A 57,671-nucleotide genomic window follows, 5' to 3' on the forward strand; every position below is an offset into this window, starting at 1 on the left:
AAAGTGCCATGCATGTACTCAACAGGAGAGATAAAATCTGGATTCAGGATTATCAGTTACTTCTTTTACCTGGTATTTTAAGAGACAAACTGCCAGGTGCAACCATAGGTTTCTTTCAGCATATTCCTTTTCCTTCTTACGAAATATTCAGGCTGATCCCATGGCGCGAAGAATTGTTAAATGGTTTAATTGGTGCTGATTTAGTCGGTTTCCATACTTATGATGATGTTCGGCATTTTATCAGTACCGCAACACGCCTGCTCCCAGTAAATTCATCATCAAATGTGCTCAACAGCAACGAAAGGCAAATCGTGATAGAAGCTTTTCCGATGGGGATTGATTACGATAAATTTTCAGGCTTAACCCAAACTTATGAGGTAAAAAAGGAAATCGATTACTTCCGGTCAGGTAAAGAGGATATGAAAATAATTCTTTCCATCGATCGCCTCGATTATAGTAAAGGTATTTTAGAAAGGTTAAAAGCGTTAGAATTATTGCTTCAACACCACCCCGAATACATTGGAAAGATAGAACTTTTTATGATCGTTGTTCCCTCGCGTGATACAGTACCCCAATATAGCGAGCTTAGAGACCAGATTGATCAGTTTGTAGGCAATTTAAATGCACGTTACCGCTCCATCAACTGGATTCCGGTAAATTACTTTTACCGTTCCTTCCCAATTGAAGTATTATCAGCCCTATACAGCAGCGCAGATATTTGCCTGGTAACGCCAATGCGCGATGGCATGAACCTGGTGAGCAAAGAATATATTGCCAGCAGAAATAACAATGATGGCGTACTTATTTTAAGTGAAATGGCCGGAGCTTCCAAAGAGTTAACCGATGCTGTTATTGTTAACCCAAACAACATGGGCGACATTATGGAAGCCATTGTTACCGCCCTCAAAATGCCTTTAGAAGAACAGCAGCAACGTATGAAAGCCATGCGCGCCGTTGTAGAAAAATTCAATGTTAAACATTGGGTAAATAATTTTATTTTAAGATTAAACGAAGTGAAAGATTCTCAAAAATCATTATTAACAAAACATGCAGTAAATGCAATTAATGAAGTAATTGCTGCCAAATACGCACAAACAGCCGATAGGGTATTATTTTTAGATTACGATGGCACACTTGTTGATTTTACCGGAAATATAGATGATGCCTCACCAGATGCTGAACTTTACGACCTCATCGAAAACCTGACCATTGATAATGCCAACAAAGTGGTAATCATCAGCGGAAGGCGAAATGAAACTTTGGAAAGCTGGTTCGGACATTTAAAAGTAGATCTGATTGCAGAACATGGGGCATGGCAAAAATCGTATGGCGACAAATGGAACAGCCTGCCGCTTCTAACCGACCAATGGAAACAAGAAATAAGAACTTTATTAGAAACCTATACAGACCGCACACCGGGCTCATTTATTGAAGAAAAAAGCTACTCACTGGTTTGGCACTATAGAAAAGCAGAAGAAGGGCTCGGCGAATTAAGGGCCAACGAGATTATTAGCCACATGAAAATACTTGCTGCTGATAAGGGCCTGCAACTAATGCCGGGAAATAAAGTAATTGAGTTTAAAAATATGGAAGTGAATAAAGGCAAGGCCGCGTTAAACTGGTTATATGGAAAACAACCTGATTTCATTTTAGCACTTGGCGATGACCATACGGATGAAGATATTTTTAGGGCCTTATCGGATGACGCCATTACGATTAAGGTGGGCAACAACATTTCGGAGGCAAAATATTACCTAAACGATTTTAAAGAGGTAAGGAAATTACTCTGGAGTTTAGTTAAGGAAGAATTTGTTGAGCGGGGATAATAATGGGTAATTGTTGCGAGAAGGCTTTTCAAGAAGGATCGTTTCATAGGAAACTTCTATAACCAAGGTCTGTGTCTTCACAGACCTTTCAGAAAGCCCTAATAAATCGTCATTGCGATAAGGCTTTTTCAGCCGACGAAGCAATCTTTCCTGTAAAGATTACTAACATGAAAGATTGCTTCGTCGTTCCTCCTCGCAAAGACGATCGTTTTAAAGGAAACTGACTATAACCAAGGTCTGTGTCTTCACAGACCTTTCAGATAAGGACTAACAAATCGTCATTGCGAGAAGGCTTTTTCAGCCGACGAAGCAATCTTTCCTGTAAAGATCACTAACATGAAAGATTGCTTCGTCGTTCCTCCTCGCAAAGACGATCGTTTTAAACAATGTGGCTAACAAGTCTGAAATCACAGCGATCGCATTAAGATTGCTTCGTCGTTCCTCCTCGCAATGACGATAGTTTCGTAGGAAACTAACTATAACCAAGGTCTGTGTCCTCACAGACCTTTCAGATATGCTCTAATTAATCGTCATTGCGAGAAGGCTTTTTCAGCCGACGAAGCAATCTTTCCTGTAAAGATCACTAATATGCAAGATTGCTTCGTCGTTCCTCCTTGCGATGACGATCGTTTTAAAGAAAACTAACTATACCAAAGGTCTGTGTCTTCACAGACCTTTCAGATAAACCCTAATGAATCGTCATTGCGAGAAGGCTTTTTCAGCCGACGAAGCAATCTTTCCTGCAAAGATCACTAACATGAAAGATTGCTTCGTCGTTCCTCCTCGCAATGACGATCGTTTTAAAGAAAACTAACTATACCAAAGGTCTGTGTCTTCACAGACCTTTCAGATAAGCCCTAACAAATTGTCATTGCGAGAAGGCTTTTTCAGCCGACGAAGCAATCTTTCCTGTAAAGATCACTAAGATGAGAGATTGCTTCGTCGTTCCTCCTCACAATGACGATCGTTTTAAAGTAAACTAACTATAACCGAGGTCTGTATCCCTACCTACAAAAATATTGGTCTATCCAATTTTATTGCAATTCGGTATGCTGCATTCATCAAGCCTACATGACTATACGCCTGCGGGAAATTACCCCATTGACTACCGGTTTTCGCATCCACATCTTCACTGAATAAAAGCAGGTGGTTACAATACTTAATAATGTTTTCGAATTCCTTAATGGCTTCTTCGGTACGACCTACGCAGGCCAATGCTTCTACATACCAAAAGGCACAGATTAAAAATGTAGTTTTTGGTTTTCCAAAATCATCGGCATGCAGGTAACGGTAAAACAAGCCATCTTCAGTTTTCAGTTCCTTTTCCAATGCGATTAAATGATCCTTTGCCCGATCTGAAGCAGGATCAAGGTAATTCATCATAATTAATTGCAGCGTACTGGCATCTAAATGCGGACTACCCACAGCATTGGTATACACTTTTCTTTCAGGATCGTAACAGGCTTCGATATGGGCCGCAGCTTTATCAATTAAAACCTGTGCTCTTTTTTCGAAATCCTGATTACCAATGGTTTTGGCCATTTTTAAAGCCGCCTGTGCCCCTGCCCACTGAAACAGATTGCTGTAGCAATGCACGTTGGCTATATTTCTGAATTCCCAAATTCCGGCATCCTTTTCATCTATTGTTCTTTCAATTTTAGATAGCACACTTTCGATCCATTTTATAGAATCGCTACGTTCAGAAAATACAAATCGATGATCGGTATATAGGGGTAACATTGAAATTAGCACCTGTCCGTAAATATCATTTTGAATATGCCTCATAAGCCTGGTTTCCTATCCTGATGGGCTGTTCGCCTTTGTATCCTTCCAAATGATCGAGGGTTCGCTCGGTAATTTCCCTTTCTCCTGCTATGCCATAAAGGGGTTGGTAGCGGGTATCTTCGGCATGCGAAATATCTGATAAATAATTAAAGTATTTCTCCATTTCTTCGAAATGACCGATGTGGTTTAGCGAAGTAAGCACATAATGCGAATCGCGTAGCCAGCAATACCGGTAATCCCAGTTTCGGGTACTGCCAGGCGATTCGGGCAAACTGGTAGTACTTGCAGCGATAATTGCACCGGTATCTTCATACTGATGAATTTTTAAAACCAGGGCCGATCGGATTACGAAGGGCTGATAAAAGCCTGCAATTGAAGAATGCTTAATCCACAAACGCCAATATGCAACGGTTTCACGTAGAAAATTTTCTGCGGTACTTACTACTGGGGCTTCCAGGTTTTGCCCATATGTCATGATCAGGTATTTCACATCATTGAGCACAAAAGCTTTCTCATCCAATATATAGGTAACTGAAACATTGGTACTTAAACGGATATTTTCATCACAGCCTAAATAATCAATATGGTTGCTGCCGCGGCTTGATCTCATTTTACTTTTACCATAATCGCAAACCGGTTCGCATTTTATGGTGATTCGTGGGTTTCCTTCCAAAGGCTCGATCTTTCTGATGAACATTAGCGGTTTAAAATAGCGCTCATAAAGATGAAAACGCGGTGCAAAATCGGTAATGCGGTATTTGCCGTCTTCAGTCGTAATTTCAGTTCTTAAAACGTTGGTATTTTCGATGTAATATTGATCAGATGTGTATTCACCTTGTGGCAATATTGAAAATTCGCCACCCTTTTTTTTATCCAATAAACTGCCAAATACAAAAGGACTGTCGAAACGGGGCCAGCAAAGCCAAGATATGTCGGTATTTTTATTAACGTGTGCTATGAAAGCGCAATTTCCTATAATTCCTGTTTGATAAAGGTGTTGTTCGGCCATAAACTATTTTTTGTTTATTTTACTAACAAGAAGATTGGAAAAATGTTGGATAGAATTATTAAAAAAGACCTTTTATACTTAAACTGACCGGGTAGGAACGAAAACCTTTATACTTATTTTTAAAACGTTGGGTTTTGCGTTAGGGATTGTAAGGGTTCAGTACCGGTTTTTCACCGGTACCGGAGCGCAGCGCAGCCCTGAAAAGCCCGACCCTTTACCGATTTTTCATCGGTATGGGTAACGCCCAAATCATTTTGCAATTCCTGGTGCAGTTTTCTGATAGTAGATGCTAACAGTTTAAACTTGCTAAAAGCAATCATTAAGCCAGCTGATACGATAACATGCTCTTTTGATTAAATATTTAGCTATAAAAACTCAATCGCAATGGCTATTCTGAATCTTTCAGCCTTGATCTTATTAATTTAGTTTACAATGATCAAATTTAATAAGGAAGTATTACCATGAAGCGCAATAATTATCCAATTACGTGCGATTTTGATCTCCTGCACCATTGCAACGCTAAATTTTAAGCGATTTTAGTCTCCCGCAACTCTGCAAAGACAAATAATGCGCGATTTTAGCCTCCTGCAGAAATGTAACACTGAATTTTAAGCGATTTTGATCTCCTGCAACTCTGCAAAGACAAATAATACGCGATTTTGGCCTCCTGCAGAAATGCAACGCTTAAATTTAAGCGATTTTAGTCTCCTGCATCTCTGCAAAGACAAATAATGCACGATTTTAGCCTCCTGCTGAAATGTAACGCTCAATTTTAAGCGATTTTGGTCTCATGCAACTCTGCAAAGACAAATAATGCACGATTTTAACTCCCTGTAAAATTATTAAATGATAGCACAAAAAAAAACCAGCCACGAAAATCGCGACTGGCCTAGTTAATGATTAATGATTATTTTAAATAACGGTTCCGCTAGGTACCACTGCTCCTTTTTTAATAACTACTATACCATCTTTAACGGCATAAAGTTCAAAATCTCCATCCTCTAAATGTTCGCCACCGTTAATTTTTACATCGTTACCTATTCTGCAGTTCTTATCGATGATGGCGTTGTTGATGTAACAACGGTCGCCAATTCCGATTAATGAATTTCCCTTACTTGTTTCGTCCTGTATCTCTTCAAGTGTTTGATACCGATCGCTACCCATAATATAAGCATTGGTAATTACCGTATCTTTTCCAATTCTCGATCGGATACCCAAAACAGCATGTTCTACTTTGCTGGCCTGAATAATACAGCCTTCAGCAATAATGGTTTTATCCAAAGTAGTACCCGAAATTTTAGATGGAGGTAACATCCTTGCCCTGGTAAATATGGCATGGTTGCTATCAAACATATTAAATTTAGGAATTTCGTCAGTCAAGCCCAAATTGGCTTCGAAAAATGATGAAATGTTACCAATATCCGTCCAGTAACCTTCGTATTGAAAGCTTAAAACCCTGCTTTGTGTAATTGCCCTAGGCAAAATTTCTTTACCAAAGTCTTTTTCATCTTCATTCTCGTTTAAGATGTTGATTAAATAATCGCGGTTGAATACATAAATCCCCATCGATGCCAAAAAATTACGGCCTTCGGATTGCATATCTGCACCAGTATCTGATACCCAATCTTCCAAACCTGTTTTTGGTTTCTCGATAAAAGAAGTAATCATATTTTCCTCATCCGCTTTCAAAATACCAAAATCGGTAGCATCTTTGGCGTTAACAGGTATGGTTGCAATTGTAATTTCGGCATTGGCTTCGATATGTTTTTCAATCATATCTTTAAAATCCATCTGGTATAACTGATCGCCCGATAAGATTAGAATATAATCAAACTCATGTGAAACGATGTGATGCATGCACTGACGAACGGCATCTGCAGTACCCTGAAACCAGCCAGAATTTTGTACAGTTTGTTCAGCCGCCAAAATATCTACAAAAGCCGTACTGAAATGGCTGAAGTGATAGGTGTTTTTAATGTGTTTATTAAGCGATGCTGAATTAAACTGTGTTAACACAAACATACGGTGGATGCCGGAATTAAGACAGTTCGAAATCGGAATGTCTACCAAACGGTATTTACCAGCAATCGGAACTGCAGGTTTAGAGCGTGTTTGTGTTAGTGGCGATAATCTAGAGCCCTGGCCACCGCCAAGGATAACGCCTAAAACTTTGTCAGTCATGTTTAAGCTTATTTTAATATTTGGTATAATTCTATATAATTCGATGCTGCTTTATCCCACGAATGGTCTATCTTCATCATTGTTTTTCTTACTGCTTTAAAAGCTTTTTTATTGTTGTACAAATCAACTGCCCTGTTAATTGCATGGGTAACATCCCAAATGCTTGTTTGATCGTGGCAAATGCCAAAACCGCCATCGCCTACATCTATCACAGTATCTTTTAAGCCGCCAACCCTGCGCACAATAGGAACTGTTCCATACCTTAAAGCGTACAACTGGTTTAAGCCACAAGGTTCAACCCTAGAAGGCATAAGCAGAAAATCTGCCCCGGCATACATCTCATGCGAAACCTGCTCATTATAACCGATGTAAACATTGTATTTTCCCGGAAAGATATCCTTTAACTGGTTTAACCTTCCTTCTACCCAATTTTCGCCAGATCCTAAAACCAGTACGTTGATGTTATCGCCATGTTGCTGTAAAGCCGTATAAAAAATATCGGGCAATAAATCAGCACCTTTTTCATCCACCAACCTACCAATGAAGGTAAATAATGGTTTCGACGCATCTAATTGAAAAACATTGCAAAGTGCTGTTTTGTTTGCCAATTTACCAGCTTCTACTGTTTTTAAATTGTAACTTTTCCCAAGCATCGGGTCTGTTTCCGGATTCCATACTTCACTATCGATACCATTTAAAATCCCGACCGACTTCCAGCGTTCCTGTCGCAGTAAACTTTCCAGTCCGCGGGCATTGCTCATCATTTCATCCAGGTAGCTTGGCGAAACAGTAGTTACTTTCCAAGCACATTTAATGGCCGAAGCCAGTGGATTAATCGCATCATCCCAACCTAATAAGCCACCTTTCCATAAATCGAAAGCTGGAATATAATATAATTTTTCCCATCCAAACTGACCCTGATATTGGGCATTATGAATAGTTAAAACGGTAGGTACTGAACTGATAGGAGTGTATTTTATAGAGTTGGCTACCATAAACGGAATCAAACCGGTATGGTGATCGTGGCAATGAATAACATCCGGGCGGTGCTCCCACTGTACAATCCAATCAAGGGTAGCAATTTGAAAAGCTACAAAACGTTCGGTATCATCATTATAGCCATATACATTCGGCCGGTCTGTTAAACCTTGTATATGAACAATGTATAAATCGAAGCCCAGTTTATTGGTTTTTTCTTTAAGAATACGGTATTGAAAATGGTTGTTGCCATAATTTGCCCAGGCATCATAGGTAACCTCAAACTCGCTTTCGCGGATAAATTTAGTGTCGTACGCGGGCACAACCACTTTGGCAATGTGGCCTAATTTATTTTGGTACTTTGGTAGGGCCCCAACTACATCGGCTAAACCACCAACTTTTGCAACAGGGTAACACTCGGCGCTTATATGTATAATTTCCATCAAATATTTGGTGTAGATAACCTTAGTAAGTTACTAATTGTTTTGAGTTTTGCAAATAATGAAAATTATATTTCCAGTTGGTTATGTATCACCCAAGCCGCTCGTTAGGCTTAATTTATTTAAGGACCTTTTTTTAATTATGATCCCCTAAAACCATCGTCATGCTGAATTCATTTCAGCACCTATTTTGTAATTATGATCCTTTAACCCCATCGTCATGCTGAATTCATTTCAGCACCTATTTTGTAATTATGATCCCCTAACCCCATCGTCATGCTGAATTCATTTCAGTACCTATTGCTATGGTTCCTTTCTCTTGATTATTCTAATGATTATCGTACAGCTGTTTTGTAAGTGAAGGGGTTTGTGCTTTGTGGGAGGCTACAGTCCTGCTTTACGCTATAAGTCCTCGCTGCGCTCCGGGCTTCCGCTTCAATCAGGCTTAAATTTGAGGGTCAGTTCCTACAAATGCAAAATCTTACTGATTTGTATTAATTAAGCGATTTGCGGGTAAAAACCACGAAAGTTCTCCTGCTGGTATTTGGAGATAAACGCCCAAACATATTTTTAATAATATCGTCATCTGATAAGAACACATAACCCCATCGTCATGCTGAATTCATTTCAGCACCCATTTTGTAATTATGATTCCCTAACCGCATCGTCATGCTGAATTCATTTCAGCACCTATTTTGTAATTATGATCCCCTAACCGCATCGTCATGCTGAATTCATTTCAGCACCTATTTTGTAATTATGATCCCCTAACCCCATCGTCATGCTGAATTCATTTCAGCACCTATTTTGTAATTATGATCCCCTAACCCCATTAATTATGATCCTTTAAACCCCATCGTCATGCTGAATTCATTTCAGCACCTTTATACTATAAGTCTCTCTCAAATTCATCGCACTAACCCATACATATAATGCATTGATTTACAACACATACTTCAACAAAAAAAACCGCCTAAATCCATAGGCGGTTTTTAACAACAAAACAAATATATTTTTGGTTTAAAAATATCTAATACTCTTCAGCGATGATTTCGTAAAAATCGCGAATGGGTTGAAATTGTGGGTGTAAAGAAACCACATCTCCAAACACCAATAATGCCGGGGCAGTAATTCTTTTATCTTCAACAATTTCGGCAATGGTATCTACAATCCCAATTGCAATTTTTTCTTCTGGGGTAGAACCATTTTGTATTACCGCTACAGGCAACAAATTTTTATTTTCGGATTGGAATATCGCAGCAATTTCTTTTACTTTTTCAATTCCGTTCAATACTACAATTGTAGCTTTTGTTTTTGCGGCAATGTACAGGTCTTCAGAAATTTCACCTTTTGCATTTGTTCCGGTTACTGCCCAAAAGCTTTCACTAAGGTCTTTATAAATCATCGGAATCTTTTGCAAACTTGGCGCACCGGTTGCACTTGATATACCCGGAATAATTTCGGTTGGAATGCTGTAAGATTCAGCAGCGTCAATTTCCTCGTATCCTTTAGCAAAGAAAAAAGGATCTCCACTTTTTAAACGCACAACATGACCATAGTTTAATGCATAATCTACAATCAGTTTGTTAACCGCATCCTGAGAAAACGATTCATCGTCAGATCGTTTGCCAACGTATACTTTCGGAATTCCATCTGGCGCATGACACAATAAAGCTTCGTTCACATTTGCATCGTATAAAACAACATCAGCTGTTTTTAATGCTTTAACACCTTTTAAACTAAATAAATCCGGATCGCCAGGACCTGCACCTATTAAAGTAATTCGTGGTTCAATGTTCGCTTTTTCTACTTTATTCAAAATCATAACAGATAATTTATGCGCGTTATACGTTTGTTAATTATACAAATATATAAAGTCTATGGGAATAGTAGTAATTTATTTTAAAATAATTTTTATTAGCCTAGTATAACTGAAACAGAGAGAATAGCTATTACGTTTTGATTACTGAAACGCTTTAAGCAATAAAAATCCTGCATGAGGTGCAGTTAAAGAATTAATGTTAAAGGTCTGCGGAAACACAGACCTTGGAGTTAGGAAAGAGCGTGATCAATAAATAACACCTATTTGCAATTCACTTCAGTAAAGGTAAACTTACCTGCTTCGTAATTAATTGGTTTTCCTTTTACAAAATATGACCTGCCCAATGTGGTTTCAATCTGTGCCACACCCATCATTAATTTGCCGTCCTTTTTTAAAAAAGCCAATGGATTGGTAAATACATTGGATTTATCATTACCTGTATTAAACCGGTAATCTACATAAAGTGTATCTCCACTGAATTTTCCGTTTATTGTGCCATTATTTTCAGGTTTTTCAGCATATTTCACCAATAAGGAACCCGTAATTTTTCCGGATGCCATTGTTTTCACAATCATTGCCGCACTATCTTTTTCAAATGAAGCTGCATAACAATTCTGATTGACTACGGAATCTTTGGCTGTGGTATCGGTTTTTTTCTCTGATTGGTTACAGGCGAAAATAAATGGAACAGCCGTTAAAGCGAGGTAAATAAGGTTTCTTTTCATATAATTAGCAATATGGATTTAGGATGCAATATTAAAAAGATGAAAAATTTAAAAATTTCCATAAATAAATATACAAAAAACCTGATAACGAAAAGCGGGACCACCATAGGCGTCCCGCTGAAATTGCTTCCCCTTTATCTCATTAAAGATTTAAAGGCTTCATCTTATATTTGGTCGTGTTTTTTTCGATTGTAATTAACGCTACCATCACACCTCTTACCCGCACTTTATTCTACTGCTGCCCTGAACATTAATGCGCCAACAGTTAAATTGGTGCGCGTATCTACGAGGATTGCCGATCCGTTTGCCCGGTTATCATCGTATAAATCAAAAGCCAAAGCATCGGCTGTTTTAATAATCACACGGCCAATATCGTTTAATTTAAATTCTTCAGCAGCATGTTTTTCAAGGGTATTGATATCTACTTTATGCAAAATTTCGCTTATTTTACAACGGGTAATCTTACTGTTATGTTGAATATTGTACATAATCGAAGTATCCAATGCACGTGTATCCATCCAGCAAAGATCGGCTTCAATCAATTTTGATTCTTGTGGCAATGCTGAAGCATTTACAATGGTATCGCCACGGCTGATGTCTACATCATCCTTTAAATGAATAATCACCGACTGCCCTGCATGTGCAGCAGCGGGTGCTTGATCAAAAAATTCGATTTTCTCTATAGTAGAACTTGCGCCACTCGGTAGAACCGTCACTTTATCATTTAAGTTAAAAGTTCCGCTTAATACCCTACCTGCATAACCGCGGTAATCGTGTAATTCTTCAGTTTGTGGCCGCACAACCCATTGCACGGGCATTCGGGCCAACTGCGATTTATCCAAATTATCAGTATCTACTTTCTCCAGGAAATGCAAAAGGCTTTCTCCTTCGTACCAGTCCATATTTTGCGAAGTTTGCACAATATTATCGCCTTTAAGCGCGCTAACCGGAATGTACGTTACATCGGCCAGTTTTAACTGCTGCGCCAAAACCTTATACTTTTCAATGATCGCGTTGTAAGCCGTTTCGCTATAATCAACCATGTCCATTTTATTGATACAAACTACCACATGTTTAATACCCAGTAAGGAAACAATATAGGAATGGCGGATGGTTTGCTCTACTACACCATTACGGGCATCAATTAAAATAATGGCCAAGTTAGCGGTAGATGCTCCTGTAACCATATTTCTGGTATACTGAATGTGTCCTGGGGTATCTGCTATAATAAATTTACGTTTTTCCGTTTGAAAGTATTTGTAGGCTACATCAATGGTGATGCCCTGCTCGCGCTCTGCCCTTAAACCATCGGTTAAAATGGCTAAATCTATAGTACCGTCATCATTTTTACGGTTGGAGCTCTGTAAAGCTTCTAATTGATCGGCTAAAATGGAATCTGTATCATATAACAAACGACCGATTAAAGTACTTTTACCATCATCTACACTGCCTGCTGTGAAAAATTTTAATATGTTCATTTTTTTAGATATAAGATAATAGATATGAGATATTAGACAGGTGCAAGATTCTCAAATCTCACATTTCAATGCTCAAATCGTTCTTAAAAAATTTTAATATAATCATTTTAGATATGAGATATTAGACCGATGCAAGATTCTGAAATCTCACATCTCAATACTCAAATCTCTCTTAAAAATAGCCTCCTTTTTTTCTGTCTTCCATTGCGGCTTCAGAAACTTTATCATCCAAACGGGCACCACGCTCTGAAATTTTAGAGTCGCTGATTTCTGAAATGATGTCATCAATCAAAGTCGCGTCTGATTCTACTGCAGCAGTACAAGACATATCTCCTACTGTACGGAAACGAACCTGTTTACGTTCTACCACATCTTCATCATCCATATTTAAAAATGGTGAAGCAGCCATCAGCTGACCGTTTCTGGTAATGCAATCGCGTTCATGTGAGAAATATATGCTTGGAAGATCTATTTTCTCTCTGCGGATATAATTCCAAACATCTAATTCAGTCCAATTACTGATCGGGAACACGCGGATATTTTCTCCTTTGTGGATTTTACCGTTATAAATGTTCCAAAGTTCAGGGCGCTGGCGTTTTGGATCCCACTGACCAAATTCATCACGAACAGAAAAAATACGCTCTTTTGCCCTGGCTTTTTCTTCATCACGGCGCGCACCTCCAATACAGGCATCAAACTGGTATTTTGCAATGGTATCAAGCAAGGTTACGGTTTGCAAAGCATTTCTACTGGCATTTTTACCGATTTGCTCAACAACTTTACCTTGATCAATAGATTCCTGAACGGAACCAATGATTAATTTTTCGCCAATCCGCTCTACCATCTGATCACGGTAGGTAATGGTTTCTTCAAAATTATGACCGGTATCAATATGCACTAATGGGAAAGGAAATTTTCCCGGACGGAATGCTTTTTCAGCTAAACGAACTAAAGTTATCGAGTCTTTTCCACCCGAAAATAGTAAGGCTGGTTTTTCAAACTGACCTGCTACTTCACGCAAAATGTGAATCGCTTCTGCCTCTAGTTCATCTAAATAATCAAAATTGTATGTACTCATTTCAATTGTTGGAATGTTTTAATGCTGAATGATTAAATGTTAAATAGCTTAATTATTCAACTCGTTATATTTGTTGTTGTTGTTGTTGTTGTTGTATATTTAACTGTCGTCATTGCGAGGAGGCTTTTTCAGCGACGTGGCAATCTATCTTGCTACTCAAAATGACATTTGTTTTTATTCTATTTCTTTAAAAGATTGCTTTACCGATAAATCGGTACAGGCTGGCTCTACGCTTATCCGGCCTCGCATCCGATAGCTATCGGATGACGATCAAGATGCCGCGTGTAAACCACATTCTTTTTTACTCTGGTCTTCCCACCACCATCTTCCTGCCCTAAAATCTTCACCTGGCTGTACTGCCTCTTGTACATGGTGCGCAACCTATGCTCGGAAAACCTTTATCGTGCAGGGTATTGTAAACAATATTATTTTCTTTGATGTAGGCTTTAACATCGTCTAACGTCCAATCAAATATCGGGTGAAATTTAATCAATTGATTGCCTTCATCCCATTCCAAATCGTGCATATCCTCTCGGTTGGCACTCTGATCAGCCCTTATTCCTGTTACCCAAATTTCGTTTCCTTTTAATGCTCTTTTTAAAGGTTCGATTTTACGGATGTAACAGCATTCTTTTCTATTTTCAACAGATTCGTAAAAGCTGTTCGGTCCCTTTGTATTCACCATATCCTGCAACAATTCGTTTTTAGGATAATAGGCATGAATCGGTTTGTTATATATTTCCAGCGTACGGTTCCAAACGTAATAGGTTTCCGGAAACAAACGTCCGGTTTCTAAAGTAAAAACTTTAATAGGAATGTTATTGGCAAAAATTAAATGCGTAATCGCCTGATCTTCCCAACCAAAACTGGTCGAAAATATTATGCGGTCGGCATATTTTTCAGCCAAAAACTTCAGTTTATCAATTGTGTTTAAACCTGCCAGTGCTGCCTTTATCTCTTCTAGGTTTTCCATCATTAAATTAATTTTAAAATAAACATAATCACACTGCGCAAGCTTACCAGCATTACAATAATGCCTACAGCTACCATAATGGTTTTAGCAGAAATTTTGTTTGATACTTTAGCTGCTATCGGCGATGCAATGGCACTACCGATAATCAAGCCTAGAACGGCCTCCCAATGTTTACCACCCAACATTGTAAAAAAGGTTAGCGAACTTAAGGTTGCAATAAAAAAGCGACTGATTTTTACTGTTCCTAAAGAGAACAGTGGATGCCTGCCACCGGCAATTAAGCTTGATAATACAATCGACCCCCAGCCACCACCAAAAGCTGCATCAATGAAGCCCCCAACAAAACCGAGCAAACCAATTTTTTTAATTTTCTGATCGGCTTTTTTAGTTTGATATTGAAGGCTTTCATTAAAATAATGCCGCCTAAAAACAACGTGTATACTGCAACAATTGGCTTTACATAAGCACTGTAATGCTCTAATGAAGACAAAATATAGGCACCCAAAACTGCACCGATTATGGCAGGAAGGATTAAAATTTTGAATAATTTCCAGTTTACGTTACCCATGCGGTAATGCATCCATCCTGCAATTCCGTTGCTCATCACCTCAGAAATGTGGATGGCCATACTGGCCGAAGCAGGCGGTAAGCCCATGGCCAGTGAAAACGAGGCTGTTGTAACACCGTACGACATTCCAATTGCACCATCAATTAAGGCGAATAAAAATCCGGCACCTAAAAACCAATAGAACAGGGGATCAATATTGATCAAAAATGTTTGAAACTCGGGTTCAGTATTCCACAAAGAAAAACCAATTGCACCGATGAGTAAAACCGCAGCCATCCAAATCAGCCACTTAATATTTCGCTCTGCAAAGCTTTTTTTAGGATTAATTAAGTTTTGAGTAACCTTATTCAGTTTTTTAACCTTTGCCGAAAAATCGCCATTTAAAGTCTGGCGTAAAGCACTCATGTTCTGTAAAGTTTCATCCAGCTCGGCCGGCAAGCCTTCATTTAAAATCTGCTTTAACCGTTTTGCAATTGTTGGCGATTTACCGTTAGTGGAAATCGCAATCTTTAAATCACCTTTTTGAACGATTGATCCCAGATAGAAATCGCAAAGTTCTGGTTTATCGGCCACATTAATCAACAGACCACGCTCATGCGTAACCTTTCTGATTTCTTCATTTAAGATATTGTTATTGGTTGCCGCAAAAACGATATCAATATCATTCAGATCATCTACGTTAAAACTTTTCTGTTTTACTTTAATCAGCGGATAGTTGGCAATAAGCGCATACACTTCTGGTGAAATAATTTCAGCAACAATTGTAATGGTAGCGCTATGGCTGTTATTTACAATTGCTGTTAATTTTTCGAGCCCAATATTTCCTGCACCAATTAATAATGTACGCAGCTTGTTCAGCTTTACAAAAACTGGAAAAAGCTGGTTACCTTTTTCTTCTTCCGAAAAAGATGCTGCATTATCAGGTTGGTTAGGCAATACTTGCATATTGTTTAATTAATTTTTTAAATGATGGATGTAATGATACAACTTCTCCAAAAATTAATAAAGCGGGGGCTTTAATATTTTCCTGTTGTACCAAACCTTCGATGGTTTCTACTACACCAACTACTAATCTTTCATCTGCTGCCGATCCGTTTTGAACAACCGCAGTAGGTAAATGGTGTTTGCCTGCACCTTTAAAAATCTCAACGATTTTAGCCAGTTTTTTTAATCCCATAAGTACCACTACCGTTGCATTAGATTGAGCAGCCTGGTAAATATCGGCAGAAACCTCTCCCGAAGTGGTGGTTCCTGTAATTACCCAAAAACTTTCGCTCATGCCGCGGTGTGTAACCGGTATCTGTTGCAAACCTGGTACACCAATGGAACTCGAAATACCCGGAATTACACTTACCGGAATACTGTATGATGCGGCATAGTCCAACTCCTCATATCCCCTGCCGAAAACAAACGGATCGCCTCCTTTTAAACGCACCACATGGCCATAGTTTAAGGCGTAATCAATCATTAATTTATTGATGGTATCCTGAGGGTAAGAATGTTCACCTGAACGTTTTCCTACATAAACTTTAATGGCTTCTGCCGGTGCATGCTCCAATAAGGCTTCATTGGTTAAGGCATCGTATAATACCACATCAGCAGATTGCAATGCTTTAACGCCTTTCAATGTCAATAAATCAGGGTCTCCAGGACCAGCGCCTAAAAGGGTAATTCTTGATTCTATATTTTGATTAACCATGTTTCTTTTTAATTATTGAATTTGAATGACTGTATAAAGATTTGTTTGGCGCATAGCGTTTAGCGTTTGCAGTGTTCAAATCTCATTTTATAGTCTCAAATCTCATTTTGCTAATGCAGCTCTTTTTTCCTTAATTTGATTTAAAAACTGATTTGCTTCTTCGAAATATTTCTGTGCAAATTCGGCAGTAGGTTCATTTTTGTTAATCTGTAAAACCAGGTCAGAAAAATTGGTTGGTAAGTTAAATTCACCAGTTTCTACATAATGGTTATCAAACTCACGGATCACCCCTACCTGGGTGCTGCTGTTTACTCCTTTATCTAACAATAAAGATTTTGCTGCACTTACAAAAGTGCTGTATGTATGGTAAATGGCATCAGCAAAAGCACCTTTATCAAGGTTTTGCTTTGCCCATCCAAATTTTTCATCGGCCTCCAATAATAATGTTGCAACCAGATCGATTACTACACCAGCACATTCGCCAACACCAATTGCGGTAACAAACTGCTCTACATGGCCCCAATCTACAAATTCTTCAGTCTGGAGATTTGTTAAATCGGCCAGTGGTTTTAATAACTGATAGAAATGATCTTTTCCTTTTCTATCATAATATTGGTGGAAGTTTTCATTTTCCAGGTTATTGGCTTTAAAATCATTTAATATGAAATGCAAAACACTTGTAGCCCTTTTAGAAGGCACTTTAATTACCCGTTCGGCCACCCTACCCACACCGTTTCCAACTGTTCCTCCGCCCAACATTACCTGTACTGCCGGAACAACTTTTCCTTCAGCCTTTACCGAGCTGCCATGGAAACCAATTTCGGCCAAACCATGTTGGCCGCAAGAATTCATACATCCGCTGATTTTAATTTTGATGTTTTTTTCGTAGATAAATTCAGGAAAATCGGTATAAATTACTTCTTCCAAAACTTCGGCTAAAGTCATTGAGTTGGAAATACCCAAATTACAGGTATCAGTACCAGGACAAGTGGTAATATCGGCTAAACTATCAAAACCAGCAGTTGTGAAACCAATTTTATTTAAAGCTGCATATAATGAAGGCAATCCTTCTTTGCGCACAAATTTTAACAGCAATCCCTGGTTTTGGGTAATTCTGATTTCATCAGCAACATATAGCCTAATGGCATCAACAAACGCCCTTGCTTTATCTGTTTTAATATCGCCTACCTGAACTTTCACATAAACGCCATAAAATCCGGCTTGTTTTTGCTCAATTACGTTGGTGGCCAACCAGTGTTTATAATGCGCTTCGTTTAATATTTCGACTGCAGGATATTCCTGTTCTAATGGCAAAAGCGGTTGAGGAACAGTATTAATATCTATTTTAAAAGTTTTTACTTTATTGGCAATTCGCTCTTCTGCAACCAAACGTAAAACCTCTTCTAAACCTAACTTTTGCACTAAATATTTTAAGCGGGCTTTGTTGCGGTTGGTACGTTCGCCATAACGATCGAACACGCGAAGAACAGATTCTGTAAACGGAATTAATTGATCTTCAGGCAAAAACTCGTGCACTGCATTGGCCAAAAATGGCTGTGCTCCTAAACCACCTGCAAATAATACTTTAAAGCCACGTTCGCCGTTTTCATTAATTTTCGGAATAAAACCTAAATCATGAATGTAGCTAAATGCTGTATCTCTGTCGCTCGAAGAAAAGGAGATTTTAATCTTTCTACCCATTTCCTGGCAAATCGGGTTCCGCAAAAAGTAAGCAAATACCGCTTGGGCGTAAGGCGAAACATCAAATGGTTCTTCGGCATCAATTCCAGAATTTGGAGAAGCCGTTACATTACGTACCGTATTTCCACAAGCCTCACGAAGTGTAATATCATCCTGCTCCAATTTAGCCCAAAGCTCCGGAGTACGGTCTAAACTCACATAATGGATCTGGATATCCTGACGGGTAGTTAAGTGTAAATTTCCACTTCCATAATCATCGGCAATATCGGCAATACGCAACAATTGTTTAAACGTTACTTTACCAAAAGGCAATTTAATCCGTACCATTTGCACGCCTGGCTGTCTTTGTCCGTAAACACCACGGGCCAAACGGAGGCTTCTAAACTTTTCGTCGTGGATGGTTCCATCTCTAAAAGCTTTAATCTTATTCTCTAAATCGATGATGTCCTGCTCGACGATCGGATTTTCGAGTTCTGTTCTGAAACTTTGCATATGTGTTGTTAGCTTTATTCAAAAAATGCTTCCCTGTTACCGAGAAGCATTAAATATTTTATACATAAAATTATCTATAGGCTCCTGTTATTGCGTTTTGCAACAGCACATCATTTGCATAGCGATTAATTTGTTAGGTATAAAATTGAAGTTCATACGCCAAATATATAAAGTATATAGGAATAGTCGTAATTTATTATGAAAAAGTTTACGATATCCTGTTAAATTAATATGGTTTTTCCACTTTGCGTCATCCTGAACTTGTTTCAGGATCTATTTGTATGCTTGGTTTTATTAACTAAAGGCTACCAACTGAAAACTGCCAACTAAAAACTGGTAACTGAAAACTCCTGAACTGATTTGGGCGTTCCCCATCCCGATGAAAAATCGGTAAAGGGGGCAGGCTTTGCAGGGCTGCGCTGCGCTCCGGTACCGATGAAGAATCGGCACTGAACCCTTACAATCCCTAACGCAGACTCAACGCAACCTTTATACCGCTTAATTAGGAACCGAAAGATTACTGTTTAATGTTAAATAAACCTGATATAAGCGGAAAGCCCGCAACGAGGTACGAGTAAGGACTTGCAACGTTAGCAGGACTACTGCAACCGAAACGTGCAGAAACCTGATTTCCAGATTAATATCTATGTAATAAGTAATTACATAGGCCCTGAAATAAATTCAGGGTGACGCATTTAGGTAAGAAAATAAATATGAAAAATTTATACTTCATTTTAAAATCATCGTTTTTTTTCCTCTTTGCGTCTTCCTGAACTTGTTTCAGGATCTATTTGTGTGGTTGGTTTGATTAACTAAGGGCTGCCAACTGAAAACTGATATTTGAAAATTGCCAACTAAAAACTGAAAACTGTCAACTGAAAATTGATTTGGGCGTTCCCCATTCCGATGAAAAATCGGTAAAGGGGGCGGGCTTTGCAGGGCTGCGCTGCGATTCCGGTACCGATGAAGAATCGGCACTGAACCCTTACAATCCCTAACGCAGACTCAACGCAACCTTTATACCGCTTAATTAGGAACCGAAGGATTACTGTTTAATGTTAAATAAACCTGATATAAGCGGAAAGCCCGCAACGAGGTACGAGTAAGGACTTGCAGCGTTAGCAGGACTACCGCAACCGAAACGTGCAGAAACCTGATTTCCAGATTAATATCAATGTAATAAGTAATTACATAGGCCCTGAAATAAATTCAGGGTGACGGATTGGGAAATATTATAAATTAATGATTCCGATTTTCAAATTATCCTCGCGGCCAATTACATCTGCTATACTCGTTTCGGTTAAAACCTTAAGCGTAGCATCTCTCACATCAATAAAGGCACTTCTTATTCCGCAGGTTTTCTCGTCTACACATTCATCACATTTGTGATAAAAATTTAAACTTGCGCAAGGAACCATCGCAATTGGTCCGTCGGTTACACGCATTACGTGTACCAATAATATTTCTTCTGGTTTTTTGTTGAGGCTGTAACCGCCACCTGCACCTTTTTTACTGTATAAAAAGCCAGCGTTACGCAGATCGAGAAGAATTTGTTCTAAAAATTTTTTCGGGATATGCTCCTCCTCTGCAATTTTCGAAATTTGCATAGGTGGTTTATCTAAATTTTTGCCAAGCGCAACAAGCGCTTTAATGGCATACTTTGTTTTTTTGGACAGCATATTCGCACAAAGCTAATAAAAGAAAGTAAATTATAAAATATGCAACAGGAAGTTGAGTATACCACAAATAGGTTAAATGGTCTCCTGCCTGTCATGAAAGTTCAAGATTCTGTAATAACGGATGCTGAAACAAGTTTAGCAAAACGTAGCGATGAAGTATAAACATTAATCAATCCTGCGTAAAAATAACTGCCACAAAAAACAGAACAACTTTTATCAGCGTTTAAAATCTATTTTTACCACCTATTCTGATTTACAGATTTCTAATAATGAAAAGAAAACTCAATCTATTGCCGCTCCTGATAGTTGCAATCATATTTTTCGCCTTAAATGCTTATGTTTTATCAGGCTTGGGTACCATTAATCAATCTACCTGGTTAAGCCCTATTTTTTGGGTATTTATAGTAGGATTAACTTTTGCGCTGTTTCATGCCATTCAACAAATGCGTATTCAGGGAATCAACCGCTTTTTTCAGATCGTTAGTCATGCTTTTTTAATCATTTTCTCTGCTGAATTTGTATTTGCCTTTTTTCTCCTGCTTGGCGATATTTACCGGTTGTTGGTGGGTTTATCAACCAATTTCCAGCCGGGAGGTTTTCATATATTAGGCCGCAGCAACTATTGGGTCGATTTCGCTTTTATAATGTTCTGTTTAACTGTTGTTTTATTTGCTTATGGCATTACGCAGGGCAAATATGCTTACCGCGTAATTAAACATAGTTTATATTTTGATGATTTGCCTGCAAGTTTTGATGGTTTTACCTTAACGCAGATTTCTGATGTACATGCCGGAAGTTTTACCAACCCTAAAGCAGTGCAAAAAGGTATCGATATGATTAATGCACAAAAAAGCGATCTTTTTGTGTTCACCGGAGATTTGGTTAATAACGCATCATCAGAAATTGTACCCTATATAGGGCACTTTTCACAAATTAAAGCCCCGTTCGGACAATTTTCTGTGTTAGGCAACCATGATTATGGCGACTATATTAAATGGCCCTCGGAAGCAGATAAAATACAGAATTTAAACCAGTTAAAAGCTTATCATAAAGAACTGGGCTTTAAGCTTTTGTTGGATGAACATATAGAATTGCACAAAAGCGGAGAAAAAATAATACTCGCAGGAATAGAAAACTGGGGAATTGGTTTTGGAGAGCGAGGCGATTTAAAAAAAGCGTTACAGCATACTGAGGTAAACGATTTTAAAATTCTTTTGTCGCATGATCCTTCTCATTGGGATGCGCAGGTAAAAAATTATCCTTCAAAAATTCAGCTGTCACTAGCCGGGCATACCCACGGTATGCAGTTTGGCATCGAAGCGTTTGGCATTAAATGGAGCCCTGTAAAATACCGCTATAAACATTGGGCGGGCATTAAAACTGAAAATGGCCGATATTTAAATGTAAACCGTGGATTTGGTTTTCTGGGCTTTTCTGGCCGGATTGGGATATGGCCTGAGATTACGGTTATTGAATTGAAACGGAAATAAACAACCCTCATTCTAGGGATGCAACAAAGCTAAATAACTATCAATATCACCTGTTCAATCTGCTTTTTTTAGTTTATATTTTAAGTGATTCTTCCTATAACTGTGAATAAACACAAATAACTACACAAATAGTTTATAACAATTAAATTATTATCTTGCTTTACAATAAGCCTTAAAATGAAAGCACTATTATTTATTCTTTTATCTACTTTTTTATTTGAAACACCAACTATTGAGAAAGACCGTGACCGCTGGAAACCTTATTATACTGATACAGCTCCTGCAAAAACAGCCGATAATTGGTTTCTGCCTTTCGATGTATCGAACCGTAAAAAAGTAAGCAATATTAAGATCATCAGTATTTTTGGCGACCATAGAGATAGTTATGTTAAAGGGCACATCCACACGGCTATTGATATCAATCCAGCTCAACCTAAAACAAAGCTAATTAATGTTTATGCGATGGCAAACGGAATTGTTTGCTCTGTGCATTTGGGCGAAAACCAGCGTACTGTTGTGGTAAAACATAAATTACCGAACGGATTAATCGTATTTACCACTTACAAACACCTAAAAGAAGTTTATGTAAGTAACGGACAAAATGTAGATCAAAGCACGAAACTTGCCCGGTTATTTACGCCTCAGGAAAGTAAAAAATACGGTGGTGATTATCACCATCTTCATCTGGAAATTAGAAAAAAGTTTGATGATTATGGTTGTGCGAGTTGGTTAACTTTCAATAACAAACAACTAAACGAGCGATTTTACAACCCTCAGGTTTTTATAAAAGAACACCTTAAATAGCGTTGAATAATAAGTGTCTTACAAACCTATTTTATTTGTTTAAAATCACGAATCTAACAAAAATTTGAGGTAAAACTAATAGGTGAACTTCGGTTTTCCGTTTTCGCAGATTACGCTTTTGGGCTGTATTAACAATGAGCAATCAGAATACATACCATTTTTTTTATTGTACTCGGCTTGTAATTGGGTAAACTGTTCAACTTTTTTGAGGAAACTGCTTTCATCTATTTTTACAGAATAAGCAATATAACCTGAAGCACCGCCACATGGTTTTGATCCGATCGCTATAAATTTCCATTCGCCCGCATTTTGGCAGCTATACTGATTGGCCATTTTTTGAATATCGTTGTAAAGATTATCCAATCCAACCTGAGTGGCATTCTGCAAGGTTTCATCATGCTTTTTACATGCCAAAACCATAATCAAAGCAATAGAAGTTAAAATAACCAGCGGCCGTTTCATCGTAATTTTAATTTCCCCTAAAACGGGTATAAAAACACAAACGCTACAACCTTAAATACTTCTGAACTACGCTTATTCATTATTAAATTACCAATTACCTGTAATTCCAGGTTCAATCGAAGGAGTTGTTTAATTATTAGACCTTTTTCAACCGAAAAACTTTGGTTTCGTGTGTTTTTATTTCGCCATTCCACATTTTATTTTTGCCGATTATTTTATGTTGCCATAAATCCCTGATCTGGTAATGGCCAGATAGGCCTAACTCGGAGAAGTTTATTTTTGCATTTTGGGCAGATGCCGATTTATTTAAAACTGCTATAGCGAAATCTCCATTGGCTAATGGGCGTACAAATACATCACAGATATCTGTTTTGATTTTTCTTTCGGCCTGTTTACCTAAAATATCCTGATTTAATGCAATTATTTCTTCGTTTGTAAAAATGGTTTTGGCTTCACTATCCATTTTACGGATATCGCAACTTGCATACAATGGCGAATTGAGCATACTGTATAAACTCATCTGACTTTGATATTCGGCTTGGCTACAACCAACGCCTTTAAACGCAGAAGACGGACCTTTTGTGCCGTGTAAACCTGCCACCAACATATCGCCATCATTCCATTTTCCCGGGCCTGAAAAGCTAGCCAATCCGGCCATTTTATCTACAACATTGTAAATACCAACACCACCTTGGCCTTCCACATCAAGCCATTTATCCCTAATATCATAAGTAGTACGCCAGCTTTGTCCACCGGCCTGCGCACCCCAGTTCCACGGTTCGCGTGGACCCCACTCGCAAATTCCCAATACAATATCTCTACCCGATTTGCGTAGGGCCTGGGCAATTGTACCATAACGTTTCTTCGCAGTTTCAACATCTTCCGGTGCATTGCAATAATCATATTTTAAATAATCAATTCCCCATGAAGCAAATGTTTTGGCATCCTGATCTTCAAAGTTTAAACTTGCTGTATACCCGCCGCAGGTTAATGGAGCTGCGTCTGAATAGATGCCTAATTTCATCCCGATGCTATGCAGGTAATCGGCCAGGGCTTTAATGCCTGAAGGAAATTTCTTCGGATCGGCGATGATGTTGTTTTTGTTATCCCGTCCGCCCTGCCAACAGTCATCTAAAAAGATATATTGATACCCAGCTTTCACCATTCCGCTGTTTACCATTGCATCTGCCATTTCCTTAATGTCTTTTTCGTTCGGATTTTCAGACATGATGTTCCAGCTCATCCAGCCCATTGGTGGTGTTGCGGCTAATTTTTTTTCTTGTGCAAAGCTGATCTGCACAAATAAAATTAAGGTGAAACAGATTTTGATACATTTCATATTTTCTTGGATGAATAGTTCTTCAATTCTTATGAGAATAGTCGTCATTCCCGCCCAGGCATGTTACTTAGTGCAACATGTAAACCTAGCTTCAGCATTAAGATTCTTAATCGAGTTGGGAATGACGAACTAGGTATGTTACTTAATTGGCTTGATATAATAGCTGTACTGGTAATCTTTAAAAGGAATCTGGTATTGAATTAATGGCATAGAACCCCAGCTATCAATCCCCTGTACACCCAATTGCTGCATATCCATGTGTACATAGATCTGGTTGCGTTTTACCAATTCGCCAGAGTGATATTGTTTTTTCTCCGCCTCCGGATCTAAATCCTCTACAGAATACGGTAAGGCATTAAAACTCAACAACTGATCGGCAAATTCGAACCGTAAACCTTTACCTGCTTTATTGGTAAAAGCAACCCAGCGCACATCGGTTTTGTTTCCACTTTCTTGCGGACGGGCATATGCAAAATACTGATCTGCAACTGTCGATTTATAATTGCCAATTAAAGAAGCCGTTTTTCTATCAATATAATTTTCGCCCGGCCCTCTACCATACCATTGGATATTGCTGTAATCATTTTTCAATTGCAAATCGTTACCGATACGCATTAAACTTTTATAATTGCCCGTTATGGCTTTAAATTGGGTTTCTACTTTAACCGTCCCATCAGGTAAAACTTGAAATCTTTGCGTAGTTTCAGCATCTCCATTTAACAATACAGATGTAATTTTTAGGCTAACAAGTAAGTCATTGGCACTTACAACAGTTTTCTCTCTAATTGTTCGATTTTCGTCATAAACATTACGCCACATCCGTAATTTTGTATTTAAACCCGCACCGATGTCATTATCGGTTGGTGCACGGTAAAAGCCAGGTTGTGGTCCTGAGGCCAGCAATTCTTGTCCTTTGGAGATATAACTAAGTAATGTACCTTTAATTAAATCGAACGTGATTGTAAAATCGGTTCCTTTTACTACGGCTTTTTCTGCTGTTCGCTCAACCATTAAAGCTTTTTTGTTGCTGCTGTAAACATTGGCTTTTGGTGCTCCTGCCAAAGCAATCTGCTCGTAAGCAATTTCATAACCTTTTTCTAAAAATGGTTCAGCCGTTTTTAAGCGGTAATGAACGTTTAAGAAATATTCTTTTCCTGCAGTATAATTCGTTTTAAATGGAATTTGTATCATTTGAGTTTGGCGTGGCCCGATATTCAGGTTACTCACTACACCGGTTTGAATTACTTTCCCATCTTCTACCAGTTCCCAGTTAAGCTGTACATTGCTAATATCTTTAAAAAAATAGCTATTATTTACATTGATCTGGTTGGTACCATTAAAAGTAGTTTTAATATATTGGTGTACTTTTTTCAATTCTACTGCCATCGGCGTCATGCCACGGTATGCTGTAACCACTCCTTTCACGCAAAAATCGTTATCGCTAAAGTTCTCATCAACAGGGCCACTCAGCGGAAAATCACCACCATAAGCCATAATGCGCTTGCCATTTTTTACGGTATCGATAGATTGATCGATCCATTCCCAAACAAAACCACCTTGCAGCTTAGGGTTGTTCTCTATGGCATCCCAATATTCTTTAAAATTACCCAAACTGTTACCCATAATATGGGCATACTCGCTCATAATAAACGGACGGGTTTCTTTATCCTGTTTTGAGTAGCGCGGAAGATAGTTTGGCGAAGGATATTGCGGTACAATCATATCGGTATTGAAATCGCTCTCTGCTCTTTCATATTGTACCGGGCGAAAATCTTTCCCTTTAAGCCATTGGTAGGCCTCATAAAAGTTAACTCCATTACCTGCTTCGTTGCCTAAAGACCACGTGATTACGGATGCGTGGTTTTTATCTCTTTCGTACATCCTGGTAATGCGCTCCAGATGAGGAATGCGCCATTGTTTATCGTTGGCGAATGAGGTTTCTAAACTATAATAACGGCCATGTGATTCGATATTTGCTTCATCAATTACATATAAACCATATTCATCGCAAAGTTCCATCCAATAAGGATCGGGTGGATAGTGAGAATGGCGAACGGCATTTACATTTAGTCTTTTCATCATTTCCATATCTTTCTCCATATCGGCATGGGTTAAAGTATGGCCTTGAGTGGCATTGTGCTCGTGCCTGTTTACACCTTTTAAAAATACACGTTTACCATTAACCAATAAATCGCTTCCTTTTATTTCTACCGAACGGAAACCTACACACTGTGGTATTACCTCGAGTATATTATTGTTTTTATCTTTTAAAGTGATGTATAAGGTATAGAGATAAGGAATTTCTGCCGACCAATTTTTAACATTGCTAATCTGTGTTTTAAAAGAAAGGTCTGTTTTATAATTGCCCAATACTTTTTGGATTGTGGAGGCATCTTTCCAAACGTTATTTCCTTTGGCATCAACTAAATAGAGTGCCACATAAAAACTATCGGGGCGACTGTGGTTGGTGCGTTGATCTATTTTATAATTTTCAACTGATAAATCTACATTCAGCAAACCATTGGTGTAGCTTGCATCTAATCCACCTACCACTTTAAAATCGCGGATATCCAACTTAGGTGTAGCATACAAATAAACTTCGCGTTCGATACCAGAAATGCGCCACATATCCTGACACTCTAAATAACTGCCATCACTCCATCTGTAAACCTGCAAAGCAATGGTATTTTCGCCCGGTTTAACATATTTGGTAATATCGAATTCTGCAGCAAGTTTACTATCTTCACTATAGCCTACTTTTTTTCCATTTACCCAAATGTAAAATGCCGATTTAACTGCACCTAAACTGATGAAAACCTGTCTGCCATCCCAATTTGCTGGAATATTAATTTTCTTACGGTAAGAGCCTACAGGGTTGTTATCAACAGGAATATCGAATGGAGGGTTCATTTTAGCTCCGGTTAACTGTCTGCCCGCAAATTCATAGGGTTGGTTTACATAAATTGGTGTTCCATAACCATTCAGTTCCCAATTTGCGGGTACCTTAAAGTTATCCCAGCTTTTATCGTCGAAATCTACTTTATAAAAATCTGTTGGCCGTTTACGTGGATCTTTTACCCAGTTAAACTTCCATGTTCCATTTAACGATAAAAAGTATGTTGATTTTTCTTTTACTTTTTTCGCGGCGAGCTCCTGGTTTTCGAAGGCAAAAGCTGATGCCCGCATGGGCAAACGGTTTAGTGAAACCACTTCTGGAGTTTGCGTTTCGGATGGCAAATCTTGCGCGCTGATTTGCCCTGCAAAACCTAAAAAAGTAAATAAAACGACTAATTTTCTATTCATTTTGTGTGATAATAATTGTTTGTTCATCCAAATTACTGATGATTAGTTTATGATTATGAAATTGTTTCTGCGCAAACGTTTGAGTTTTAAAGATGTTACCGAGCTGTTAGTTTGAATACAGGAAATGAATATTGAGTTATTGGTTATGAGTGAATATTTGGTAACAGTTTTAGCATTAAGAAGTTAAGAAATTAAGTTTTATCGGCTAGAATTAGTTTTATAGTATATATTAATCATCCTAAAACAGAAAAAACCCCTTACCACCAATTGGCGGCAAGGGTTTCACTAACTAAACTAACTACTATTTTAAAAATTCTATTTCAAACTGGTTTAGGAAAGGGTTTCCATCAATACCAAAATCCGCTAAAATTTTAATATTCATCCAATAAAGCATGTTTGCACTTACTGTTGCAGGTGTTAGTGCGATAGATTTCCCGGAAGCATCGGCATCTGGTGTTACGGATGGAGGAGCATCTGTTCCCATCGCTTTCCAGGTAAAAGGGCCATATAACGACATATCATATCCGCCTGGTGCCTTATTGCCCAAATAGGCATCAGTTCCTTCATTATTTTGCCAATATCCAATCAAATTGGCGTAATTGGGGTGCTTGGTGATATCTTTTAGGGCAACGTTTGCCTTTACAGTGGCTGCATCAAGTGCTGTATTAAAATAGGCAAGATCTGCCCCTTGAAAACTTAAACCTGTTCCTCCTGAAAATTGTTTATAGCCCAATGTTAATTTCTCTGGTGTTGATAAGCTTTTATGTGCGCTAATATTTATGGTTTGATTTTGAGTACCATCGGTATAAAGTGTAACCGTTCTGGTTGTGGCATTAACATATTTAACCGTCATGGTTAAGGTATGCCACGCGCCATCGAACACTATGCCTCCGGCGTTAACTTCTTGCCTACCAATACCAGAGCCATTATTAGCACCACCAAATGAAACGTTCCATTTTTTAGAATCGGTTTGAAACCACATCCATCCTGTTTGTGTGCTACCACTGATTATAGTACTTTTGGATAGGAAGCCAACATAATAATTCTCAGTATTAAATTTGGCCTGCATCTGTACGGTAAAATCTTTGGTTGCGCCTGCATCGTACAAGCCGTTATCGTTAAACACCTGTGCACCTATACCTGTACTGTTAAACAAAGGAGTGTTAAATCCCCTTTTTTTAACCTCTTCCTGCTTAAATTTTTGGTTTGATGCAATTAAAAAGCCAGGTTGCGGGTTGGTGCTGCTTCCTCCATGATTAGTGGTAACAATAACCAACCAATCTTCTGAGGCATAATTTTTCCTTGCTTTTAAGGCTGTAATGATATTGCCAACATATTCATCAGTTTTTATAATCGCATTTTTATAATTATCATTAGTGGCTATATATCCTCCGTTGGCTCCGGCAGTTTCTGCATCACGGAAATTTATCATTACCGCACCAACGTTTGCTTGTGTATTTAAAATGTTAACCGCACTATCTTTCACCCCTAAATCGGAAGATACCACAGGCGAAAAGTCTGCATTGCGGAGGTAATTGCGAAGATTAGTCCAAGGCGTTACAATTGCCGTTTTTGTGGCTTTATATTGGGTAATATAGTCGAATACATTCCTATACGATTTGATTTCTGCATGATCATCTCCATTTGGATCCCGTAAGCGTTCAAAGTTATCAGTACCGATAGAATGTTTACCATAACTTACCCCAGTGGCCATTGTAACCCATGAGGAAACATCATTACCTATTCCGCTTTTTATCACTTCAAAAGAAAATTTCCCTGTTTTTTGCAATTCCGAAATCTTTGGAGGCGCGATGGCTTTAATTTCGCTACCGGTAACACCATCAATACTAATTACTAAAACTTTGCGCTGTCCACCTACCTGTGGTTTCAATTCTTCGTAAACTGCTGGCGGATTGGCATATTTTTTACAAGCAGCAAAACCTAATATGCTTATTGCGCAAGCCCAAAAGATGATATGATTTATTTTATTGTTCGTTTTCATAATAAGCGCCATTAAGGTTTAATAAGGTTACATTCTGATAAGTTGGCATATGTAGGATTTACGCCGCTTTTAATTACCACCTTGATAAACTTTGCACTAACGTTTCCACCCGGGAAATTAAAGTTATAAACTGCAGTTGTTTGCGGTAAGGTTGTTGTACCCACACTTACAAAATTTACGTTATCGTTACTGGTAAATATTTCTACATCTTTTACAAAACCGCCACTATTATTTTGTCGTTGAGCAAAAGTTACCCCTTTAACAGCTATCGGAAGAAGCGAACCGGTACCTAAAACGATATTAATAGGATAGCCTATGGTATTTGTAGCTGTTGCTGTACCATAGTTAGAATGCCAGTAAGATGCAGCCGAAACTACACCATCAACCAGGGCAGCTGTTGTTCCATCTCCAGATTGGCTTGAACTTACCGAAACAACGGTAGTGGCATAGGTGATTGGTGCTGTTCCGCCTGTTTTATTTAAAGGATTATAAGTCCATATTGCGGTTTTTAAAGTTGGATACTTTGCAGCTACTTTTGCCACAACAGCATCGCTGATCAATATACCCCAGGCACCGAAAAATGGCGATAAATCTGTTTTAGTGTAATCAGATAGTTTTTCGTAAACAAAATTGTGCTTGGTAATGTCGTTCGTGTTTAAACGTTCAGCATGGCGGGCCTCTGTATATAAATATGTCATTGCACCGTAACCGTATTTCTCAAAAATCTGCACAAAAGGCAATGTTTTCATAAACGGAGCTTCGTCTACCGTATTTATGGCTGCGTCTGTATCGAAATTTTTGGTACCGGCAGTGCTGGCATAAGCAATTGCTTTAGGATAACCGCTTGATACCGCAGGGTGCAAAATGTTGTAATTTGCACCAATCCTGTTGGCTACTTTAAAACTGAAAAGGTTGTTTGTGGTTTCGCCAAGTGTACTCCAGCTCCAGATGCTTCCTTGCTGACAGTTATGTCCAAATTCGTGATAGGTACCCCACTGGCCTGAACTTGTAGTAATTGAATTTAAACTTGTAAAACTGGCAAACCAATACGAATCATTTAAACCCACAAAAGGAAAACCAGAGTGGCCATAGCCTAAGCTAAGCTGAATATCCAGTATACCACGCCATTGGCTTTGTGGACTTCTATCTCTAATATCGGCAGCATTATCTGATAAGCCCATCCAGGCATTGTAATCAAGATCAAAAACATCATTCCATTTTGTAAATACGGCTGTTGGATTTGTAAACGGCTCATTAGAATTAAATGTGGCAATAACCTTATCCCGAGGAATGGTGAAGATAACCCTTTTAGCCCTTAACTCTAACCAGGGAACTTGCGAGGCCTTAACTTTAGCAACCCATTCTGCATCGGTTGTTTGGCCTAAAATAAAATCTGGCGATACCACTGCACCTGTAATGGTAAAGGTAACCGGATTGGCATAGGCAAACGTAGCCAGGATGTAAATATGCCCGCCATAAAGGTTACGGATGTAGTTGACACCCGAAACCAATTGCTTTCTGTTGTAAATTACAGGATCACGCAACAATGGCGATTTACCTGCAAGATTATCGGTGTGTGCGCCTATTTGCACGCTTAAGCCATCTACGCCTGCCGGTACCACAATTTTAATCAACTCACCTGGTGCAGCATAATAACCTGTGCTATATTGTGGCGATGGCGCAACAGAGATTCTTAGGTTTTGTGCCGTTTGATCGGTAAAGTTAAGGTCTAAGGTAAGTTGAGCATCTTTTACCCTGGGTTCTGACTGATCTACCAGCCCTGGGAATACCCTTGCCTTTGCATACATCGATTTATCGATCAATTTCATATTGGTATCAATGGTACCGTCGGCCACATTTTCTGAGTTATCCGGATAACCATCGGGAACCTCATAACCGTATTTCTTACAGGCAGTAAATGCAAGCAATAAAAACAGGCCAAATATTTTTGTTAACTGATTAAATTTCATCTTATTAATATTTAAAGTTAATTCGTTGGTAATGCCACACTAGGACTATAAATTCTGCCTGCTAAGCCCCATTGGCTTGAAACGGAGATATTTAACCAGTTGTAAATAAGTAACGGAATATCAACACTGTTAGGAACAGCGGTATAAGCTGCAGGTGAAATATCAGGCGAAATATTGGGCGAAATTTCTTCAAAATTGGCAAATGCCACATTACTGCTATAAGTAAAATTATTGCCTTTACCAGATTGATCAAGCATTACAGTTCCGCTTGTTTCGTTTCCAGGCCAAAACCCAAGCAGGTTGTTAAAAAAAGGAGTACTGGGCTTAATTTGTGTACGCATAATTGCGGTAACATTGCTAGCAGATAAAGCCACATTAAATAAGGCTACATCTCTAATCAGTATATTGGTTTGGGTATTTCCATCTGTTCCAACATTTCCTCCTAGCCTGAGCGGAATGTTATTGTCGATATTTTTTCCGTTTATAGAGCCCGAATATCTCGTTAAACCGTCTACATATAAGGTGAGGGTTCTTACCGCATTTAATAAACTGATTGTAAAGGCTACGGTATGCCAGCGGCCATCACGGATATCGATGCCAAATCCAGGTCGCGGAGAACCGCCCCAATCTAACTGAGCTGAATTTGCACCAAATAAAAATCCCCATCCTGTAGAAGTAACAGAATCGAAAGGCCCTCTTTTTGCTAAAAACATTGGATAGTAATTTGCCTGTCCGTAATCATCTCTAAATTTAAACATGAAGGTATAATCACCGGCAGTACCAAAATTACCCAGTGTTGTACTGCTTTGTGTGGCTGTAACGTTTGAAGAGGTAGTGGCTACAAAACGCGGGGCGGTACCCACAAACGGATAGCTACTTGGATCGGGCTGAGTAATCTGTGTAGATAAAAACCTTGGGTTATAAAAAGCGATATAGGCATTTCTTGAAGCATCGTTAAAAATATTTGATCCAGGTGTGCCGCCAGATGGGCCGCCACCTTTATTAGAAGCAATAATAACCAGCCAGTTCTCTCCTGAATATCCCTTTCTCGCTTTTAAGGCAGCTAAAATTTCGCCAATGTAGTTATCGATATTTTTAATGGCAGCAGCATAAGCCGGTGTGCCTGCGGTATAACCATTTGCTGCACCTGCGGTTTCGGCACTGTGAAATTGGGCAACCACCACAGATGGGTTATTGGTGCTTAACTCTGTAACCACTCCTGTTTTAACAGCCTCATCATCAGCTACGGTTTGTTTTATAGTTGCATCTGCCGCCAGTTTATCATTAAAAACCGGAGTTGAAGCAATTGATACCGACCTGGAATTGCTAACAGCGCTTTTAATGCGGGTAAATATTGTTGGCGTACTTTGCAGGTTTAAACCCGAAAAATCTTCAGTAGTTACATTGTGTTTGGTATAATCGTAACCGGTTAACATTGTTGTCCAGGCTGATGCATTGGTAATAACATTATATTTGTTATCAGCCAGGCCATCATAAGTGTATGTAGCTTTGGTATTTATCTGCACCAGGTTTGTAGGTGCAAGTGTTTTAATTGCTGCACCTGTTACACCATCTAAAACGATATATAAAACCTTTTTTCCTGCCCCTAAACCCAGGGTATCGTTCCGGAAGTTTTTTGGCAGTGTATTTTCAAAATCCTTATTACAACCAGCGGCCATAAAGAATAGCCCAAATACCAGGGCTAAGCCAAAATATTTTAAGGTTGCGGTTATTGTAAATCCTTTTTTCATCTCTTATTATATTTGAAACTGTATTGATCAATTAGAAAAATTAAGGCGCAACAGGTTGTGTGGCAACGTACCATTGAAACGTAGAATATTACCCACAAAAATTACCTGCGTACCGTTAGTGATGCTGGTTTCTATCATATCGTAAATAAACCCTTGGAAACCTCCGGTATTGTTATAACCTACAGCCAGCTGTCCGTTAGCCTCCAACACCATAAAACCCTGGCGCAAATAATCGCCATACTTATTGAAAGTGCCAGCTACAATTATTTTTCCGTTGTTTAGCTGGCCAACAAAATTTGTGATGCCACCTGTTATTGGCTGTCCGTTAAAAGTGGTTACGTTAGAGCCATCGGCATTTAGCAGGTTAACGCCTGAGGCTGCTTTACCATTAAAACTTGTAAATGAACCGCCCACCACAATTTTATTGGTGGTTGCATTGTATCGAATGGAAACAATATCACTATTTGCTCCAGAGCCTGCATTAAAACTGTTATCAACACTTCCGTCAAGGTTAATTCTTACAATTCTATTGGCTTGTACCCCATTAAAGGTACTAAAACTACCCACCAGGATCAGTTTCCCATCCGTTTGCATCATTGCATCAAAAATAATTCCGTTAGCCCCTGTAGCACTTTGCCGGGTAGATTTGTTATAATGAAAGGTAGAATCCATGGAACCATCCATATTTACCCTTACCATTTGGCGCATCCGTGTATTGTCGTAAACTTTCTCATCGAAGCTTGAATTTGGCAGATACATGCGTTTGTAATTATTAAAGTTGCCAATCAGATAAACTTGTTCGTTAAAAACAAATGTTTTTCTAACCGCACCATCCACACCTGCATTAAAGGCACTTACGGTATCGCCGTTTTTATAAGTTTCTTGAGGTTTTGGATTTATTACATCTCTGAGAATTAAACTATCAAGAGATCCATTGGTATTCAACCTGGCCACATTGTTTAATGTTTGCCGGTTTGTACGCGTTGAGTTAAAACTGGTAAAACTGCCGCCAATAATGTATTTACCAGCCTGCGTTCCGGTTGGGATGCGGGTAATGGAGTAAATATACTTTTCGGCACCGCCAACTCCTTTGCCAAAACTAACCCCGCTGGTTGAGTACGCTCCGTCGCCCAAAATTTGAGCTATTCCTCCAATCGGTAATTTTTCGGTTCCTTTTAATTCAAAATCATTAAAGCCACCTCCCAGAAAAAAGTTACCCCCGGGTAATGGTTCAATATCAAATATAGCACTGGTGCCCAAACCGTTGGTATTATTTGTTGCACCGTTGATTACTTTCCAATTGGGATCGACACTTACTTTGCCACCAACTTTAACAATCGGACCGAAAAAACTTTGTCCCTGCGAGGTAATCCACATACTGCCGGTACTGGCAGTTATCGGCACCTTGAAAGTTAATGTACTGTCATTTGTAGATGCAGGTATTACTTCGGCTTCTATTTCATTTACATATACTTTAAAGTCGTTAATGTATTTGCTCAGGCCTTTTACCCTTACGCTTAAAACATCGCCAGGGTTTACCACATCTGGATCAATTGTTCTGGAAATGAAGGTAAGATCAAGCGTTTTTTTCCCGCCAGCATAGGGATCTTCAGTAAGGCCCCTCTCTTTTTGGCAAGATACAATAGCCGTTGTTAAGCCTATGGCTCCAAACAAAAACAGCTGAATTTTATATTTAATGTGAGTTAACATTTTAATTCAATTTGCGGATGAAATAATAAACCTATGGTGTTCGCGGATTAATGCCTGCGGATATCGCCTGCTCAATAAAAACATTGGTATTAAAGCCGAAATTATGTTTAAACTTATTTAATACATGTAAAACACCATTGGTGGGCTGTATATCGGAAGTGGCAATTGGAATGTTAACCAATGACACCTGCGGGTTAGACAGATCGGGAATATAAGCCAGGTACAACTGGCGGTAACCTGCATAAGCCACTCGTGAAAGCACTTCCCCTTTATCACTCAGTACCACTGCATCATTAAAAATCACCCCTAAATTCATAATCCTCCCACTATATGAAGTGTAACCCTGACCTGGGAAAGCGAGGTATGATAAGGTATCGCGCTGTGGGTAATCTTTTAAGCGGTTAGCACCTTTAAAAATGTATTGCGAAAGTATATTTTTCCATACCGCTGGTTTAATTTGCGACAACTGTGAAACGGTATCTTTTCCAGTTACCCTTAATTCGATGTTTAAGCGCCTAATCGACTTAAAAATAGATCCACTTGGTGGCGCAAAAAAGGTAATGTTCTCTTTGCTAATAACATCAGCCAAACCAGCCAGTTTGATTACAGTAAGGGTAGAATCAAAAAACGGTTTCTTTTCTTCCATGTATTGCATGATGTTGCCGTTATATTTGGCCTCATGAACCCCGGTTTCCATATAGTATTTTTTGCAGCCCGTTAAAACTGATAATACACAGATTAGTGAAAACAGCATTCTTTTATAATTTTTCATCATCATATCTATTAGTTCCAAAAATTATTACCAATTAAATTTGGGTTTGCGCTCCGCTCGGCGTCCGTAATGGTTAATGGCCATGTCCATGCGCCAGCATTAAGGTTGGCTACCGACATTGGCGAGCCTGTAAAATCGGAGCTGATTACCCTTTTTGTTCTTACCAGATCAAAATAAAACTGTCCTTCACCAATCAGCTCCCTGCACCTTTCCCTGTAAATTTCATCTTTTAAATCCTGGCCATTTTGAGTAATGAGTGGTGCATTTGCGGCAATGGTAACCCTGTTTGCAAAATCTTTGGCACCACTTTCATCACCAAGTTCGGCCAGGGCTTCGGCTGTTAATAAATAGCAATCGGGCAACCTGAAAATAATTGCGCTATCATCACTTGTTACCGATATTGCAGTACCCGAACCGGTTGTGTAGGTATTTGCGAATTTTTTAAACTGGAAAGTTCCTGATTGTGAATCGTAATTTTCGAACCAGGTGGTTATACGTGCATCAGGAGAACCCGGAGGATAAAGCTTGCGCATATAATTACTCGTATAATACATCGAACTTGATGTTTTGGTAACGTTGCCCTGGTACGGAAAGTGGGAGAAATAATAAGAATAACCTGCCGTAAGCGAAAAGCCTTCTCCATAGTTAAACTCCTGTAAAATACTGAACAGGTTTTCACTGCTTCTTCCTTTAAAAATTTTTAAGGTATTTGCAGGTGTAACAGGCAATATTTTGTAATTGCTATAAGTATCCAGTTCGGTGGCAAATGTTTTTACGGCTTCGTAATATTTTATTTTTACACCGTTATCCCAGGCGGCGGCCCACATATTTAAATGCATTAAAAGCGCAACTGCTGATGCCTTGGTAGGCCTGAAACCATTGGATGTGGCATCGTTGTAAGCAGTTGGTAAATCGGCTTTTGCTGCAGTCATATCTGCAATACACCTGTTCATTACGGTTACCTGTGAGGTTCTGCCCAATGGCGTGCTGTGATAAGCCTCTGTATAATAAACGGCATCACCAAATAACTTGCAGATAAACATATAACTGAGGTTACGTAAGAATACAGCCTCGGCCTTGTATCTCTTTTTATCAGCATCCGGTAAGCTCGATGAAGGCACCTTATCTACTTCAAAGTATAAAATGTTTGCTGCTGCAATAACATCATACCACTCTTTCCAGCTCATAATTTTCTTCATCATATCGCTAAACCTGCCACTGCTGTTAACTATAGCTCTCATGTTGTTATTGGTAAGCGAATTAAAAATGGCTGTACCATCATTGCCCAAACTAATTCCAGCAATATTATTACCCCTTATTTCCAAAGCAGGAAAAAATGCGCGATCGTTCTCATTAAAAAAAGTAGGTGTACCTGCTACTTTATCTTTTAGCCTTGCATAAATGCCGTTTGTAAATCCTTCTACATCTTCGCGTGTTTTCCAAAAATTGTTACCACTTTGTGCTTCGATGGGCGTTACATTTAAAAACTTTTTGCAACCAACCGTGGTAAATACCAGTGCGGCAAACAGGATTATATATTTTGTATTTTTCATCTGTTTAATTTTTAAAACTCAATGTTTAAACCTAATGTAAACTGGCGTGGAGAAGGATAACCCCCTGAATCATCTCTACCCAAACTGGTTACATTTTCGGGGTTAGGACCTGTGTAGCGGGTAATAAAGCCAAGATTTGCTGCTGTAGCATTAATACTTACCCTGTTCATTCCGAACTTGCTGGTGAATTTTTTATCAAAAATGTAATACACTTTAACCGAGTTTAACTTAAAATAAGAGCCATCTTCCTGAAATGCTGTTTGATTTAACCTAAAAGGATCGATAATACGTGCGCGTACAAAATCGAGCGGATTGGCATAAGTGGCATTATCACCAGCGGTGCTCCAATAGTTTAGCTGTTCTAACGGCACTAAACTGCCCAATTTATTAAAATCAGTATAATTCTGTAACTGTTTGCCCAATGGATTATTAATAATATCGCGGATCAGCGTAAAGGAAGTATTGACCTCCAAACTCCAGTTTTTCCATTGCAGGTATGACGTGAAACCTCCGGTAATTTGCGGCTGTGAATTACCTGCAATAACCCTATCATTACCATTAAGCACATAATTACCATCCAGATCGGTAAAAATCGGATCTCCTGCTTTAAAATAATTCAGGCGGCCGTTACCACCCACGCGGTAAGGCAAACCGGTATTCGGATCAACAGGAACCTGTGAATTGGTAGAATATACCCCCTTTGTATTGTACAGGTAATTGGATAACGAATTAATACCCAGGCGGTAATAAGTATCTTGTTGTAAGTCTTTATCATAATAAATGTAATCTCTTAAACCATCAGGCAATTGTGCCAAAATTTCTCTGTTGATGGCTAAATTTGCTGAGATTGTCCATTTAAAAGGGCTGTTAGGACTTAGCGGACGGGCAGTTGTTTGAAACTCCCAACCATAATTTACGTTACTGATTTCATTGGAAGCAATGCTACTAAATGAATTTGTACTCGAAATATCCTTGTATTTAAAAATATTGTCGTTTTGCTTATAATAAGTATCAAAAACAAAAGAAAAACGGTTTTGAAACAAACTAAAATCAACACCCGCATTGTAAGTAGTGGCTTTTGTAGGCTGTAAATCTAAATTTGGCAATCTGTTAAGGTCTAATATTACAGAATTTGCATTGTTATAGCGGTTCCAACCCACATATTTACCATAACCATCAAAAATACCGCCTACGGGCTGAATGTTTGAGCCATAACTTAAACGGATATCTGCATAATCAATCCATTTAATGTTTTCCATAAACTTTTCTTTGTTAAAGTTCCATTTTAAAGCGATTGATGGATTGGCAATGTACTTTGCATTTTCGCCATTGGCCGAATTGGCATCCAAACGGTAATTAAGGTCGAGTACGTATTTTTGTCTGTAGTTATAAGAAAACGCACCTGCAAAAGCAACGCTTCTCACATCAGTATAATCTATAGTTCCACCTAACGAGGTCAGGTAATCGGTCATATTGGTTAAAGGCCCTCTTAACTGATCGTTAACCCCTCTTTCGTTTAAAATGGCATCAGCCTTAAAAAAGCTCGAGTTAATTTCGGTAAAGGCAAACAAGTTAAAATTATGGGCATCTTCACCGGCAGCATCTTTTAAACTGTACACATATGAAAACTGGTTACGGTTATATAATTTGGTTGCACGATCGTTATAAGTGTAATATTTCGATTGGTTGCCATTTAATGCCGCCGGCGAAAAATTATCTTTAGTACCTGTGCTATTGGTATAGTTTAAAAATGTAGAAATCCTGAAATTCTTAAAAACTTCATACTCTGCATTGATGGTTGCAAAAGTCTGTAACGATTTATTGTCATTATCGGTTTGGAGCTGAGCCAACACACCACTTTGTGATGAAAATAATGAAGGCGAAGGCAATAAACTGGATGCCGAACCTGTAGTAGCCAAGCCACTGTTTAGCAATCCATTGCCACTACCCGTTTGTTGTTTTTGTATGGAATTTTGCAGCTGCCCAACCAATTTAAATTTAGGAGTGGGGTTATACTGCATGTTCATATTCAGGTTATACCTGGAATAGCCTGTATTTTCCTGAATCCCTGTTTCATCATAAGCACCCACACCAACCTTATAGTTAAAAGCTACATCACCACCAGAAATACTTACATTGTGTGTTTGGTTAAAGGTATTGCGGTAAAAATAAGATTGCCAGTCGGTAGAATTGTTATAGTAAGCATTCAAACTGTCAGACAAAATCGGTGAAGAATTTATCAGGTCTACAGCATGGTTATATGTAGTGTCGTTTTGCAAAATCTGCCAGATCCGCAGCTGCCTTTCTCCCTTTCCACCAATAACGCTACGCAATTGAGGCACCATCGAAAAAAATGAGGCACCATTATAACGAACCACCGGTACTTTGGAATTACCACGTTTAGTAGTAACCAAAATTACTCCATAAGCACCTCTCGATCCGTATAATGCTGTTGCAGCCGCATCTTTTAGTACCGTAAGGTCTTCAATATCTTCTGGTGGAATTTGCGAGATTGGTGATACACCAGGCCCTGCCTGCTGGAAACCGTACGAATAATTGGTATTGTCATCAACAGGAACCCCATCTATTACAAATAACGGTGATGTTGGCGTTAAAAAACTCGAACTTCCTGAACCTGATATATTAATGTTAGAAATACCACGTAAAGTTATAGAACCCCTGAAACCAGGTGCCCCTGTACTGTTCTGGATATTTAGGCCGGCAACTTTACCTTGTAAAAGCGACATTACATCACTTGCAGGCTGCCCCTGAATATCTTTACCCGATATGGTAACGGTAGATCCGGTACTTAAAGTTCTGGTTTTGGTTTGGTAACCAGCCGTAACCGTTACCTCTTTAAGGGTGGCATTATCGCCCTGTAAGGTAATATTAATTATGGTTCTGTTATTTACCTTTATGGTTTGTGAAATGTAGCTTAAATATTTAAAGGAAATTTCTGCATTTGATGCTACCGTTACCCTAAAACGTCCATCTCCATCAGTTTGGCCTAAAACCTTGCCACTGCTTAGAATACTTACGCCAGGTAAAGTTTCCTTCCTTTTCGATTCGCCATCGTAAACCGTACCCGTAACCGCAATTTGCTGTTGGGCCAAGGCGAGATTATGCAAACCAAAAATCAATAAAATTACTATCGTGTAAAAATACTTCATTGGAAATATGTTATGTTTTGATTTAGTTAGTTCCATCAGTCATTATCAAATTTTGGTTTGTCAGTTTTAAACTGGAAAATAATTTCCCAATCGCCCTCCTCATAGATTTTGAAATTTAAGGCCAGGTAACAGTGAAGTAAAACAGCACCAAATGCTTGCCTATCGAACCTGAAAACTACCCTTGCTGCACCACCATCGTTTGTGGTAAATTTAGTAGGGTATGCAGTTAGTGGAACAGGATAAGCCACATCGAATTTTACTTTTGAGGCATCTTTTACCATATTAAAACCATGTACCAGATTGCCCCAATCGGTTAAGGCAAACTTATTTGGATCGATAACCTGGGCAAGCGTATCGATAAATTTGAAACTGATGCTGTGCCCCGAATAACCAGGTAAACCTTTAGGAAGTTTATTAAACACAACCTGTACATCGCGTGATGTTAAAGATTGATTTGTTCGGGTACCAGTGATAAACAAATCTGAAGGACTAACAGAAATAGATGTTCCCTGTCCGGTTACCGGATCAAGTGGCGATGGCTCATAAGGCCGCTCACGCAGTGGACTTAACCTAAAATTCTGAAAATACTTTCTCCCTCCTGTATTAGACATTTCTACATCGAACACATAACCCGAATCTGGCTGCGCCTTAATCATATTGGAATTGGCCTCTGCCCACATCAAAAACTCACCAGAGTGAGGGCGGACTTCGAATAAGGCGTGATTCTCGATCACTCGTTTTGCCTCAATTTCGGCCAGCGACTTTTCAGTACCATCGTAAGCTGTTTTCCAAACTTTTACCGGGTACAACCTGGTAAGTTCGGGCGCAGGCTCGCCGCCAAAGGTGCGCATGTTTACAATTTTAAAATCTAGTGGCCTACTTGAGTTGCCATAGGTAAAATTGTTCGTAAATAAAGTATTGCGGCCTAATGTAGGCTGATATATAAACTGTGTGTATTGGCTATCACTGGCAATGGATAATCTGTTATCAGGTAAATTTTTCTTACATGCGGCCAATAAGAGCATCATACCTGATAGCATGAGCGCTACACTAAGAAAGTAATTTTTAGTTTTCGTCTTCATAAGGCTATTGGTCTAATCTGTAGGTAAATTCATCAAACCCGAAGTTGTGCAAGGGCGTTAAAATGTTAATGGTTGCATTATTGGTTTTAATATTAATTGCATTGGTATTTGTGGTAACCCAATTGGTTTGGATTGTAGAACCATACATATCGCTGTACTCGAGCGTGGTAGCCCCACCCCCAACAAAACCCGAAGCATTCGCTTTTACTGCTTTAATGTGCATGGGATAATTGAAACCGATGGCATTCAGCGAAATTCCATCCACTGTTGCTGCATAAGTATCTGCCGTTTTATTGCCTCGTATAATATACTTGGTAAGCATATATAATAATTGTTCAGGATCACCGGTTCTTAAATAAATAGGCGCTCTCCCCTCGGCCTTTCTGTATTGGTTTAAATATTTAACCGAAGCCGCAAAGTTTTCATTTACAGGCGCAAACAGGGTAACCTGCTGGTTGGTTAATGAATCCTTAAGAAAAGGGAAACGATCTAGCACCACCAACAGCGAATCGAAAGTATTGGGCTTCGATTTTAAATAATCCATTGCCGTTCCCTTAAAAGTTTGTACCGTATTGGTGTAATCGTAATATGGTGAGTCGCTTTTTTTGCACCCACTTAAATAAATGCCTATAACCGCTAGTAGCAATAAAAGGCTACACTTATATAATTTCTTTTTCATGATTATCTGATTGATTATTGCCAGTAAGCATTTTGGGTAACCAACGGATTTGCATTGATTACATCTTGAGATACTGGCCAGTAAATACCGCCCATACTTTCAAATTGCCTGAATGTTAGTGGTGTACCGTTTCGCTTGATAAATGTACCCTTAGGATTTTTAAGGCGGTTAAAACGTACAATATCATACCATCTCCAGCCCTCGCCCATTAATTCCCGTCGGCGTTCTTCAAAAATGGCATCTACCAAATCCTTACCCGATGCCGGATCGTAAGGATCGGTACCCCTTAAATTAGAAGCCTTGTTTAAGGCTGAAATTGCTTCATCGCGCTGGCCTAAAGCTGCGCATGCTTCTGCCCTCAGCAGGGTAACCTCTTCTATGCGGCTAAACAGCATGGTAGAACTGAACAAGGTTAAGTTACCCGAGGTTTGAGCCGTATAAATTACCTTGATTTTGTTAAAAATCGGTTGCTCAGAAGTGAAGTTGTAAAAGTAATTAGTGCGGTATAAACCATTTACCGGGTTAACGCTAAACCTTAAATCAGCTGGGTCGGTAAATATTTTAAGGATACTGTCTTTCGGTACAAACATTTCCGGCTGTGCTTTCGGTATAAATGGCGATGCCAGGGTTAACTGTTCAATATGCCCATTAGCAGTTGATAAACCATTACCGGCCTCGAAAGGGAAACCCACCAATACTGTTGCACGTTTAAAAGCGAACGGACTGTAATAGTTTACATTCTCTGTTAGCGCATCCATATCCAAATAAACAATGCCATTAGAACCGCTTCCGTTTGATCTGGTATAGTTATCGAGCACAAATTTTGTATAAGTGGCCGCATCCAGGTAATTGCCCTGCCATGCCGCAATATGGCCTAAAATGATATAAGCTGATAACCTGGTAAAAATATTTCCATTCCAGCTAGACCAACCTGCCCCATAATAAAGGCCGGGAAGTATAGGATCATCACCGCCATATTTAAAAGGTACAACCTGTGCCGCAGCCAATAACTCAGAAGTAGCAAACTGTAAAACCTTATCTTTACCCGTTCTTGGCAGTTTTACAAAATCTCCATCATGAGAAGATGTTAACAAAGGCACATCACCCCAAATCCTTACCATGTAGAAATAAGCAAATGCCCTTAATATTCTTGCTTGCGCAACATCTACATTGTTGTTTATCTGCGTATAACGCGAATCTAATGGGATAATTTGTTTTGAACGCTCAATAAACAGGCTTGCCGCATTAATTACAGCATAAAATCTGCGCCAGTTGGTTATTCTGTTAATTACAGGGTATTGTGCGTTTAACTGGCCAATAACGATTGATTTTAAATCGGCCCTGTTGGTAATTTGAAAGTCGCCCTGGCGTAAGTCGCCCATTAACCAGTGGGTATTATCTGATACGGTAGCCGAGTCGCATCAGCCCGTATACCGAAAGAAGGTTTGCCCTTGCATCTTCCAGGGTTTTCCAGTTACTTTCTTCGGTAGCTAGCCTGGTTGATTGAACATCCTCAATTTTCTTGCACGAAAAATTGCCGATACCAACCAGGCTTAGTAATAAAGCAAGCGCAACCATTCGGTAGCTGCTCATTTTATAATTAGTATATTTCATATTAATCATGGTAATATTTTATAAATCCAGTTTTAAGCCCACAACAAACGTGCGTGGGATAGTGATATTTGCGCCATCGTATATTCCATTGTAATTGATCAGTTCTGGATCAACCCCTGAAAAATCAGTAAGTGTTAACACGTTTAAGGCCGTAGCATATAAGTATGCTCTCCTTATTTTTCCACCTGCTTTTTTAAAGAGGCCCATTTTACTGAAATCATACCCCAGTGTAACCGATCTTAATTTGATGTAAGAAGCACTTTCTAAAAACAGATCCTGGTCGGTACGGTAAGCATCAACCGGACTCCATGGATTATAGATTGGATAATTTTTCTCATTATCGAACGATTGCCACGAAGAAACCTCTTTTACAGAGTTGATATCGTTACCAGCCTCGCGGTTTACAAAACCATATCGGGTGGCTTCGTATTGGTTAATTGCTTTTTGGCCCGCAGCGAAAATAAAGTTGAAGTTTAAATCGAAGTTTTTATAAGCCAGGGTATTGTTCCATCCTCCAACAAATTTTGGCAATCTGTCTCCTGTTAATATTTTATCCTTACTGTCTATCCGGTTATCATTATTATAATCAACCCATTTCGGATCGCCTGCTTTTAATGGAATGCCATTAAACGTTCTGCCTGCCGGCACCTCAGCATCACTATTGTAAATACCCTGATTGGTGTATAACCAGTAGCTTCCAACCGATTTACCCACTTCAAGTTTGTTATCATTTTGATAAATCAGTTCATTTAAGCCATCTGGCAATGCCGATAATTTGTTTTTGTTGTAATTTAGGTTCAAACCTGTACTCCAGTTCAAGCCATTTTTATGTTGTAAAACCGATCCGTTAATTAAAAGCTCAATACCTTTATTGTTGATATCCATACCTGATTTGTATTCAGTAGAATAACCTGTTTCAACTGGCACAGGCAAACCGATTACGCTGTTTTTATCTTCACGGTTATATACTGTTACCGCAGCATTGAGGCGGCTGTTTAAAAACGATGCATCTAAAGTAACACTGGTCCGATCTGCGAAAGGCAAGCTGATGTTATAACCAATAAAACCACTGTTGTATGGGCGGTTAATGCCCAATAAACCTCCATAACCCGGGATGGTTGGCTCTTCTTCCCATCCATTTTCTGAACGGTACTGAGGACCAGCGGCAAAACGGTCATCCTGAAAAATTCTTAAAGTACGCCCCCAGGAAGCGCTTAAATGAAGAGCATCTATTATTTTACTGTCTTTTAAAAATTGCTCTTTTAAACTCCAGTTGGCACTGAAAGCCGGCGTAGTTACCCAGCGGCTATCTGGCTGACCATTGGAAGCACCATCCCTCCTAATCAATGCGCTTAACGTTAATAAATTTTTATAAGCATATTTAGCGGTACCATAAAACGACATTAAGTTATTACGTTCCTTATCGATGTACCTAAATACATAGAAATTATTGTTGGTTAGTACATTCAGGTAGTCTGGATTGGGAGAGCCGGATTTCGTTGGATTTCCATCGACAAAAGATAGTTTTACATAATCATTCGGACCATTATAAGCCCTGGCGTAGTTATATTTATAAGTATCGCCCTGTAAACTTTGGCCAATTTCAAAATCTACAACATGGTTTTTATTGATATCATATTTATAGCTGATGCTGTTGTTGATGGATACCCTTTGGCTATAACCAAAATAGTTGGAGATATAACTGATACCTGCCAACAGTGTAGAGGGGATAAAATAATCTCTAACACCCTCATTGTAGTTAAACAGGCCAGTGCTTGAGATCACGAATTTATTTATTTTAGCACTTAGGGTTAAACTTCCATTTAATACGGTAGAACGGTTGTTATCTACGTTCCTGTCGTTTTGCGTTAAATAGGAAGCATACGAATCGGCATTTGGAGAGAGTGGACTACTTAAATCCGGTATATAACGTGTTTCGGCAAAACGATCGCGCAAGCTTTTATTCCGGGTACGATCTAAACGGGCCGTATTAACTGTACTTGATACGGTAAGCCATTTAAATGGCGCCATATTGATCCCAAAAAATAAATTATAGCGATCGATACCGGTATCATCGGCGTTTCCGGCATTTTTTGTACCGGAACCAAAAAACCTGAAATTCGCCCTTTCCGTGCCACCGGTAATTCCTAAATCGGCCGAAAAGGTGGGGGTATTCTGATAATATAAATCGGTCCAGTTGGATGGGCCAAAATAGGCCACGTTGGTAGAATCGCGCAGGTAAGATGCCGGGCTACCGCTTGGGTTATATTTTTGATAAAACTGGCTTCTGAAGTTATTTTCATAAACTCCGTTAACCGTATTTACCTTTGGTGCAGTTACATAGCCAAAATAAGTGTTTAAACTAATGTCCCTCAAGCCTGCTTTTGCATTTTTAGTGGTGATATAAATCGCACCATTAGCGGCGTTTGGACCGAGTTTGGCCAGCTCGAATGGATCTTTAATTACGGTAATCGACTGTATATTATTGATATCTACCTGGGATAGCAAGTTTGTTGCCGTGCCGATTCTGTTGTAATCGTATTTTTGCACATCGAAAGCAAAAGGATTATCTGCAACTAAAGGCACACCATTTAAATAGATGGCGGGCTGGAGTGCATAAATGTCTTTCTTGTTAAACAATAAACCTGATGTACCCTGAACAATAATGCTCTGCTCCGTACCAGGTTCTCCGTTTGGTTCCTGTACGTAAACCCCGGCTAAATTACCTTTGATAATTTGCTGTAGCGATAAATTAGGAACTGCAATTGCCGAACGGATATTGATAGTATCGCGTACCGTTTTAAATTTCTGTAAGGCCTTAATCATTAAACCGATGGTATCAGTTTTAACAGAATAGGCGGATGAATCTTTTTTAGATTTAATGGTATCTTGCTGAAATACAACATATTTCAAGCCAACACCCTTAATCGAAGCCTTGTTGGCATATAAAGATTGAAATCCAAAAACAGATAAAAACAAGGCGAAACAAACGCTTGTATAAATTTTAACCATTTTAATAGTTTAATTAAAGTTTAAGTGTTTAAAGAAGAAGCTCGATTTTTAAAAAGCGATAGAAAAATTAACCCGGTTTGAGTTTTTTGGGCATAGCAATGCCTGGGGACAAAGTGTAAAATTTTTGAACATGCGGTTGAAATTAGGATGATTGGTTAATCCATAGCATACAGTAATGCCATGAATGATTAGTTTTTTGTTTGCTTGTGTATTATACCTTGGTTAGGGGTTCTTTATTTATTATTTTATTATCAATTATTTTCCTGCCGGTTAACAGTTTTTTGCTCGTAATATTAAAATAAAATGTCGGCTCGTTATGATTTGGTAATGCAAGATATAGATTAAGCAAAGACGATTTTTATTTTTCTTAACGCAAACGTTTGCCTAAAAAAATGCGTTAATGATTCAATGATAGGCACATATGGTATAATCAAAGCCGAAGAAATACCTTAATTTGAATTTTTCGCCTATAGAAATTCAACTATCAAACTAAACTGTTAAGAAAACATTAAAATGACAATTGATCTTTAAGGAGAAAATCGGGATTACAATTGTTTTTTGATTTTTATTTGAACTTTAACCACAGCTTATTTACCAATACCATAATTATAAAATACAAAAAGCAGCAAATTAAGCGCAAACGTTTGTTTTTTGATCAGGCAAATGAAGAAATTTAAAAATAACACATTGATTAATAATATTTTATAAAAAAAATATTCAAGTACTGTATTTACAAAATTCTAATAAACTGGCTTTTCTAAACTTCGCTAATCAGCTACGAATCTGTCATTTTTTCTAAGGTTTGTACCATTTTTAACCTTCAGGATTACAAATTAAGGGATAAAAACCTATAAATCTCAGTGCTTTCTGTGTTTCCGTGGCAAAAAGTGATCTGTGTTGATTTGTGTATATCTGTGGTGAAAATCCTCCCACTACGCTATCATTTGCCATAAAGCTTACTTCATCAACTGAAAAAGCCATCGCGCAATGCCGCCCGCGTTACCATTTTGTCAGCCTGAGCGTAGATTTAATTCAAGATACTTTTCAGCACCGCTTCTGAAGCGGCCTCACAAAAATCAATTCCAGAATAATCGGGGTTATAACCACCAATATATGGAACTGCCATAATATAAATACGTTGATTGGCCTCCCCTTTTTTATCCACTACCTGAAAATGATCATTAATAGTGATCCCTGGCACCGTTAAGTAGTACATATTATCCTCTTCTTCCGTAACCAGGTCATTTTCCTTTAGATGCGCTTTTCCGTTTTCTGCAGATTTAAATTGCAACCTTGCCGGACTCACCGTACCCTTATTTATTAAACTTTTAAAGGGAAAATCATCAAATGAAAGATGTGGTTGCCCTATACAATCAACAAATGTATCAAAGTGAACAGTTACTTCCTCATCGTTAACCTTATAACTATAATCTGCCCCTCCAGTTTCAAGTGGCTTAACCACCGCATCATCTCCAACGGCAATTATACTCAAAACACCGGCATTGTGCAGTGCCAGTAATTCTCTGCACGAACTTTGGGGCACAAAAGCAATTACAATCGAAATTAATGGCATTAACACTTTCTGAAGCCTTTCCATATCTTCTGCCGACAAATATTTAGCAGGATAATTCATGGCGAAACTTAACACAGCCAATGCTTCTTTCCAATAAATAGATTCTCGCTTCTCGATAGATTCTGCTGCTTCATCATATTCTTTCTTAAAAAGTTCAAAAGGCTCCATTTTTTCCCTGAAACCCATCATGGCACCAACAAAGCCTTCCAGATTCATGTTTTTGATTAGTTCATAAAACGAAGGATCTTTTTTGATAAACATTGCTTTAAAATTCCTTTCGAAAACAAAATCCAAAGGCAAAAATCCGCCATTTTCAGCAATACTTTCCTGTATTTCGGCTTTGCTCAATGTTTCATCCTTACCAAGGTGCGAATCTGCTAAGTGGAACCTTATTGCGGGCAACAGGCCACTGCGAGAATGCATTACCAGTTTAAAACCTTCGCTTTCCAATTTATATGCATAAGTACCATCCTCATTGCTTTCGAAACTACCATTATGCCTGGCCAGCGTTCTTAAAGCATCAATAGCAGTTAAAGATGATCCCATGATGCCCACAGCATGGTTAAGCTTTAACGATAGTTTTTGGGGCGGATATGGCGAATCAAAATAGTTCGGAATCTTGCCTTCATATTTCTTTGGCCAGTTGTGCCCTGTACAAATTATGACCTGGTCAAAATGTTTTTCATCTTGGTTTTTAACTATTACAGCTACTTTATTTGCATCCGTAAAATCAATAATATCTTCAACAATGCAATTTAAATGAATGTTGGTTATAATTCCCTTCTTTTCAGCAGCTTCCTTTAAGAGTTGAAACTGAGCTGATAGGTATTCGCCAAAAAACAACCTTGGTAGTACTTTGTATTCGTTAAACTTTTCTTCGTTTATATCAAACTTTTCCAAAATCTCTTTTGGTGCAATTTTTACCCAATCTTCTATAGAATTAAAAATTACCGGAATTTCATTATCTGATACATTGGTAATATGCTCAACATTTGCACCTTCAGCACTATAAGGCATACCAGCTCCTAAATAATCTTTACGCTCAAAAATATCGATTTCTAAATCTGACACTTCAGATTCTGTTAATCTTTTATACATAAAAAGCCCACTCGGCCCACCTCCTATAATCGCGATTTTCTTTTTTGCTGTGTTGATATCCATTTATAAATGCTGTAAGTTCCTATACATTCAATGATACAATCGCAAAAAGTTGAAATTGTTTTGAGCGGATGGAAAATGTAAGATGGATAATGGAAATGTATGGCTCAAAATGCTGACAATAAACAGTTTTTTTGCAAAACAAAAGTATAATTGGTTTAAAAAAAATAAAACTGACCTCATTTTAAGTAAATGAACATCCTTAGCGTAACATTTTGCAATAAGAATCAAAACTAGGCCTCCGCTCACTTCTCATTAAACAATTGCGGTTAAATGAAAATTTCTAAGAACCAATTTTGATTATTGCTGTTAAGAGGTAAGTTAATGCGGTATGGATGATCAATTTCCAATATCAAACGAACCCATTAGGAGCCAGCATACATACTGGTGCTATGCCATTACACGCGATTAACCGATTTATACAATTACCGATTAACCACAAAAATGAACGATTTAAAACTATATATGATCCTGCTCGGATCAAAAGCACCTAAAAGAAACGTAGAACAGCACGATTATTTTTTTGGCATTGCCAGATCACTTAAAGAACTTGTACCCGAAATAAAAGCATTTTGGCCAGAGGCAGGAACAAGTCTGCATTTAGATGGCTGGCGCGAGGTGAATAAAGTAGATGATTATGAAATTTCTATTAAGCTGAGAGATGAAGATACGCCACGCTCGGCACATAAATTATTTTTTATCAACCTGGGAGGTTACCAATCGGGCCAATTATACGAACAACATTACATTGTATTATCCGTACACGATGAAAGGGCAAAAGCCATACAGGATGCCAAGAAAACGGTTTTTTTCAAAACGAATTCTATCAAAGGAGCCAACTCCCATATCGATGAAAAATATGGTATTGATGTAGATGATATTTATAAAATCAGAGGATATTTTGAGCGAAGAAGCCAAGTTAAAGTACCATATCGAAATAAAACCATCTTCAGCTTTACCTGAAGATGAGATTCATTTAGGTTATTTTAAATTGGATAAATTATAAAAACACCAGTTTTATTTTTTGCTCAGCGTTTTTAACCAAAGCACTAAATCAAATGCGGCTTTATCATTTTCGAAACCCATTTCTTTAGGCAAACGGCCATTAACATATTCATCATACAACCATGGATCGGCAATGGCGATTACATTTCCTTTGCCAAATTTGGCCGAAGCAATAACCGTTGCACCTGCGGCATTTTTAAGCACTGGTTTTGCGCCATTTTTGGTATCGATGGAACAAACATCCTTCATAAAAATTTTACCGGCTGTTTTAAATACCGGGTTGTTTTTAATAACAATTGCACCATCTTCAAAATGAGCATCATCAATTACATGATTTTGCATTTCATTGGTAAAATGCATGCCGAATGCGCCGGCCAGTTTATTAAAGTGCGGCAATTCTACATTGGCACTATCATTGGCAAACATTACCAATATGCCGCCTTGTTTTACCCAGGCAGAAATTTCTGCAATATCTTTAGCTTCGATGTAGTTTGGTTTCGGATTTTCTTTCGGCCGGTCCGGATCTACAATTAAATAAATACTGCTTCCTTTTAACTTGGCAAGGGTTGGCGCAGTTTCCAGCGAATCCAACTTAAAGCCTTGTTTCTTAAAAACATCGCCCAAAATAGAAAAACCGCTCATGGCATGTTCATTCCACAGGTAATGAAACCTGATTTCTTTACCCTGTTTATCTTTACGGGTTTCACGGTTGAAGAAATAATCTAAGGTTACAGTTTGTGCGCCCGCCAGTATTGATGAGCAGGTTAAAAGAGAAAAGAAGCAAAGTTTAAAAAGAATTTTCATATAATTAGGGTTAGATAACTAGAGCGGAAACCCAAAAATATAAAATTTAGCGATATTCAAATGGCTTATTCCTTGCAAGCCTATTATTTTAAACTGTTTATTTAAGCCGTTTTTTATATAACGCAGCAATAAAGAAACAAATAATAGTAAAGGTTGCCATCAACTGACCGATACTTTCCAAATCCAGATCGAACACATCTGTTAATTTTAGCGATTTACTTTTTCGCCTTTGGCTAATATGGCTACAGGACTGGTGGCCATAAAACCTGTAGGTATTTTTGGTGCTATCCAGGTCGATTTTGGTGGAAGAAACCTACCCTTTTTTGCAACAGCGATAAATTCCTCTGCTTCCATTGGATGAAGTGTAAAACCGATTGTTGTGGTTGAAGTTCCGAGCTGAGCCAAAAACTGGCTCCATTTACCATCAGGAAAATAACTCAGGCGGGTATCTTCTTTCGGGTTGGTAATGCCGAGCACAGGTTTAAAGATCATCTCTTGTAAAATGGCTGTATCCGGCATTTCTGCTAAATCTGCCAAATCAGGCTTAAGGTCTAGTTGGTACCACTCACCTGCAAAGTAAAGTCCCATTCTATTTTTCCGGTCAGGATTTAAAGCTTTATTGTTCGGAATTTTCGAGATGTAATAATACTGTTCAAGCATTTCCATCAAGGCTTCCTTAGTGATATCAATTCCTTGAATGAGGCGGTGAAAGGCGGCAATCGAAATCGATCCTGCCGAAACAAATAAACTGCTAATTTGCTGTGGAACCGTTTTTTGTAATGCGTAAGCGGCTTCCAACCGGTGGTGGCCATCGGCCAGGTAAACCTGCTCAAGTTTTGCAAATTCAACACAAAACCGATCAATAAGTGAAGTATCAGCAATCTGGTATAAAAAATGGCCCAATTGAGACCATTCACTCTCCATTGGTTGTTGATCTGCGATAGCCAAATCAATCAAGCTTTCTAAATCATTATGCTGATATACCAATAAAATAGGCGACTTTTCTATTTTACCTTTTCCTTTATCGGTTTTAAGCGATGCAACTTTAGCCGAAACGGTATCTTCGTGCCGTTTTATGGCACTTGTTTCCGTTGAAGCAAGATCAGTCATTGCCCAAATTCCCCTCATGGTTTTACCTTCACCACAAAATTCGTAGATATAGATGGAAGGATCTTTTTCGAGCGCACATCCAAAAAGGTTAATTACATCTTCAAAAGAAAGTTGTTCATTTTTATGCACCTTTCCATTCAGCTGATCAGAAATCATCAGTTCAAATATATCTTTGCCTGGCTTTAATGCCTTTAAAGGGGATATTTTTATCATCACTTACATATTATTCAATTTCAAGCACTGCTTTTTTATTGTATATCCTTTCAAAAACCGACCATTATGCTAACCAATATTTCAACGCCCGAAGGTATGAGCGCATTGTAAAGCAAGGTCCTGAATCCGCCAAGTATACGGTAAATTTATACCTGCAATTTCTTAATCAGCAGCAAAATATAAAGATCAGCAGATAAGTAAATTATTAATCCTCAACCTTGTTTTTTGGTAAAAATTATTTTTACAAGACGTACAGCATCCCAAAAGTTTTGTTCTACAGATATTTTAACCAGGCTTACAGAATTTAATTTGCATCATAAACACAAAATTTTATTAATATTGTAATATATACACTAAGTAAGAATTAAAGAAAGCACCAAATATTAACCTAAATATACCTTATTTTAACTATTTTTAGGCATTACAAAACCAAACAAAATAGAAAAATTATACACTAAGTATTTACATGCAGCCTCATAAAGTTGATCAGACTGATATTGAAATCCTCAACCTTTTACAACGCGATGGATTATTAACCTATAAGGAAGTTTCGGGGAAGCTTAGAAAAAGCATGACTCATGTTGTAGAACGCATTAAAAAACTGCGCACAAATGGCTACATTAAATCAACAGTAGCCATTGTGGATATTGATAAACTGAGGTCACATTTTATAGCCTTTCCGCACATTCAGCTCACCATGCATTCAGAAGATATTGTAAGGGCTTTTAAAGCCGAAATGGAAAAATATCCGGAAGTAATGGAATGTTATCACCTTACCGGGCATTTCGATTTTATGCTTAAGGTTGCCATGCCCGATATGGTTTCGTACAACAATTTCCTGAGAGACAATATAGGCGCACTGGCTTATGTTGGCAATATTCAGAGCTTTTTAGTGCTCAACCAATCAAAGGCAGAAACCGCTTATGCATTGTAAACTTATTATGCTTACTTGTTAAAATAGTTTAATTCAGATCCAACATAGTGGTTAATTTTCAATGTCGAGTTTAAAATGACCCAATAAGCCCGAAAGGTTAGCCGAAGAAAACCTTGCTTTTTTCACATTGTTCTGCGCAGGATCGAAAGAGAAATTACTTGCATTACGGAAATCAGTTTTCTCCAGAATTGTACGGTTAAATGATGTAGCTGAGAGATCGCAGTGATTAAAAACAGCAGCAGATAAATCAGCTGCTTCAAAATCGACCTCCTTTAGTGAGCAATTAATAAAATTCGTTTTCCTCAGCTTTGCACCATAAAATATAGAATAATCCAAAATGCAACCTTTAAAACAAAAGGAGAACATGAATTTATTACAGCTGGAAAAATCAATGCCCAGTATTTTACAGTCTGTAAAAGTTACATTACTAAAACCAGTACCAGAAACCTGCGTAAGGGAAAAATTGCAATTGATAAATTCGCAGTCAACAAAATCGTTATGGCTCAGGTTACTTTTAGAAAAATCGCACCTGATGAATTCGCATTTGATAAACTCTCGCTTTTGCAGCCGTTTACCAGCATAATTAACATCAGTAAAAGTTTTATTTTGATGAACGGTTGTTTCGCCGGGTTCTTGCATAAATATGATTTGTAGCTGGTGCAGGATTGATTTTAAAGCTTAATCAAGGCTTCCAACATCTGTTGCTTTTTTTCCAAACTGATGTTATAAATACCAAGGTTATCCGAACACCATAAGCCATCGGCAACCAGCATAATAATGAGGTGTTTTATACTCAACTCACCTTTATCGCCATTACCAATATAAAATTTAAACCATTCATCCCACCCTTTACGGTATTCCTCGTTAATGAGTGCCACCTGCATCACAATTTTTCATTGTTCGGCGGTAATATAAATCGTTACTTTTATTAATTATAAAGCGAAGGTAAGCCAAACTTCCCTCCTCCTTACCCGAAGCTTTTTTTCTGCTGTAATCCACTCTGTGAGCTCTTTCAAGCTTTGGCCCATCAATTCTTTAAGCAAATCCTCTTTATTACGGAAGTGATGGATAATTCCTCCTTTACTCAAACCCGTTTTATCTGCAATAGCCTGAAAAGTAACGCGATGCCAATCTACAGCACCAATTTCTGCAGCTGCATCCAAAATGAGCTGTTTGCTTACCTCAGGTTCCTTTTTTCTTTTATAGGGATTCTCCATTCTTCAAAGATACCGAACATTTGGTTTGTTTACAAAATATATTTACATTTGTTTATATAAAAGATCAGTTTCATCCAGCTTGCATCTTAAAACATCAAAATAATTACGCTAAAATATGTCCAGATACATCACCATCCTCTCTACCATTATAGAATCAGACAGTGATACTGATTTAATTGCATTGGCCATTGCAGGGCTAAAGGATATTTCAGCATGGAGTATCGATCTCGAAGATTGCGATAAAGTAATCCGTGTTGTTTCGGCAGAGGATATCGGCAATGAATTTTGCGATAAATTGGCATTATTGGGTGTAAAGGCATCAGTAATGGAAGTTTTTGATAAAAAATACCATTTAATGTAAGCTTACAGAATGTTAACCATTTGAAACAACCGACAGCACAAAAAATCAACTGTTAATCCCCATGGCGTAGAGGATAATATTTACCCCAAACTTGGTATTGTCTTCAGCTAAAAAACGTTTGTTTCTAAAATCGTAATCCCATTCGCAGCCATAATCTTTGTTGCTGTACAGCACCCCTATCCTATTGTTAACCGTAATGGCTTTCAGGTAGTCGTGCACCAAATCATCACCCCAGCCATTTAACTCGAAAGATGTTGTTGGCGGTCCTTTTTCGAATTTGAAAAATGAGTTGTAAATGCCATGGTTATTGGGTATTTTTTTTAGAGCCTGGGCACCAAACAGGTTACTCATCTGCGTTTCAAAAGAACGTGCAAATAAACCGTCAATATCGTGGTTGCAGTCATCTACGAAAACAAAACCGCCATTATGCACATAGGTTTTAAAATTTACAGCTTCCTGCGTACTAAATTGCAACAGTTTATGGCCACTTAGGTAACAAAATGGGTATTTGAATAAATCCCTACTGCTCAGTTCCACAATTTTTTCCTCCTCATCCAAAGGGATTGTAGTATACTCTAAAAGTGAATTGAGGAGATTTGAAGGCATGCGCTGATCCGTATCCCAGTCGCCAGAATTGTATTTTAACCTCGCAAATGTAAATTTAGCTCTTTGCACAGCCTAAAATTACCTTCATTTTTTAATAATCAGGTTTTTTAAGTCAATTATCTTGTAAATTTTTTGATATTCTTTCAGCAAGGCTTAAAACTATCTACCAATATCCCCTATATTGAAGCACCATATCGTCAAACTAAAAAAAACACCATTTTGGAGCATTCAGAAAGCAACCTAAAAACATTGATCGATAAGATCTCCCAGTTAAAAAGCGAAATACAGAAAGTTATTGTAGGTCAGGATGTAATCATTGAAGAAATGCTGATTGCTTTGATGGCTGGAGGGCATTGTTTGCTCGAAGGTGTACCCGGACTAGCGAAAACCTTAATGGTGAGAACCATGTCGCAGGCTTTGGATCTTTCTTTTAGAAGAATCCAGTTTACCCCCGATTTAATGCCAAACCGACATTGTGGGTACCGAAATACTGGAAGAAGACCATGTAACCGGAAAACGGTTTTTCAAGTTTAATAAAGGTCCGTTATTTGCCAATATTATTTTAGCAGATGAGGTAAACAGAACGCCACCAAAAACACAATCGGCACTATTGGAGGCCATGCAGGAGTTTGAGGTTACGTATGGCGGACAAACCTATCCACTGGATCGGCCGTTTTTTATACTCGCCACACAAAACCCTATTGAGCAAGCCGGAACTTATCCATTGCCCGAAGCGCAATTAGACCGTTTTTTACTCTACATTAAAATCGGCTACCCTACCGCAGCCGAAGAAACCCAGATATTAAGCAGTACAACAGGCAGTAAAAAAGCGGTAATTAATCCGATAATTGGTGCCGAAGAAATTAAAGCTTTACAAGCCATTACGCGGGAGGTAAGCATCAGCGATGATTTAATTACTTATGTAAGCGAAATAATTAGGGCCACGCGCCCTGATACCACAGCAGTTAATTTTGTAAAGGAATGGGTACGTTGGGGAGCAGGCCCAAGAGCAGGGCAAGCCTTAATTTTAACAGCTAAAGCAAGGGCATTGTTTAAAGGCCGGTATGCGGTAATTCTGGAAGATTTGCAGGCAATGGCCTACCCCGTACTGCGCCATAGGGTACTAATGAACTTTAAGGCCGAGGCTGAAAATGTTTCTTCGGACAAAGTGACGGATGAACTGATTAAAGCAATCTCGAAACCAAAAGCCAATATTTAATGAGTAAACTGCTCGATCCGAAAGTATTGATGGCCATAAAAGACCTTTCTCTATCGGCTAAAATGACGATAGATGGTTTTATGAATGGCATTAATAAAAGCACCGTAAAGGGGCCTGGACTGGAGTTTAGTCAATATAGAAGCTACCAGCCGGGTGATGACCTGCGCTCGCTTGACTGGAAAATGTTTGCGCGGTCTGACCGTTATTACATCCGCGAATCGGAAGTAGAAACCAGTATTGCTGTGCGCATATTGATTGATGCCAGCGCCTCGATGAACCACAATGATGGCGACTTTAGCAAAATAGACTATGCAAAATATCTTG

Annotated in this window: 40 protein-coding genes and 3 pseudogenes (2 of these 43 cut by a window edge); 9 read left to right on the top strand and 34 right to left on the bottom strand. The window is 38.5% G+C overall.

Annotation, left to right across the window (positions count from 1 at the left end):
* Positions 1–1,826, top strand: the 3' portion of a protein-coding gene (locus AC0IWE_RS10910) for a bifunctional alpha,alpha-trehalose-phosphate synthase (UDP-forming)/trehalose-phosphatase (protein ID WP_471793084.1). It extends 364 nt beyond the left edge of the window; the window shows 1,826 of its 2,190 coding nt (coding positions 365–2,190); its start codon lies beyond the left edge, outside the window; the stop codon is at positions 1,824–1,826.
* Between the two features lie 1,008 nt (positions 1,827–2,834).
* Here the strand turns inward: AC0IWE_RS10910 and AC0IWE_RS10915 are convergent.
* The 12 genes and pseudogenes from AC0IWE_RS10915 to AC0IWE_RS10970 all read right to left on the bottom strand — a co-directional run bounded on the left by AC0IWE_RS10915 (position 2,835) and on the right by AC0IWE_RS10970 (position 20,434).
* Positions 2,835–4,620 (bottom strand): annotated as a pseudogene (locus tag AC0IWE_RS10915) (glycoside hydrolase family 15 protein).
* Positions 4,621–5,532: 912 nt separating this feature from the next.
* Positions 5,533–6,801: a glucose-1-phosphate adenylyltransferase gene (locus AC0IWE_RS10920; RefSeq protein ID WP_471793085.1), complete on the bottom strand. Its 1,269-nt coding sequence runs from the start codon at positions 6,799–6,801 to the stop codon at positions 5,533–5,535.
* A gap of 8 nt (positions 6,802–6,809) precedes the next feature.
* Positions 6,810–8,222, bottom strand: a complete 1,413-nt coding sequence (locus AC0IWE_RS10925) for a glycogen synthase (RefSeq protein ID WP_471793086.1) — start codon at positions 8,220–8,222, stop codon at positions 6,810–6,812.
* 1,027 nt (positions 8,223–9,249) lie between these two features.
* Positions 9,250–10,044: a uroporphyrinogen-III C-methyltransferase gene (gene cobA / locus AC0IWE_RS10930; RefSeq protein ID WP_055903662.1), complete on the bottom strand. Its 795-nt coding sequence runs from the start codon at positions 10,042–10,044 to the stop codon at positions 9,250–9,252.
* A gap of 257 nt (positions 10,045–10,301) precedes the next feature.
* The gene (locus tag AC0IWE_RS10935) at positions 10,302–10,766 is read right to left on the bottom strand and encodes a hypothetical protein (protein WP_463493604.1); all 465 of its coding nucleotides are present in this window, start codon (positions 10,764–10,766) and stop codon (positions 10,302–10,304) included.
* A gap of 227 nt (positions 10,767–10,993) precedes the next feature.
* The gene (locus AC0IWE_RS10940; protein WP_055903657.1) at positions 10,994–12,244 is read right to left on the bottom strand and encodes a sulfate adenylyltransferase subunit 1; all 1,251 of its coding nucleotides are present in this window, start codon (positions 12,242–12,244) and stop codon (positions 10,994–10,996) included.
* 172 nt (positions 12,245–12,416) lie between these two features.
* Entirely contained in the window at positions 12,417–13,322 is a 906-nt protein-coding gene (cysD, locus tag AC0IWE_RS10945; RefSeq protein WP_471793087.1) for a sulfate adenylyltransferase subunit CysD, read from the bottom strand.
* Positions 13,323–13,592: 270 nt separating this feature from the next.
* Positions 13,593–14,295 (bottom strand): annotated as a pseudogene (locus AC0IWE_RS10950) (phosphoadenylyl-sulfate reductase).
* Between the two features lie 2 nt (positions 14,296–14,297).
* Positions 14,298–15,808: pseudogene (locus tag AC0IWE_RS10955) on the bottom strand (TSUP family transporter).
* Complete coding sequence (gene cobA / locus AC0IWE_RS10960; RefSeq protein WP_055903646.1) at positions 15,792–16,562, bottom strand: uroporphyrinogen-III C-methyltransferase; 771 nt, start codon at positions 16,560–16,562, stop codon at positions 15,792–15,794. The pseudogene AC0IWE_RS10955 and the gene cobA (AC0IWE_RS10960) overlap by 17 nt, the downstream one beginning before the upstream one ends.
* A gap of 102 nt (positions 16,563–16,664) precedes the next feature.
* Positions 16,665–18,755 (bottom strand): nitrite reductase, encoded by a 2,091-nt coding sequence (locus AC0IWE_RS10965; protein WP_471793088.1) that lies wholly within the window; start codon positions 18,753–18,755, stop codon positions 16,665–16,667.
* 1,232 nt (positions 18,756–19,987) lie between these two features.
* A complete protein-coding gene (locus tag AC0IWE_RS10970) occupies positions 19,988–20,434 on the bottom strand; it encodes an RrF2 family transcriptional regulator (protein ID WP_055903643.1) in 447 nt (148 codons plus the stop codon).
* A gap of 269 nt (positions 20,435–20,703) precedes the next feature.
* Here AC0IWE_RS10970 and AC0IWE_RS10975 point away from each other — a divergent pair, with 269 nt between their 5' ends.
* Together AC0IWE_RS10975 and AC0IWE_RS10980 are read left to right on the top strand one after the other, a co-directional pair.
* Entirely contained in the window at positions 20,704–21,924 is a 1,221-nt protein-coding gene (locus AC0IWE_RS10975) for a metallophosphoesterase (RefSeq protein ID WP_471793089.1), read from the top strand.
* A 177-nt stretch (positions 21,925–22,101) separates the two neighbouring features.
* A complete protein-coding gene (locus tag AC0IWE_RS10980) occupies positions 22,102–22,728 on the top strand; it encodes a M23 family metallopeptidase (RefSeq protein ID WP_055903639.1) in 627 nt (208 codons plus the stop codon).
* 75 nt (positions 22,729–22,803) lie between these two features.
* Here AC0IWE_RS10980 and AC0IWE_RS10985 read toward each other — a convergent pair whose 3' ends face one another.
* The 16 genes from AC0IWE_RS10985 to AC0IWE_RS11060 all read right to left on the bottom strand — a co-directional run bounded on the left by AC0IWE_RS10985 (position 22,804) and on the right by AC0IWE_RS11060 (position 49,881).
* The gene (locus tag AC0IWE_RS10985) at positions 22,804–23,190 is read right to left on the bottom strand and encodes a hypothetical protein (protein WP_471793090.1); all 387 of its coding nucleotides are present in this window, start codon (positions 23,188–23,190) and stop codon (positions 22,804–22,806) included.
* Between the two features lie 136 nt (positions 23,191–23,326).
* Complete coding sequence (locus AC0IWE_RS10990) at positions 23,327–24,529, bottom strand: glycoside hydrolase family 27 protein (RefSeq protein ID WP_471793091.1); 1,203 nt, start codon at positions 24,527–24,529, stop codon at positions 23,327–23,329.
* A 138-nt stretch (positions 24,530–24,667) separates the two neighbouring features.
* Positions 24,668–27,832, bottom strand: a complete 3,165-nt coding sequence (gene lacZ / locus AC0IWE_RS10995; protein WP_471793092.1) for a beta-galactosidase, LacZ type — start codon at positions 27,830–27,832, stop codon at positions 24,668–24,670.
* 301 nt (positions 27,833–28,133) lie between these two features.
* Complete coding sequence (locus tag AC0IWE_RS11000) at positions 28,134–29,834, bottom strand: alkaline phosphatase family protein (protein WP_471793093.1); 1,701 nt, start codon at positions 29,832–29,834, stop codon at positions 28,134–28,136.
* 11 nt (positions 29,835–29,845) lie between these two features.
* The gene (locus tag AC0IWE_RS11005) at positions 29,846–31,804 is read right to left on the bottom strand and encodes a M60 family metallopeptidase (protein ID WP_471793094.1); all 1,959 of its coding nucleotides are present in this window, start codon (positions 31,802–31,804) and stop codon (positions 29,846–29,848) included.
* Positions 31,805–31,821: 17 nt separating this feature from the next.
* Positions 31,822–33,555, bottom strand: a complete 1,734-nt coding sequence (locus tag AC0IWE_RS11010; protein ID WP_471793095.1) for a DUF4983 domain-containing protein — start codon at positions 33,553–33,555, stop codon at positions 31,822–31,824.
* A gap of 27 nt (positions 33,556–33,582) precedes the next feature.
* Complete coding sequence (locus tag AC0IWE_RS11015; RefSeq protein WP_471793096.1) at positions 33,583–35,265, bottom strand: DUF5008 domain-containing protein; 1,683 nt, start codon at positions 35,263–35,265, stop codon at positions 33,583–33,585.
* A 31-nt stretch (positions 35,266–35,296) separates the two neighbouring features.
* A complete protein-coding gene (locus tag AC0IWE_RS11020; RefSeq protein WP_471793097.1) occupies positions 35,297–36,058 on the bottom strand; it encodes a fasciclin domain-containing protein in 762 nt (253 codons plus the stop codon).
* The gene (locus AC0IWE_RS11025) at positions 36,049–37,590 is read right to left on the bottom strand and encodes a RagB/SusD family nutrient uptake outer membrane protein (protein WP_471793098.1); all 1,542 of its coding nucleotides are present in this window, start codon (positions 37,588–37,590) and stop codon (positions 36,049–36,051) included. The genes AC0IWE_RS11020 and AC0IWE_RS11025 overlap by 10 nt, the downstream gene beginning before the upstream one ends.
* An 11-nt stretch (positions 37,591–37,601) precedes the next feature.
* Positions 37,602–40,760 carry a SusC/RagA family TonB-linked outer membrane protein gene (locus tag AC0IWE_RS11030; RefSeq protein WP_471793099.1) on the bottom strand — a complete coding sequence of 1,053 codons (3,159 nt, stop codon included), beginning with the start codon at positions 40,758–40,760 and terminating at the stop codon, positions 37,602–37,604.
* Between the two features lie 35 nt (positions 40,761–40,795).
* Positions 40,796–41,842: a DUF5007 domain-containing protein gene (locus tag AC0IWE_RS11035; RefSeq protein WP_082458617.1), complete on the bottom strand. Its 1,047-nt coding sequence runs from the start codon at positions 41,840–41,842 to the stop codon at positions 40,796–40,798.
* Positions 41,843–41,846: 4 nt separating this feature from the next.
* The gene (locus AC0IWE_RS11040) at positions 41,847–42,521 is read right to left on the bottom strand and encodes a hypothetical protein (RefSeq protein WP_463493569.1); all 675 of its coding nucleotides are present in this window, start codon (positions 42,519–42,521) and stop codon (positions 41,847–41,849) included.
* A gap of 14 nt (positions 42,522–42,535) precedes the next feature.
* The gene (locus AC0IWE_RS11045; RefSeq protein WP_471793100.1) at positions 42,536–43,903 is read right to left on the bottom strand and encodes a RagB/SusD family nutrient uptake outer membrane protein; all 1,368 of its coding nucleotides are present in this window, start codon (positions 43,901–43,903) and stop codon (positions 42,536–42,538) included.
* Between the two features lie 13 nt (positions 43,904–43,916).
* Positions 43,917–44,135: a hypothetical protein gene (locus AC0IWE_RS11050; RefSeq protein WP_471793101.1), complete on the bottom strand. Its 219-nt coding sequence runs from the start codon at positions 44,133–44,135 to the stop codon at positions 43,917–43,919.
* An 18-nt stretch (positions 44,136–44,153) separates the two neighbouring features.
* Positions 44,154–47,147 carry a SusC/RagA family TonB-linked outer membrane protein gene (locus tag AC0IWE_RS11055; protein ID WP_055903607.1) on the bottom strand — a complete coding sequence of 998 codons (2,994 nt, stop codon included), beginning with the start codon at positions 47,145–47,147 and terminating at the stop codon, positions 44,154–44,156.
* A 1,027-nt stretch (positions 47,148–48,174) separates the two neighbouring features.
* Positions 48,175–49,881 (bottom strand): FAD/NAD(P)-binding protein, encoded by a 1,707-nt coding sequence (locus AC0IWE_RS11060; RefSeq protein ID WP_471793102.1) that lies wholly within the window; start codon positions 49,879–49,881, stop codon positions 48,175–48,177.
* A 441-nt stretch (positions 49,882–50,322) separates the two neighbouring features.
* On the opposite strand from AC0IWE_RS11060, the gene AC0IWE_RS11065 reads away from it, so the two are divergent.
* Positions 50,323–50,841 carry a DUF1543 domain-containing protein gene (locus AC0IWE_RS11065; RefSeq protein WP_471793103.1) on the top strand — a complete coding sequence of 173 codons (519 nt, stop codon included), beginning with the start codon at positions 50,323–50,325 and terminating at the stop codon, positions 50,839–50,841.
* Positions 50,842–50,895: 54 nt separating this feature from the next.
* Here AC0IWE_RS11065 and AC0IWE_RS11070 read toward each other — a convergent pair whose 3' ends face one another.
* Positions 50,896–51,687 (bottom strand): DUF4350 domain-containing protein, encoded by a 792-nt coding sequence (locus AC0IWE_RS11070; RefSeq protein WP_471793104.1) that lies wholly within the window; start codon positions 51,685–51,687, stop codon positions 50,896–50,898.
* A 207-nt stretch (positions 51,688–51,894) separates the two neighbouring features.
* Positions 51,895–53,010, bottom strand: coding sequence for a DUF1015 family protein (locus AC0IWE_RS11075; protein WP_471793105.1), 1,116 nt, complete (start codon positions 53,008–53,010; stop codon positions 51,895–51,897).
* 466 nt (positions 53,011–53,476) lie between these two features.
* On the opposite strand from AC0IWE_RS11075, the gene AC0IWE_RS11080 reads away from it, so the two are divergent.
* Entirely contained in the window at positions 53,477–53,944 is a 468-nt protein-coding gene (locus AC0IWE_RS11080) for an Lrp/AsnC family transcriptional regulator (RefSeq protein WP_463493555.1), read from the top strand.
* 51 nt (positions 53,945–53,995) lie between these two features.
* Here the strand turns inward: AC0IWE_RS11080 and AC0IWE_RS11085 are convergent, their stop codons facing one another.
* Genes AC0IWE_RS11085 through AC0IWE_RS11095 form a run of 3 tightly spaced genes read right to left on the bottom strand, consistent with a single transcriptional unit; the run spans position 53,996 to position 55,161 of the window.
* A complete protein-coding gene (locus AC0IWE_RS11085) occupies positions 53,996–54,583 on the bottom strand; it encodes a pentapeptide repeat-containing protein (RefSeq protein WP_055903585.1) in 588 nt (195 codons plus the stop codon).
* A gap of 32 nt (positions 54,584–54,615) precedes the next feature.
* On the bottom strand, positions 54,616–54,828 hold the full coding sequence (locus AC0IWE_RS11090) for a hypothetical protein (protein ID WP_471793106.1): 213 nt from the start codon (positions 54,826–54,828) through the stop codon (positions 54,616–54,618).
* 48 nt (positions 54,829–54,876) lie between these two features.
* Entirely contained in the window at positions 54,877–55,161 is a 285-nt protein-coding gene (locus AC0IWE_RS11095) for a helix-turn-helix domain-containing protein (protein ID WP_471793107.1), read from the bottom strand.
* Between the two features lie 115 nt (positions 55,162–55,276).
* Here AC0IWE_RS11095 and AC0IWE_RS11100 point away from each other — a divergent pair, with 115 nt between their 5' ends.
* Positions 55,277–55,522, top strand: a complete 246-nt coding sequence (locus tag AC0IWE_RS11100) for a hypothetical protein (protein WP_055903579.1) — start codon at positions 55,277–55,279, stop codon at positions 55,520–55,522.
* 45 nt (positions 55,523–55,567) lie between these two features.
* Here the strand turns inward: AC0IWE_RS11100 and AC0IWE_RS11105 are convergent, their stop codons facing one another.
* Positions 55,568–56,197, bottom strand: coding sequence for a DUF4159 domain-containing protein (locus AC0IWE_RS11105; protein WP_471793108.1), 630 nt, complete (start codon positions 56,195–56,197; stop codon positions 55,568–55,570).
* Between the two features lie 150 nt (positions 56,198–56,347).
* Here AC0IWE_RS11105 and AC0IWE_RS11110 point away from each other — a divergent pair, with 150 nt between their 5' ends.
* The 3 genes in view from AC0IWE_RS11110 to AC0IWE_RS11120 are tightly spaced (each overlapping or abutting the next) and all read left to right on the top strand, a layout consistent with a single transcriptional unit that may run on beyond the window.
* The gene (locus AC0IWE_RS11110) at positions 56,348–56,662 is read left to right on the top strand and encodes an AAA family ATPase (RefSeq protein ID WP_471793109.1); all 315 of its coding nucleotides are present in this window, start codon (positions 56,348–56,350) and stop codon (positions 56,660–56,662) included.
* Positions 56,604–57,347, top strand: a complete 744-nt coding sequence (locus AC0IWE_RS11115; protein ID WP_471793110.1) for an AAA family ATPase — start codon at positions 56,604–56,606, stop codon at positions 57,345–57,347. The genes AC0IWE_RS11110 and AC0IWE_RS11115 overlap by 59 nt, the downstream gene beginning before the upstream one ends.
* A protein-coding gene (locus AC0IWE_RS11120; RefSeq protein WP_471793111.1) for a DUF58 domain-containing protein crosses the window boundary here: on the top strand, positions 57,347–57,671 show its beginning. 563 nt of this gene lie beyond the right edge of the window; 325 of the gene's 888 nt are visible here — the first part of the coding sequence; the start codon lies at positions 57,347–57,349; its stop codon lies beyond the right edge, outside the window. The genes AC0IWE_RS11115 and AC0IWE_RS11120 overlap by 1 nt, the downstream gene beginning before the upstream one ends.

The organism is Pedobacter sp. AC402 (genome assembly GCF_979252805.1).

What these genes read in the sequence shown, in the direction of transcription:
- cobA (WP_055903646.1), bottom strand. Translation starts at nt 16,562, where the DNA reads ATGGTTAATCAAAATATAGAATCAAGAATTACCCTTTTAGGCGCTGGT.
- AC0IWE_RS10965 (WP_471793088.1), bottom strand. Translation starts at nt 18,755, where the DNA reads ATGCAAAGTTTCAGAACAGAACTCGAAAATCCGATCGTCGAGCAGGAC.
- AC0IWE_RS11085 (WP_055903585.1), bottom strand. Translation starts at nt 54,583, where the DNA reads ATGCAAGAACCCGGCGAAACAACCGTTCATCAAAATAAAACTTTTACT.
- AC0IWE_RS10980 (WP_055903639.1), top strand. Translation starts at nt 22,102, where the DNA reads ATGAAAGCACTATTATTTATTCTTTTATCTACTTTTTTATTTGAAACA.
- AC0IWE_RS10990 (WP_471793091.1), bottom strand. Translation starts at nt 24,529, where the DNA reads ATGAAATGTATCAAAATCTGTTTCACCTTAATTTTATTTGTGCAGATC.
- AC0IWE_RS11075 (WP_471793105.1), bottom strand. Translation starts at nt 53,010, where the DNA reads ATGATAAAAATATCCCCTTTAAAGGCATTAAAGCCAGGCAAAGATATA.
- AC0IWE_RS11025 (WP_471793098.1), bottom strand. Translation starts at nt 37,590, where the DNA reads ATGAAAAATACAAAATATATAATCCTGTTTGCCGCACTGGTATTTACC.
- AC0IWE_RS11010 (WP_471793095.1), bottom strand. Translation starts at nt 33,555, where the DNA reads ATGAAAAAAGGATTTACAATAACCGCAACCTTAAAATATTTTGGCTTA.
- AC0IWE_RS10970 (WP_055903643.1), bottom strand. Translation starts at nt 20,434, where the DNA reads ATGCTGTCCAAAAAAACAAAGTATGCCATTAAAGCGCTTGTTGCGCTT.
- AC0IWE_RS11095 (WP_471793107.1), bottom strand. Translation starts at nt 55,161, where the DNA reads ATGGAGAATCCCTATAAAAGAAAAAAGGAACCTGAGGTAAGCAAACAG.
- AC0IWE_RS10935 (WP_463493604.1), bottom strand. Translation starts at nt 10,766, where the DNA reads ATGAAAAGAAACCTTATTTACCTCGCTTTAACGGCTGTTCCATTTATT.
- AC0IWE_RS11005 (WP_471793094.1), bottom strand. Translation starts at nt 31,804, where the DNA reads ATGAAATTTAATCAGTTAACAAAAATATTTGGCCTGTTTTTATTGCTT.
- AC0IWE_RS11015 (WP_471793096.1), bottom strand. Translation starts at nt 35,265, where the DNA reads ATGTTAACTCACATTAAATATAAAATTCAGCTGTTTTTGTTTGGAGCC.
- AC0IWE_RS11050 (WP_471793101.1), bottom strand. Translation starts at nt 44,135, where the DNA reads ATGAAATATACTAATTATAAAATGAGCAGCTACCGAATGGTTGCGCTT.
- AC0IWE_RS11070 (WP_471793104.1), bottom strand. Translation starts at nt 51,687, where the DNA reads ATGAAAATTCTTTTTAAACTTTGCTTCTTTTCTCTTTTAACCTGCTCA.
- AC0IWE_RS10920 (WP_471793085.1), bottom strand. Translation starts at nt 6,801, where the DNA reads ATGACTGACAAAGTTTTAGGCGTTATCCTTGGCGGTGGCCAGGGCTCT.
- AC0IWE_RS10925 (WP_471793086.1), bottom strand. Translation starts at nt 8,222, where the DNA reads ATGGAAATTATACATATAAGCGCCGAGTGTTACCCTGTTGCAAAAGTT.
- AC0IWE_RS11055 (WP_055903607.1), bottom strand. Translation starts at nt 47,147, where the DNA reads ATGGTTAAAATTTATACAAGCGTTTGTTTCGCCTTGTTTTTATCTGTT.
- AC0IWE_RS10975 (WP_471793089.1), top strand. Translation starts at nt 20,704, where the DNA reads ATGAAAAGAAAACTCAATCTATTGCCGCTCCTGATAGTTGCAATCATA.
- AC0IWE_RS10985 (WP_471793090.1), bottom strand. Translation starts at nt 23,190, where the DNA reads ATGAAACGGCCGCTGGTTATTTTAACTTCTATTGCTTTGATTATGGTT.
- AC0IWE_RS11090 (WP_471793106.1), bottom strand. Translation starts at nt 54,828, where the DNA reads ATGCAGGTGGCACTCATTAACGAGGAATACCGTAAAGGGTGGGATGAA.
- AC0IWE_RS11045 (WP_471793100.1), bottom strand. Translation starts at nt 43,903, where the DNA reads ATGGGCGACTTACGCCAGGGCGACTTTCAAATTACCAACAGGGCCGAT.
- AC0IWE_RS10940 (WP_055903657.1), bottom strand. Translation starts at nt 12,244, where the DNA reads ATGAACATATTAAAATTTTTCACAGCAGGCAGTGTAGATGATGGTAAA.
- AC0IWE_RS11060 (WP_471793102.1), bottom strand. Translation starts at nt 49,881, where the DNA reads ATGGATATCAACACAGCAAAAAAGAAAATCGCGATTATAGGAGGTGGG.
- AC0IWE_RS11065 (WP_471793103.1), top strand. Translation starts at nt 50,323, where the DNA reads ATGAACGATTTAAAACTATATATGATCCTGCTCGGATCAAAAGCACCT.
- AC0IWE_RS11035 (WP_082458617.1), bottom strand. Translation starts at nt 41,842, where the DNA reads ATGAAGACGAAAACTAAAAATTACTTTCTTAGTGTAGCGCTCATGCTA.
- AC0IWE_RS11030 (WP_471793099.1), bottom strand. Translation starts at nt 40,760, where the DNA reads ATGAAGTATTTTTACACGATAGTAATTTTATTGATTTTTGGTTTGCAT.
- AC0IWE_RS11080 (WP_463493555.1), top strand. Translation starts at nt 53,477, where the DNA reads ATGCAGCCTCATAAAGTTGATCAGACTGATATTGAAATCCTCAACCTT.
- AC0IWE_RS11100 (WP_055903579.1), top strand. Translation starts at nt 55,277, where the DNA reads ATGTCCAGATACATCACCATCCTCTCTACCATTATAGAATCAGACAGT.
- cobA (WP_055903662.1), bottom strand. Translation starts at nt 10,044, where the DNA reads ATGATTTTGAATAAAGTAGAAAAAGCGAACATTGAACCACGAATTACT.
- AC0IWE_RS11040 (WP_463493569.1), bottom strand. Translation starts at nt 42,521, where the DNA reads ATGAAAAAGAAATTATATAAGTGTAGCCTTTTATTGCTACTAGCGGTT.
- AC0IWE_RS11000 (WP_471793093.1), bottom strand. Translation starts at nt 29,834, where the DNA reads ATGAAAACGAACAATAAAATAAATCATATCATCTTTTGGGCTTGCGCA.
- cysD (WP_471793087.1), bottom strand. Translation starts at nt 13,322, where the DNA reads ATGAGTACATACAATTTTGATTATTTAGATGAACTAGAGGCAGAAGCG.
- lacZ (WP_471793092.1), bottom strand. Translation starts at nt 27,832, where the DNA reads ATGAATAGAAAATTAGTCGTTTTATTTACTTTTTTAGGTTTTGCAGGG.